The 40389-nt window shown below is 71.4% G+C and carries 39 protein-coding genes and 2 pseudogenes (1 of these 41 only partly in view); 15 read left to right on the top strand and 26 right to left on the bottom strand.

The window, feature by feature from the left end; all coding sequences use genetic code 11:
- Positions 1–307: 307 nt before the first annotated feature.
- The 5 genes from IF37_RS0108225 to IF37_RS0108205 form a co-directional block, all read right to left on the bottom strand.
- On the bottom strand, positions 308–1132 hold the full coding sequence (locus IF37_RS0108225; protein ID WP_030738512.1) for a PE-PPE domain-containing protein: 825 nt from the start codon (positions 1130–1132) through the stop codon (positions 308–310).
- Between the two features lie 70 nt (positions 1133–1202).
- Complete coding sequence (locus IF37_RS0108220) at positions 1203–2294, bottom strand: DUF6801 domain-containing protein (protein WP_158727310.1); 1092 nt, start codon at positions 2292–2294, stop codon at positions 1203–1205.
- Positions 2295–2427: 133 nt separating this feature from the next.
- Positions 2428–5268: a serine protease gene (locus tag IF37_RS0108215; RefSeq protein ID WP_052845035.1), complete on the bottom strand. Its 2841-nt coding sequence runs from the start codon at positions 5266–5268 to the stop codon at positions 2428–2430.
- An 8-nt stretch (positions 5269–5276) separates the two neighbouring features.
- Positions 5277–5576, bottom strand: a complete 300-nt coding sequence (locus tag IF37_RS0108210; RefSeq protein WP_030738504.1) for a trypco2 family protein — start codon at positions 5574–5576, stop codon at positions 5277–5279.
- 187 nt (positions 5577–5763) lie between these two features.
- Positions 5764–6132, bottom strand: a complete 369-nt coding sequence (locus IF37_RS0108205; RefSeq protein WP_030738501.1) for a helix-turn-helix domain-containing protein — start codon at positions 6130–6132, stop codon at positions 5764–5766.
- Between the two features lie 736 nt (positions 6133–6868).
- On the opposite strand from IF37_RS0108205, the pseudogene IF37_RS45575 reads away from it, so the two are divergent.
- A pseudogene (locus tag IF37_RS45575) lies at positions 6869–7627 on the top strand (transposase); the annotation flags it as partial.
- A gap of 97 nt (positions 7628–7724) precedes the next feature.
- On the opposite strand, the gene IF37_RS44385 reads toward IF37_RS45575, so the two are convergent.
- From IF37_RS44385 to IF37_RS0108180, 4 genes are all read right to left on the bottom strand, one after another.
- A complete protein-coding gene (locus IF37_RS44385) occupies positions 7725–8126 on the bottom strand; it encodes a hypothetical protein (RefSeq protein ID WP_030738495.1) in 402 nt (133 codons plus the stop codon).
- A 279-nt stretch (positions 8127–8405) separates the two neighbouring features.
- Entirely contained in the window at positions 8406–9203 is a 798-nt protein-coding gene (locus IF37_RS0108190) for a hypothetical protein (protein ID WP_030738492.1), read from the bottom strand.
- Between the two features lie 45 nt (positions 9204–9248).
- A complete protein-coding gene (locus IF37_RS0108185; protein ID WP_158727309.1) occupies positions 9249–11111 on the bottom strand; it encodes a hypothetical protein in 1863 nt (620 codons plus the stop codon).
- 222 nt (positions 11112–11333) lie between these two features.
- Positions 11334–11732 (bottom strand): ATP-binding protein, encoded by a 399-nt coding sequence (locus tag IF37_RS0108180; RefSeq protein WP_030738488.1) that lies wholly within the window; start codon positions 11730–11732, stop codon positions 11334–11336.
- 21 nt (positions 11733–11753) lie between these two features.
- Here IF37_RS0108180 and IF37_RS0108175 point away from each other — a divergent pair, with 21 nt between their 5' ends.
- Positions 11754–12005: a hypothetical protein gene (locus IF37_RS0108175; RefSeq protein WP_030738486.1), complete on the top strand. Its 252-nt coding sequence runs from the start codon at positions 11754–11756 to the stop codon at positions 12003–12005.
- Between the two features lie 96 nt (positions 12006–12101).
- Entirely contained in the window at positions 12102–12593 is a 492-nt protein-coding gene (locus IF37_RS0108170) for a GNAT family N-acetyltransferase (RefSeq protein WP_030738484.1), read from the top strand.
- Positions 12594–12606: 13 nt separating this feature from the next.
- Here IF37_RS0108170 and IF37_RS43440 read toward each other — a convergent pair.
- A pseudogene (locus IF37_RS43440) lies at positions 12607–12687 on the bottom strand (IS5/IS1182 family transposase); the annotation flags it as partial.
- A gap of 252 nt (positions 12688–12939) precedes the next feature.
- On the opposite strand from IF37_RS43440, the gene IF37_RS0108160 reads away from it, so the two are divergent.
- The 3 genes from IF37_RS0108160 (at position 12940) to IF37_RS0108150 (ending at position 15309) form a co-directional block, all read left to right on the top strand.
- Entirely contained in the window at positions 12940–13767 is an 828-nt protein-coding gene (locus IF37_RS0108160) for an aminoglycoside phosphotransferase family protein (protein WP_030738479.1), read from the top strand.
- 384 nt (positions 13768–14151) lie between these two features.
- Positions 14152–14583: a hypothetical protein gene (locus tag IF37_RS0108155; protein ID WP_158727308.1), complete on the top strand. Its 432-nt coding sequence runs from the start codon at positions 14152–14154 to the stop codon at positions 14581–14583.
- Positions 14584–14643: 60 nt separating this feature from the next.
- A complete protein-coding gene (locus IF37_RS0108150) occupies positions 14644–15309 on the top strand; it encodes a Type 1 glutamine amidotransferase-like domain-containing protein (protein ID WP_367647055.1) in 666 nt (221 codons plus the stop codon).
- A gap of 1132 nt (positions 15310–16441) precedes the next feature.
- Here IF37_RS0108150 and IF37_RS0108140 read toward each other — a convergent pair.
- Entirely contained in the window at positions 16442–17074 is a 633-nt protein-coding gene (locus IF37_RS0108140; protein ID WP_030738468.1) for a TetR/AcrR family transcriptional regulator, read from the bottom strand.
- Between the two features lie 101 nt (positions 17075–17175).
- Here IF37_RS0108140 and IF37_RS0108135 point away from each other — a divergent pair, with 101 nt between their 5' ends.
- A complete protein-coding gene (locus IF37_RS0108135; RefSeq protein WP_030738465.1) occupies positions 17176–18090 on the top strand; it encodes an NmrA/HSCARG family protein in 915 nt (304 codons plus the stop codon).
- 22 nt (positions 18091–18112) lie between these two features.
- Here the strand turns inward: IF37_RS0108135 and IF37_RS0108130 are convergent, their stop codons facing one another.
- From IF37_RS0108130 to IF37_RS0108115, 4 genes are all read right to left on the bottom strand, one after another.
- Positions 18113–19381: an IS701 family transposase gene (locus IF37_RS0108130; RefSeq protein ID WP_106981730.1), complete on the bottom strand. Its 1269-nt coding sequence runs from the start codon at positions 19379–19381 to the stop codon at positions 18113–18115.
- Between the two features lie 316 nt (positions 19382–19697).
- Entirely contained in the window at positions 19698–20252 is a 555-nt protein-coding gene (locus IF37_RS0108125; RefSeq protein ID WP_052845033.1) for a hypothetical protein, read from the bottom strand.
- 338 nt (positions 20253–20590) lie between these two features.
- Complete coding sequence (locus IF37_RS0108120; RefSeq protein WP_030738458.1) at positions 20591–21682, bottom strand: PleD family two-component system response regulator; 1092 nt, start codon at positions 21680–21682, stop codon at positions 20591–20593.
- A complete protein-coding gene (locus IF37_RS0108115; RefSeq protein WP_030738453.1) occupies positions 21675–21917 on the bottom strand; it encodes a hypothetical protein in 243 nt (80 codons plus the stop codon). Before IF37_RS0108115 ends, IF37_RS0108120 begins: the two co-directional genes overlap by 8 nt.
- Positions 21918–22854: 937 nt before the next feature.
- Between IF37_RS0108115 and IF37_RS0108105 the strand changes: the two genes are divergently transcribed.
- A complete protein-coding gene (locus IF37_RS0108105; protein ID WP_052845032.1) occupies positions 22855–23286 on the top strand; it encodes an SsgA family sporulation/cell division regulator in 432 nt (143 codons plus the stop codon).
- A 53-nt stretch (positions 23287–23339) separates the two neighbouring features.
- Here the strand turns inward: IF37_RS0108105 and IF37_RS0108100 are convergent, their stop codons facing one another.
- Positions 23340–23810 (bottom strand): MarR family winged helix-turn-helix transcriptional regulator, encoded by a 471-nt coding sequence (locus tag IF37_RS0108100; protein ID WP_079165616.1) that lies wholly within the window; start codon positions 23808–23810, stop codon positions 23340–23342.
- A 147-nt stretch (positions 23811–23957) separates the two neighbouring features.
- Between IF37_RS0108100 and IF37_RS0108095 the strand changes: the two genes are divergently transcribed.
- Complete coding sequence (locus tag IF37_RS0108095) at positions 23958–26039, top strand: MMPL family transporter (RefSeq protein ID WP_030738443.1); 2082 nt, start codon at positions 23958–23960, stop codon at positions 26037–26039.
- A 76-nt stretch (positions 26040–26115) separates the two neighbouring features.
- On the opposite strand, the gene IF37_RS0108090 is transcribed toward IF37_RS0108095, so the two are convergent.
- Both IF37_RS0108090 and IF37_RS0108085 read right to left on the bottom strand, forming a co-directional pair.
- Entirely contained in the window at positions 26116–26757 is a 642-nt protein-coding gene (locus tag IF37_RS0108090) for a response regulator transcription factor (RefSeq protein WP_030738440.1), read from the bottom strand.
- Positions 26754–27968: a sensor histidine kinase gene (locus tag IF37_RS0108085; protein WP_030738437.1), complete on the bottom strand. Its 1215-nt coding sequence runs from the start codon at positions 27966–27968 to the stop codon at positions 26754–26756. The genes IF37_RS0108090 and IF37_RS0108085 overlap by 4 nt, the downstream gene beginning before the upstream one ends.
- Before the next feature lie 173 nt (positions 27969–28141).
- Between IF37_RS0108085 and IF37_RS0108080 the strand changes: the two genes are divergently transcribed.
- The 5 genes from IF37_RS0108080 (at position 28142) to IF37_RS0108055 (ending at position 33097) form a co-directional block, all read left to right on the top strand.
- Positions 28142–29236: an ABC transporter permease gene (locus tag IF37_RS0108080; protein WP_030738434.1), complete on the top strand. Its 1095-nt coding sequence runs from the start codon at positions 28142–28144 to the stop codon at positions 29234–29236.
- Positions 29233–30039 carry an ABC transporter ATP-binding protein gene (locus IF37_RS0108075; protein WP_079165612.1) on the top strand — a complete coding sequence of 269 codons (807 nt, stop codon included), beginning with the start codon at positions 29233–29235 and terminating at the stop codon, positions 30037–30039. The genes IF37_RS0108080 and IF37_RS0108075 overlap by 4 nt, the downstream gene beginning before the upstream one ends.
- A 594-nt stretch (positions 30040–30633) precedes the next feature.
- On the top strand, positions 30634–31998 hold the full coding sequence (locus IF37_RS0108070; protein WP_030738428.1) for a rhodanese-like domain-containing protein: 1365 nt from the start codon (positions 30634–30636) through the stop codon (positions 31996–31998).
- Positions 31999–32198: 200 nt separating this feature from the next.
- A complete protein-coding gene (locus IF37_RS44380; RefSeq protein WP_158727307.1) occupies positions 32199–32351 on the top strand; it encodes a hypothetical protein in 153 nt (50 codons plus the stop codon).
- The gene (locus IF37_RS0108055) at positions 32348–33097 is read left to right on the top strand and encodes a sulfite exporter TauE/SafE family protein (protein ID WP_030738424.1); all 750 of its coding nucleotides are present in this window, start codon (positions 32348–32350) and stop codon (positions 33095–33097) included. Before IF37_RS44380 ends, IF37_RS0108055 begins: the two co-directional genes overlap by 4 nt.
- A gap of 15 nt (positions 33098–33112) precedes the next feature.
- Here IF37_RS0108055 and IF37_RS0108050 read toward each other — a convergent pair whose 3' ends face one another.
- Entirely contained in the window at positions 33113–33400 is a 288-nt protein-coding gene (locus tag IF37_RS0108050; protein WP_030738420.1) for a metal-sensitive transcriptional regulator, read from the bottom strand.
- 81 nt (positions 33401–33481) lie between these two features.
- On the opposite strand from IF37_RS0108050, the gene IF37_RS0108045 reads away from it, so the two are divergent.
- On the top strand, positions 33482–34060 hold the full coding sequence (locus tag IF37_RS0108045) for a rhodanese-like domain-containing protein (RefSeq protein ID WP_030738418.1): 579 nt from the start codon (positions 33482–33484) through the stop codon (positions 34058–34060).
- A 214-nt stretch (positions 34061–34274) separates the two neighbouring features.
- Here IF37_RS0108045 and IF37_RS39130 read toward each other — a convergent pair whose 3' ends face one another.
- The 7 genes from IF37_RS39130 to IF37_RS0108010 all read right to left on the bottom strand — a co-directional run.
- The gene (locus IF37_RS39130) at positions 34275–34460 is read right to left on the bottom strand and encodes a hypothetical protein (protein WP_037855953.1); all 186 of its coding nucleotides are present in this window, start codon (positions 34458–34460) and stop codon (positions 34275–34277) included.
- Positions 34461–34750: 290 nt separating this feature from the next.
- A complete protein-coding gene (locus IF37_RS0108035) occupies positions 34751–35566 on the bottom strand; it encodes a DUF427 domain-containing protein (RefSeq protein WP_030738416.1) in 816 nt (271 codons plus the stop codon).
- Positions 35567–35783: 217 nt separating this feature from the next.
- Positions 35784–36797 (bottom strand): TauD/TfdA family dioxygenase, encoded by a 1014-nt coding sequence (locus tag IF37_RS0108030; protein ID WP_253915687.1) that lies wholly within the window; start codon positions 36795–36797, stop codon positions 35784–35786.
- Between the two features lie 71 nt (positions 36798–36868).
- A complete protein-coding gene (locus IF37_RS0108025; RefSeq protein ID WP_030738411.1) occupies positions 36869–37615 on the bottom strand; it encodes an ABC transporter ATP-binding protein in 747 nt (248 codons plus the stop codon).
- Between the two features lie 169 nt (positions 37616–37784).
- Positions 37785–38837, bottom strand: a complete 1053-nt coding sequence (locus IF37_RS0108020) for an ABC transporter substrate-binding protein (protein ID WP_030738408.1) — start codon at positions 38835–38837, stop codon at positions 37785–37787.
- A gap of 47 nt (positions 38838–38884) precedes the next feature.
- Positions 38885–39709: an ABC transporter permease gene (locus tag IF37_RS0108015; RefSeq protein WP_052845041.1), complete on the bottom strand. Its 825-nt coding sequence runs from the start codon at positions 39707–39709 to the stop codon at positions 38885–38887.
- 567 nt (positions 39710–40276) lie between these two features.
- Positions 40277–40389, bottom strand: the 3' end of a protein-coding gene (locus IF37_RS0108010) for an APC family permease (protein WP_253915686.1). It continues 991 nt past the right edge of the window; 113 of the gene's 1104 nt are visible here — the last part of the coding sequence; its start codon lies beyond the right edge, outside the window — the gene reads right to left on this strand; its stop codon occupies positions 40277–40279.

Raw genomic sequence — 40389 nt, 5'->3', positions numbered from 1 at the left:
TCCTCCTGCGCGGCCGGTGGCAGGACGAGCTGGACGACATCCTCCCGGACGACCTCGAGTTCGCATGGGACCACGCATCCCCCTCAGCCGGTGAGCAGCTCCAGCGGCTGGCCGCCCTCGGACTGTAGTGGGCAAAGACCACGCAGACGGAGACCGAAGCGGCGGAGACCGCGGAGACGGAGGCGGCGTGAACACCGGACAGCAGCACGACGCGTACGCCCAGGAGCCGGCCCGCATCAGCGCATCGTGACCCGGCATCTGGCAACCCTGGGGCCTCAGCCACCGGAGGTTCCGCCAGTGGCCCGCGTCAGGAGTCGGCCGGGTACCAGAAGGTGCCGTTCTCGCCGGCGTGCGCGAGGGTCAGGCTCATGATGCCGCCGGGCCGCTGGTAGCGGGGGTGCTGCTGGAGGAAGCCGGGGAGCGCCAGCGGCGTGGTCGCGTCGCAGACGCCGTCGGTCCGGATGCAGAAGCGCGCGACCGGGATGCCCGCGAAGTCCGCCGGTCCGGGGCCGCGCGAGATGAAGCCGAAGACGCTCAGCCCTCGGGGCACGACGGCTTCGAGGCCCGTCCGGGGCTGCCGCGGGTCGGCGTAGAGCATGCCGTCGACCCGCGCGGCCGGGATGCCCGTCCGTCGCCCGGCGATCGCCTGGAGCACCTCGTCGGCGGCCTGTGCGCCCTGCGAGTAGCCGACGATGGTGTAGCGGGCGTGCGGGTCGGCGCGGTGGATCCGCTCGGCCGTGCTCAGCAGATTGCGGTAGCCCTGTCGCTCGCTGTCGTCATAACTCGGCGAACCGAAGCCGGGCGTCTTGCCGTTGCCGGCCTCCCAGGGGCCGGCACTGGCCGGGTAGCACACGCCGACGACGATGTTGTTCCGGTCGGCGGTCAGGGTCTGGTTGGCGTACTGGTAGCTGTAGGTGCACCGGGGCGCGGGCAACGCGGCTCCGGTGCCGCCCAGTTCGAGGTAGTAATGGTGCTCCGCGGGTGCCTGGTGGTCCACGGTGGCATGTGCCGGGCCGGCGCCGAAGCCGGTCGCCAGCGACAGCGCCGTGCCCGCGCAGACAGCCGCGCGGACCGCGCCCGACCGCCAACCGAACCGCTGCGAAAGCCAGTTGGCGCTGCGTATCCTGCCCATCCCAAGTCCCCGTTCCCCCCGGCACGTTGTGGGACTACGAATACCGCAGCCCCACGCACATGCTCAAGAGTCAGCGACGACCTCCACGCAAGCGGAGGAAGACCGTCCCGGCGCCGGCGGCCACGAGGAGAAGGCCCGCGGAGAGCAGGAGCAGGTTCCTGGCGCTCCAGGGGCCGGACGTGGCGGTGGCATGGCTGCGCCCGGCGGAGGTGTTCGCGGCCGGGCTCAGCGATGTGGCGCCACTGCCCGAGGGCGCCGGCGTCGCGCTCTGCCCGCCGGGGCGGGAGGCCGAAGGAATGGCGCCGCCCGTAGCGCCGGTAGCGGTCGCTCCGGACGAGTCGCCCGTTTTCGGGATCGGCCCCGCGGCGCCGGACGGCGCGGTGGAGCCGGAGCCGGAGCCCGTGCCGGAGCCCGTGCCCCCGGGCTTCCCCGGGCCGGAGCCGCCCGTACCCCCGGGCTTCCCCGGGCCGGTCGGCCGCCCCGGGGCGGCGATCCGGACGGTCGCTACCACGTCGTTCTCCCCGTGGTTCAGCGTGCACGGCGCGCTGAAGCTGCCCGGGGGGCTGACCACGTTGCCGTTCGCGTCCCTCGGGACGATGTGAAGGATCAGCTGGGTGGTGGTGATCTTCGCGATGCCGGGCTTCTTGAAGACGAGCTGAGGCGCGGTGCCCGTCCCCTTGGCGTCGAGCGAACCGGACGCCGGCACGGTGGTCCTGGGGACGGCGAACGTCACATCCCGGTTGATGTCCACCCCCAGCGCGAGCACGGCGACCTTCGCCACCACCGTGCCCTCGATGCTGCTGAAGCCGAACCGGCGCAGCCAGGTGGTGTCGCTCGGGCTCACCGGGGCATCCGCGACGATCGGGAACGCGGGGCTGCGTTTGCCGGCCAGGACGTTGCCCGGCACGGCCGAGTTGAGCCGGAACGTGACGCCCCGGTCACCGACATAGGGCAGGGCACAGGTGTACTGCTGGGTGAGCGACGCCGGATCCGCGGCCGCCGCTCCGGCCTGGAGGCCGCCGATGGCCGAGCCCGCGGCCGCACAGGCGAGCATCAGGGGCGCCGTCAGCCACGCGGTCCTGCGGACGGCCCGGCCGCTCCGGTGGCCACGCGTCGTTCCGCTCTCCTCGTCCGGCCTCCCTTTCCTCTCCAGAAATGTCATCTCGTGTCCCTCATAAGGAAGTTGGATCCCTTGTATGACAGTTGGATGCCTATAGGTCAAGGTGGACCGATGACATCACGGCCGTGTCACGACCCCGTTGCGGGTGTCCACCGGAGTGCGCCGGGGGCCCGGGTCAGGAGGTGGGGGGCGTGGGTGTTGTTGGGGTGGCGGGCGTGGTGGGGGCCACGAGGGCAGCGGGGGTGGTGGGGGTCGTGGGCCTGGTGGCCAAGTGCTCCTGGAGCTGGGCGTGCCGGAACTGGTACACCGCGCCGGACTGCCGCAGCACGCCCCGCTCGCAGGCGTCGTCCAGGAACGTGATCAGTCGCCAGGGCAGCCGCCCGGTGAGCGGCAGCCATATCCGTGCCAGGGCCACCCACTGCCCCCAGGCCGTCAGGCTGAGCCCGTACCCGAGCCCGCCCGCGAAGGCCGCCTCGAGCCCGAACACGAGGCCGGCCCCCACTCCGAGCAGAGGCCCCATGATGAACACGTTGACGGCCGTCGCGCCCGTCCCGAAGACGATCGCCCACATCAGGAGATGGACGAGCACGTTCCTGCGGTTGCTGTCGAGCAGGGCGGCGGGGCTGACGGCGGAGTCGATGGCGTCGGCGACTTCCAGCCACGCCATCAGCCCCAGGACCAGCCCGGTCGCGAGGCCGAACCCGAGCACGAACAGGAACGTGGCCGGGCCAGAGGCGTCTTCGAGCCCGTCCGAGAGCCCGAGCCGGGTGACGATGCCGCGGTCCACCAGGACCAGCGTGCCCGCCGCCAGGGCCCCGAGCACCAGTCCGGCCATGAACCTGGGCAGGAACCTGTTGTGTGCCACCCCTCTCCGGCCGAAGATCTGTATCCGCACGCGGGCCGGCGTCACGTCCCCCCGGTACGCGGACACGTAGACGGCCCCGAACCCCAGCCCGGCCACGGCTCCGTGCAGCACCGCGACGACGAGCCCGCGTTCGACGGCGAACCCGAGCCCGTTGTCGGTCACCACCAGGTCCACGGGGATGTTCCCGACCCCGGTGGTCACTCCGAAGGCCAGCGCGGCCAGGAAACCGATCACGCATACGCGCGCGAAACGGCTCATGGTGGTGCCGAGTTGCCACCATTCGAGGTTGCGGGTGCGGCGTGCGGTCAGGTGTGCGGCGAGGTAGCAAAGCCAGTGCTCGGCACGGACCGGGTCGGGGTTCCACGGCCGGGTGCGGTGCGGTCCGGCCGTGGTGCGGGCATGGGGGCGGTAGGCGGCGGGAAGGAACGCGGCCAGCAGATGCTTCTGGATGTCCTCGGGCCCGGGGAAATTCCTGGTGTTCAGCAGCTCCCGTGGGTGGGGCTCGCCCGAGTGACCGTAGACCGTGCGTGCCATGGTGACCATCAGGGGGGTGCGGAGCGCTTGCGCGAGGTTCTCCGCGCCCCGGGTGCGGCGCTGTTGGCGCAGCTCGTCCAGCACGGGGGCCCAGCCGGAACGGCCGTCCGGGCCCGGCGGGCTGGTGCCGGGCAGATAGTCGTCGAGGTCGCTCAGGGTGAGCAGCTCCAGTTCGGCGACGGCGGCGGCGGTGAGCACGTCGGTCCGCTCCACGGCACTGGTGTATTCCTCGGTGCGGCTGGTGAGCAGCAACGGCATCCGGCCGAGGAGGTTGAGCTCTTCGAGGGCCCTCGGCTGCAGATCGAGGGCGATCTCGTCGAATCCGTCGAGGACGGGCAGGATCCGGCCCGCCTTGATCAGGGCGTCGGCCAGCGTCCCGCCGTCCGGGGCCGCGCCGCCGAAGCCGTAGTCGCGCACCAGCCGTTCGGCCATCCAGTCGCGCAGATGGATGGCGGTCGGGTCCCAGGAGCCCAGTTCGAAGATCACCGGCACCCGGTCCCCCCGGGCGGGTTCCTTCAGCAGGCCGAGGACGAAGCGCGTGGTCAGGATCGTCTTACCCGCCCCGGCGACGCCCAGCACCACCAGTCGGCCGGAGGGAATGGACCGGTAGACCTTCACGATCTGGTCCAGCTCGTCCGCCAGCGGCAGCGGCCCGGGGTCCGTGGAGAGGGGGACACGGCGGATGTGGGCCCAGTAGTCGAAGCGGACGTCCGCCGCCTGCCGGAACCGCACCTGGAGGGGCGAGGGGTCGTGTACCTGCCGCCGCTCCTCTTCGTCCTCCCACTGGGTGCGCACCAAGTCGGCGAGTTCCCTGGCCGCCTTGCCCAACTCCCCCGTCGCCGGGCCGTCGGATGCCGGCGTCGGCCCGGGAACCTCGTCGAGCTCGCCGGCCCTGCGCGGCAGGCCCATCAACTGCGCCAATTCATCGATCTGCGGCCCGGTCAGCAGTCGGTACCAGCGCTCCACCTGGCTGGCCGTGAGCATGCCAGGTCCCTCACGGCCGTAGTGCGCGGTCACGACTCCGATGACGCGCCCGCCGCTCCAGACCGGGGCCCCGGACATGCCCTCCCAGGGCGAGCGGCCGGAGTCGGCGTGCGGTCCCGGAGGGGTCTGGACGCTGAACTCCAGGGTGCCCTCACGGAGGGTCGCCGTGGCCCGGCCGCGTGCGTAGTGGGAGTCCCGGTACGTCGTGGCGGCATGACTGCCAGACGAGGAGCCGGCAGCCGGGGAACGGCTGTCGCGCAGCTTGAACCAGGGAAATCCGAGGGCTCCGCAGTCCGCCTCCGCCATCGGCGCGACACAGCCGAACCGCACCGGGGGCACGCAGGCGGCGAGCGGTCCGCCGCGGCGCGCGTCCACCGTGATCCTGAGCAGCGCGATGTCCACGTCGGCGTTCACCCAGACGGATTCGCCCGGCTCCTCCCAGACCTCACCGTCACCGGTGAAGAACCGCGCGAGAATTGACGTTGCATCACCCATCGCGTGGGCGGCCGTGAGCACCAGGTCCCGGGTCACCCGGTAACCGGACGCCAGTCGGAGCCTGCCGGTGCCGTCCGTGACCACGACCTGGACCACGCGCCGCAGATCGAGCCCGTCAGGCTCCGGCTCGCCACCCATGGGAGAACTCACCGCTCGTTCGGCTCAGCGGCTCCCGAGATGGCGACCGGTCTGCTCGAACCGGCCAGAGTCGGTTGAAGCGTCAGCGAGATGCGCTGCGTCGAGGTCTTGCCCACGCCGGCGTCCGCCCCGGCGTCCACCACCCAGAAGCGGACCCTCCCCTGCGCGTGGGCGCTCTGCTCCAGGGCGACCGACAGCTCCAGTTCGATCGGACCCAACTCGAACCGTAACGCCTCCCCGTCCGCCGCGGCGATCGCCCGGTTCAGCTCCTCCCGCAGATCCTTGATGACACATGCCAGTTCGATCACACCGCATCCCTCCGTCGTGCTCCTCGTTCGCCCAGGAAGATAGATCCTGATACGCATCCGGCCCGGAAATCAATCGGAGTCACGGCAGTACCGGAATCCCGTTACGGGCACCCCGTCGTAGTCTTCGGTCCGGACGGCCCCGTCCGTGACGTACCCGACGCGTTCGTGGAGACAACGCGCCGGGGCGTCACCGATGAGGACTCGCAGCAGAAGCCGGTCGCTGCCGCGGTCCAGGGCATGCGCGTGCGCGGCGTCGAGGAGGACGCGGCGGAATCACGTCGTGCCGCTGGAGTACCGCCCGGATCGCCTCCGGCTCGACCGCGTCCACGCTCGACGCCTCCGGGCCGTCCCGCAGCAGCCACTCCAGTGGGATGCGCAGCACGCGTGCCGAGTCCTCCGGCACGGACAGCCGGGGATCGGCCTGCCGGGCGCCGGACTCCAGCATCTGCACCCACCGCGCGGTCCGCCCGCCCATCAGCGCGCCGAAGTCCGCCTGAGTCAGTCTCCTGCGGTCGCGCCAGTAGCCGATCCGCCGACCGATGAGACGAGCGTCCATGCGCGCTCTCCAGGTAGGATTCAGGAGGCTGGAGGAGACGAACAGACTGTTCGTCCGCCCCCTGTTGTACTCGCCCTAGCGTGCCCCTATGGCCACTTCTGAGCACATCACCTGCGAGGGGGCGGCCGACACGGTCACCACCCGGCCCGACCCCTGCACCGCCCCGCTGTACGTCTGCGCCGCCCTGCTGTACGTCTGCGCCGAGCGCGACGTCTACGCCCCCGGACTGGCAGCCGAACGCGCCGAGATGGAGGGCCGCGCCCTCGCCGCGGCGCGCGGTCTGTGCGTCATCGAGGTGATCCGCGACGAGCCCGAGGACGACCCGGACCCGCTGCACCGCCCGGGCGGGCTGGCAGCGCGTGCGCGCCCTCGTCGAGGCCGGCGCCGCCGCCACCGTCATCACACGGTGGCCCCGCCGCCATCGCACCCGACTCCACGCCCGACCTGCGCCACCGCGAGACCGGCTGGCTCCAGGAGCACGGCGTCAAAGTCTGCTACTCGTGGGTGCCTCTCGCCCGGCAGCAGCGCATCAGGCAGCAGCACGGCGGCCCCCGTGACTGACTCGCTCCTGCACCGGGATCACCGCTGGCCCGGTCGAACCGCCAGGCCGGCACGCCCCGACCTCAATCGCCCCCCAAGTCGTTACTGAGTGTGTTCACTCGGATGGGTGGCGTGAAGGGGCGGTGGTGTGGGTGCGCGGGTGGCATGAGGAGGGGGCGCCCGCTGCCACACGGGCGGCGTCATGGGCCTGATCCGGCAGCGCAAGCCGTCGAGCGCGACCGGGCGTGCGAATGAGCGGGTGGTGGCCGCGGTACTGGAGGCGCTGCGCCGCCAGCGCGGCCGCTCCACGGGCACCCTGAAGGGGCTGCGGGAAGTGACCGGGCAGATCCTGGCCGACGTCCACGGGCCGGGCGCGGTGGCGCTGCCGGCGCCGTCAACGTTCAACCGGCTGGTGCGGGTCCTGGCCGACCCGCTGGAACCCGGGGCGTCCCGCCCGCACCGCCACCGCCGTGCCGGTGCGGCCGTTCACGCGGGTGGCGGCGCTGCGGCCGGGCGAGCTGATACAGGTCGACACCACCCGGCTGGACATCATGGCCATCGGCGAGGACGGAAAGCCGGTGCGCCCGGAGCTCACGATCGCCCGGACGTGGCAACACGGTCGGTGGTGGCGGCCGTGCTGCGCGAGCAGAGCACCCAGGCGGTGGACGCGGCCCTGCTGCTGGCGGAGATGGCCATGCCCCACCCGGTGCGGCCCGGCTGGGGCGAGCATCTGCGCCTGGCACACGCCGCCGTCCCCTACGACCGGCTCCTCGCCCTGGACGCGCGGCTTGAACAGGCAGCGGCGCGGCCGGTGGTGGTGCCCGAGACAATCGTCATCAGCCGCGGGCGAGTGTTCCTCTCCGCCGCTTTCCTGGCCGCGTGTGAGTCCCTCGGGGTGAGTGTGCAGCCCGCCCCGCCCCGCTCCCCCACCGCCAAGGGCGCCGTGGAACGGAGCGGGCTGAGGCGCAAGCCGTTCCCAATTGAGCCTCGTCCAGGGGGCCGTCTGCGGCCGAGAAGCGCTGTACAGACAGGATCAGGCCGTCGGCCGGTGGCTACTTCGCGGTGTAAGCCCTCGAACACGGGGCTGAGGCGGCATGGCCCTTGTTGTCCTTCCCGTACCAACGCAGGTAATAGGCGGTGCCTTTACTCACCTTGATGCTGCGGGGGTCGGTGTGGCTCCGGCCGTCCGCCCCGTAGCTGTAGCTGGAGAACACTTTCTTCGATCCGTTGGTCTTCACCAGGGAGACGTAGAACGAGCGGGCGCCCCCTCCCGAACAAGCCGAACCTCCGATCCTCAAGCTAGTGGAGGACGCGACGAAGTCCTTGCTCGCGTGGTAGGAACCGCTTCCCCAGGATTGCGAGTATGCGTCGGCAGGCGACGCGATGAAGGCAACAGCCCCCACAGCAGCCACTGCCATCACACCACCACGAGTGATGACACCAATCTTCTTCATACGGAATTCCTTTCTTCCTGATCTGCTGACGACGGCCCGACGGGCCCGTATTTTTCTCTCTCGCCAGGGCGCCTGTCGAGGAACATTTCCGACTTTTCGATTATCCTTCGGATAAACAAGTGCATGGGCGCATACAGGGGTTTCTGGAGGCATTCCGGGGGCGCTGCCCGGTGGTGACGCACTTTGCAGTGGAGACCAAACAGGACAGCGGTGCCGTTTTCTCGCCTGACCCGTTGCACCATCTCCTATAGCGAGCCCAACAAGGGCAGGTCAGGTCCTTTATGGTGATCCGCCGACTACGGACTGCGGTTTGTCGGATGGGTGTGTGAACGACGTCGCCCAGGAGCCGGCGAGGACGGTCGCGATCGCTGTGACGGCGGCGACGAGGACCGCGCTAGTCGGTACAGCCAGTGAGGAGAGCCGCCGGAAGTTGCGGATCTGTCCCCACGGCAGTCCCGCTGCACGAACCATGCGGGCTTCCCAGTACAGGCCCAGCCCGAGGGTGACCAGCGCGTTCTGGGCCGTCAGGAGTATCAGCAGGGCGCTGACTTGACCGAAGCTGCCGCCCAGATCTGCTATGAGCAGTCCCAGTTGAAGCGGCCAGGCCATGACGAAGGCGCACGCGGCCTTGCCGAGAGGGCCGGTGCCGCGGAGCCAGGGATACAGGTATCCATAGGAGAAGGCGGAGAACCACCACAATCCGAGCAGGCCTCCGGCGGCGGTGAACAGTTGGGGCAGGGAATCGTAGAGCGGGTTCCTCCAGAACTGCGAGACGGCCCAGGGCAGGGAGAGCAGGAGCGCCGCCACGCCCGCGGCCAGACCATTGCGCCACGGGGGGTAGCCTCCCGAGCTGCCGAGTGCCGTGTGCCTCAGTCGCAAGAGCTGGCCGGCGGGGTCCTGCGAGTGGAGCGGTGACACCGCGCTCAGCGAGTTCCAGCGGGTGTCCCACTCACCGGGGGTGAGAGAGCCGTCCGCCAGAGCGCCGTGCGAGTCGAGGAAGAAGCGGTGACGGCTGGAGGTGATCAGCTGCGCGCGCAGCAATGAGTGGACGAGGCGGACATGGGCCGCTCTGGACACTCCGTGGAGCCGCTGTGCCTGCTGCTTTCGGCCTGCGGGGATGAGCTAGGCGGCGCCGGCGTATGCTCCTGCCGCTACGACTGGGCTCAGCCAAGTGGCGAGATGGACGCCTGGGTCGCCGACGACGGGAGCGGTGGCGGCCAGCCAGATCAGCGCCATGCAGGCCGTCCGGGGGTTGTCCGGCCACTTCCCGGGGGCTCGGCCGTGCGACCAGAGCCAGGACAGGAGACACAGGGCTGCTGCGAACCACGGGATCTGCCACGGAGTGAGCACCACGAGCACGTTGCTGACGGAGCCGCGCCCAGGCACCAAGCTCGTGAGCCAGGCCAGGATCGTCACACCGTGGGGAAGCCTCTCGTAGGCCATGACGTTCCACGGCATTACCAGGCCTGCGACCAGCAGCGCGGTGAGGACGGATGCCGTCCTGCCGCTCGGGGAGAAGCCCGGCATGCCACGGACGGTGCGCATGGGGACAACGGCCCACGGTAGGACTACGGCCAGCGCTATCGGCCAGGCGGCCACTCCCCATGTGACGTCGACGTCCGGCAGGAGCGACACGCCCGGACTGGGAAGGAGGCTCAGGGCGCTCAGCCCGGACACGTAGGCGAGTGTCACCGCGCCACCGGCAGCTGCCCAGCGCCGCCCCATGAGCCCGAGCCTGCCCGATCGCAGCACGGCCCAGACGCCGGCGGCAGAGGCAGTGGCGGTCCCACAGACCAGGAGCGCCCAGGTCGCGAACCCGGAGACCGCGGTTTCCACGACGAGGAGGGCGGGCCCGGCAAGTGCCGCGGAGGCGAGTGCCCTGGCACCTGGAGGGCGACCGGTCACCTTGCGGATCACCACTGCAAGCACGAGGAGAGGCAGCACCAGCCAGCAGAACGTCACCAGGGTCTGCTGCGCGAGGATGTACGGCGGCAACTGCACGGGTTCGCCGACATCGTACGTCCATGAGGCCCAGTCCCAGCCGTAGCCCGCCCATCGGGCGCGAGCGAACGCGGCCGTGAGCAGCGCGACGGTACCCATAGCCGTGACCGCCACACCGGCCGCCGAAGCGGCAGCCCAGCGACGCCGCGTGACGGCCGGGAACGCGGTCAGCACGGCGGCATGGAGCAGGAGCGTGCCAGTGACCGCGACTACGAGCACGGTGGTGGATGCGGCAGCCAGTCGCAGAGCAGTCGGCTGGTCCGTCGGCACCGGCGGCGTGCCGGGCGGCATCAGCTCGAGCCGAGTCACGGTCTTGGTGTCGGTGAGGTCGGCCGTCACCGTACGTTTCGTCTGCTGGGTCGGCTGCCCCGTGACGTTCAGCTCCCAGCGGTCAGGGACCTGGACATCGAAAGTCCACCGGACCCGGCTGGGGCGGCGATACAGGCCCGAAGGATCCTCCGCAAGCCGGTAGTTGAAAGATTTCAGCGAACTGCGGGCCACGCGCAGTCGACGCGAGGCAGCAACGACGACGTCCGAGCCAGGGCTGTTCTGCGTGATGGTGCACCAGCGCGGCACCAGCAGCTGCTCGTTGATGTGCGCCGTCGCATAGCCGCCTGGCAGGTTCGGTATCACGTATCGGATCGCCGAGACGTCTCTCCGCAGGTTCCCGGTCAGGGTGTCAGTGGCTTGCAGGACCAGACGGTAGCTGGTGGCGATGTACCAGTCCCCGCCCCCGGCAGGGCGGACCTCGATCACTGTGCCGCCGTTGTAGGGCTTGGAAGGCCTGTATGCGGCGAGTTGACCCTCACTCGCGGACCAGGGGTCGTCCCCGACGACGTTCTTCTCATCCTGCTGGAGCAGTTGACCCGAAACCGGCCCCGCTCCCGTAACCCACTCCGCGCGTGCCCAGAAGCCGACCAGAACGACAAGTGAGGTGAGAAACAGCGCCCCGACTGCACGTGAGGCTGCCTTCAACGCCCGCAATCCGCCCCCCTTACCGCCGTGCCAGCACCCGCCACAGGGCACTCCGGAACGGGCACCCATCGACCGTTCCAGCCGCGATCGGCCCCTGGATCCTGCCGCCCGAACAGCCGAAGCCGCAAGGCCGGCCGATACCCGAGTGTGCGTGTGCGTGTGCCGCGGGTGGTCTTGTCGTGGCCTTACCCGGGGAGGGCGGGTTGGTGCGTAGGATGCGCGGCTGATGGATCACTCAGGTAGGAGGGCGATGCGGGCGGTGATGCGTTTGCCAGCCGGTTCACGCTGCACCTCGAAGCCCTGCGCGAGCGCCATGACGATCTCCAGACCGTGTTGCCCCACCCGGCCCACGTCCGCGGCCCGGGCCACCGGCAGCGCCGGGTCGGAGTCCCACACCACCACCTCGACCGTGTCACCGGCGATGCGTAGATCCAACAGCGCCGGTCCCGGATCGTGCCTGCGGGCGTTGGTCACCAGCTCGCTCACCACCAGCTGCGTGACCTCAAGGGCGCGCTGCGAGACCGGCAGCCCGTACTCGGCCTGCACGCGGGCGAGGAAGGCGGCGGCCAGACGGCGGGCCCGGGCGATGTCCGCGCCGCCTCCGCTACCCGCAACGCACCCGGCCCTCAGCCGTTACGTCTACCCCCGCCGGTGTGCTGTCGGGCGCGGCACACCGGACAGCACGACGCGTACGGTCAGGAGCTGGCCCGCGTCACCCACCACCAGCACAAGGCCGCGGCGGCGCGGTTCACCGTTTTCCAGGCCCTGGCCGCCGCCGGCATCGGACACGAGCAGGCCGACGACATCATGTCGCGGGTGGAGGCCGGGGCGGCGCGGCCGCGCCGCCTCCACGCCCTGCTGGTCGCCCGCCTCCGGCAGCCCTTTGATCCTGGGCTCGGATGACCGCATGGTCGGCTGCGCGGCGTAACCGGCCAGGTTGCGGCTATCGGGCTTGGAAACTGGTATCGCTGTTACCGGTGACCAGTTGAAGATGGTGGCATGGACGTGCAGAAGGTGACCTTACGGAAAATGACGCCGTCGGAGTATGAGGTGGCAACTGAGCATCGTGAAGCCGAGACGGCTCGTGAACTCGGCAAGTTCATGCCCCAAGAGCTGGCGCGAGAGCGGGCTCATCAGGGCACGGCTCAGTTCCTTCCGGACGGGCTCGACACGGCTGGTCATCATCTCGTGGTGGCGGAGAACGGTTCAGGCGAGGTTGTGGGGAACGCATGGATTGACCCGGATCCGCGCCAAGCTTCTTCGGGCACCGCTAGCTCAGCCTGGCTGTACGACATCAACGTCTTCGCGCCGTTCCGGCGCCGCGGATACGGATCCGCCATCCTCGCCGCTGCCGAGGAACTCGTTGCCCACGAGGGCAAGACGTCGTTCAATATGAACGTCGTCGGGGACAACGAGGGAGCCATTGCCATGTATCAACGCAACGGCTACGGAGTGTCGTCAATGTACCTATCCAAGAGCGTGCAGCGATAGATCAGCCGGTGGTGTCCCTCACGTTGCGGCGGGCGTTCACGATCCACCCCCGGGTGCGTTCGACGCGCCAGCGGCGCGGTAGGACGACGAACCCTTTGGCACCCTTGAGACGGGAGACGGTTTTGAGGGTGATGTCGAGGAAGTCCTCGGCCCAGGTGACAAGCTGGCTGGCGTAGGCAGAGTCGGCCCAGACCTGGGGGATCTGCGGATGCGTACGGGTTCCGTAAGCGTTCGTGGCGCTGATTTCCCTCTTCGGCCTCCGAGAGCGTCGGGCCACCACCGTAGAGTTCTCGCTGTGACGGTTCACCGAATGCCTGCCGCGGAGGTTCCACTCTCAGTCGGTCTGGTGCGCCGTCTGCTCGGCGAACAGCACCCCGACCTGGCGGACCTGCCGGTCGAGGTGCTGGCGAACGGCTGGGACAACCTTGTGTGCCGGCTCGGCGAGGAGTTCCTCGTCCGGTTGCCTCGGCGTGCCATGGCCGCCGATCTCCTCGCGCACGAGCAGCGGTGGTTGCCGGAGTTGGCCGACCGCCTGCCGTTGCCTGTGCCGGCGCCGGTGCGTGTCGGGCGGCCGACGGCTGAGTACCCGTGGCCTTGGAGCGTCGTGCCGTTCTTCGCGGGCCGGATCGCGGCGCGGTCGGAGCCCGACGACCCCTGGTCGGCCGCGACGGCGCTCGGCGTTTTTCTCGATGCGCTGCACGCCCCGGCCTCTTCGGAGGCGCCGGTCAGTCCGGCCCGCGGGATTCCGCTGGCCGGACGGGCCGAGGGCGTCCTGACCGGGCTGTCACATGTCGACCCGGACGATCGCGCAACCGCACTGCGGATCTGGGAGACGGCCGCCGCGGCGCCCGTCTGGGATGGGCCGCCGGTGTGGTTGCACGGGGACCTGCACCCGGCCAACATCCTGGTCGACCGCGGCCGGATCAGTGCCGTGATCGACTTCGGTGACATCATCTCCGGCGATCCTGCCACCGACCTGTCCGTGGCGTGGATGTTGTTCACCGTGGAACAGCGCGCCGCTCTTCGACAGGCGTACGGCCGGGCGGACGACGCGACTTGGGAGCGGGCCCGCGGGTGGGCGCTTGCCCTGTCCTTGGTCTTCCTCTCACACTCGGCGGACAACCCGCTGATGCTAGGTATCGGCGAGCGCGCCTTCCGCGCGGTGCTGGCGTAGCGGGCGGCCTTCTCAGAGCGGGGGTCCGTCCGGCGAAGCCGGGACAGGCGATGAGGTGCTGGACGGCCGTCCGGACACCGCCCCGCCCAGAGAGACCCGGACGGAACGAAAACCCGCGGCGCTGAGCCGTCCGGAGCAGGGCTTGGCCGTCTCCTGGTTCCTTCCGCATCTGGAAGGAACCAGGAGTTCTCGAACACCGGACAGTACGAGGCCGACGGGGCGAAGCCGGCCTGCAGTACGGTGCTGTCCGACGGCCAAGATGCTTCCTCCGTGAGCGCCTGAGTACGAGGTCTTGGGGATCTGAGTAGGCGGACACTGCCCCGGAACCGGCCGCCCGGGTTGGCTTGGGGCATGAACGCACCCGACCCCGCTCCCCCGGCCCCCATGGCACCAGCGAAGGATCTCAGTCGGCCCCTGGCAGCCGTGGCCGCCTTCCTCTTCCCGCCGGCGGCCGCAGACGCCGGCGTCCTGGTGCTGGCGTCGGAGCGGGCATCGCGGTGTCTGACGTACGGGGAGCAGTGCGCCTCCGGACTGCCGGGATGGCTGTTCGGACGGGGAACCGGAATCGGTGTCGTGGCGCTGCTCCTCGCCGTGGCCCCGCCGACCGTACGGATCCGGCAGGCGGGGCTCGCCGTCCACGTCCTCGCCGAGTGCACCGCGCTGCTGGTCATCATCAGCCACGCCTCACCCGCAGGCCGCGCAGGCCGACGGCAGTCCGGCCGCACGGCACCCACCCACACACCCCCTTCAGCCCAGCTGCGAAAACGAGGAATCCGTCAGCGACATCACAACACCCCCGCCCGTGCGGGCCGCTAGCCTGCGCGGGCGGAGCCGGCCCGGATCGCCTTCGATGGTTCGGCGTTTTTCAGGAAGGACATGATGAAGCTTCTTCTCACCGACTCCGGCATCAGGAACGCGAGCATCCATGATGCTCTGGTCGACCTCCTGGACAAGCCGATCGCCGAGTCCAGCGCTCTCTGCATCCCTACCGCAGGGTACGGAGGACCCGGCGCCGATCCGGCTGGACCATGGCGATTCATCACCGGACGGTCGCCCAGCCCCATGACCGAGCTGGGGTGGAAGTCGGTAGGCATGCTGGAGCTCACGGCGCTGCCCAGCATCGAGGAAGCACTCTGGGTCTCCTGGGTCCGGGAGGCCGACGTCCTGCTGGTCAACGGCGGTGATGCGCTGTACCTGTGCCACTGGATGCGGGAGTCCGGGCTCGCTGAACTCCTACCGTCGCTGCCCGACACGGTCTACGTGGGACTCAGCGCCGGGAGCCTGGTGATGACCCCCCGCATCGGGAAGGAGTTCGTCGGCTGGAAGCCGCCTGCCGGCGGCGACCATGCGCTGGGCGTGGTCGATTTTTCGATCTTCCCGCACCTGGATCATCCGGCCTGTCCGGACAACACCATGGCTGAGGCAGACCGATGGGCTGCCCAGATCGCGGGGCCGGCGTACGCGATTGACGAGCAGACCGCCATCAAGGTGACCGACGGCACCGTCGAAGTGGTGTCCGAGGGCCACTGGAAGTTCCTCTAGTAGTGCTTCGTCGACGTGGCCGTGCGGGTGGGCCGGTTCGTCACCGACCTCAGTCGGACCGCACTCGGCCAGCGGGTGCTGGTGTCCCCCTTCGTGCGCCACCACATCAACGTGCTCGGCCGGTACTCCTTCGAGACCGGCACCGACTCCTTGTCGATCTCAAGCCAGACGGGATCGAGCGGCTGTCCCTCATCGGATATGTCGACAGCTGGATTATGAAGCAGACCCCGCAACCTGTGATCGCACACGCTGTCGACATCAAAATTTGTCGATGTTGATCGCTGCGCCCCGGGTCACACGCCTCCCGAACTCCTCGACAAACGACTCCCCAAGAAGTCGTCATAGCCAGCAGCCCGCCTCCCCCGCCCCGCAGGCGGAGCCGCTGGACGACCCGGGCCCGGCTCCGGCGCTGGACGCGAAGGACGTCCTGGCGGCCACGGAACGCTTCCCGTGGGCCCTGGCCGCCGCCGGAGACGCGGCGCTGGCCGGACGAGGAGTTCCTGGACGTCGCGCTGAGCGCGGTGCGCACCGAGGAATGGCAGGGTACATCGAGCGCCTGGAGGCGTTCGTGGAGCAGCACCGCGCCCGCTTGGAGGATTGCTGCGGGCGTACGGGGCGGGCAGCAGGTCCGCCTCACGCGGCCGGTACGCGCTGATCGGACAGCTCGGGAGTTACACCGAACGATTTACAGTCCCCCGGCCGACGTCGGAGAGGGCCTCGGTCGACCTGGGCGTGTGCTGCATGAGCAGGCGTGCGGCGTTGTGTGCCTGGGTTGCGGGCTGGGAGGTGCCGGTGATCGCTGCCGTGGTGATGGCGCCTTCGGCCAACAGTGCGAGCTGGTCTGCAAGTTCTGCTGGTCGTCCGGAGGCCGTGACTAGGGCGGTGAGGTAGTCGTGGAAGGCCTGCTTGTGGTGGCGGGCCTGGTCGGCGGCTTCGGGTGAGATGCCGCCCAGTTCGCCGAAGGATCGGCCACGTCGTCGGTGGGGGTTTGGGAGCGCGCCGCCCCAGAGCGTTGGACGGCGGCCCGCCGGATTGAGCCGAGGCTCAGGAGTTGTCACCGGCGTCGCCGGATGAGCCGGCGGAGAGGGCCGGCCGAGGCAGCTTGGTTGTCACCGATCAGGCATCCCACTTGTCACACGCGCTCATTCGGCAGACTTTCTGTCACCGGTGCCAAAGGGTTGGAGGTCCCGGGCACCCCGGCTGCGCCCTGCTCAGGGCTGAGACCTTCCACAGCGAGGCGGAAGAGGCGGTCGGCCTGGGTATCGGGGGCCTTGTGATGCTCGGTGGCGAGGGCGATGCCGACGGCGAGGGTCAGCAGGTCGTGAAAGGTGACGTGGGGTGCAACCGCCTTGTCACGGATGGCCCGCTGGAGCAGAGGAGTTCCGGCCGCTTCGATTCTGCTGCCACAGCTGTTCGGGGAGGGTTTTTCGGTGGGGGGCTCGTAGCTGAGGATATGAGCGAATCCGCGGGCTGAGACGGCGTAGAGGACAAAGGCGTGGAGCCACTCCAGGAGCGCGGTGCGGCCGTCCTCGGCCGTACTCAGCCGGCGGGCACGCTCGCACAGGCCCTCGATGCGTTCCTGAAAAACGGCTTCGAGCAGGGCCCGACGGGTGGGGAAGTGACGGCGTACGGTCGCCGAGCCGACGCCTGCGGTGCGGGCGATCTGCTCCAGGGATGCCTCGGCGCCGTGCGCGGCGACCTCGGCTTCGGCGACGCCGAGGATGCGCTGGTAGTTGCGTCGGGCGTCCGAGCGCTGACCGGTCATGATCTCCTCATTGCTAAGCGGCGGGCCCCGCCATATCTTAACGACATGCAAAACGGCGAGCCCCGCCGTTTTGTCCCTCCGGTCCGTGAGGAGCAGCAACCATGCCCGGCAGCAGCGATATCGTCCTGGTCACCGGCGCCACCGGCCAGCAGGGCGGGGCCACGGCCCGCGCACTTCTGGCCGCCGAAGTGCCCGTGCGTGCGCTCGTACGCGATCCGCGGTCGAAGCCCGCCCAGGCGATCGAGGCGCTGGGCGCCGAACTGGTGCGGGCGGATCTTTCCGACCGGGCCTCCCTCGGCCCGGCGGTCGAGGGGGTCCGCGCGGTGTTCTCGGTGCAGATGCCGCCTATGACCGAGACCAGCGTGGACTTCGCGAGCGAACTCGCCCAGGCCACCAACCTGGTGGACGCGGCGAAGGCCGGAGGAGTACGGCAGTTCGTACAGTCCTCGACCAGTGGAGTCGGTGAACACACCCGGGTCGCCGGCTGGGCCGAGGGCCGCTGGGCAGCGATGGCGGACTACTTCCACACCAAGCAGGCGATCATGGAGACGGTGCGTGGCGCGGGTTTTGCCCGCTGGACGGTGATCAAGCCCGCCTTCTTCATGGAGAACCTGCCCCTGCTGGCGCCCAAGGGGCCCCGCGGCGGACTGCTGACAGTACTGAAGCCGGACACCGAACTGGCGCTGGTGGCCGTGCGGGACATCGGCACGGCCGCGGCGCACGCCCTGCGAGATCCCGACCGGTTTCACCATGTGGAACTGGAACTGGCCGGTGACCTGCGCACGATGGAGCAGATCGCGCAGACCTTGTCCGCCGCCTGGCGCGTGCCCGTGACCGCGCCTTCCATGAACGTGGAAGAGGCCCTCGACGCGGGGATGCCGAAGTGGGGAGCCGGACACGAGTGGAACAACGTGGTCCTCCAGCCCGCCCGGCCCGAGTTCGCCCGGGAGTTGGGCATCCCGCTCACCACCTTCGCCGAGTGGGCGGATGTGCAGTTGGCACCCGTGTCCGGCTAGTACTCCAGTGCGGTTTCGTGATCTATCCAGTCGGTTCGTCTCCGGAGCGTCGTCGGTAGTGGCTGCGGCGGGCTGTCGCCTGGTGTTTTCGCCGCCAGTCGGACCAGTGCAGCAGCTTGGCCGCTGACAGGACTGGTGGGTTGAAGACGGCGGCAAGTAGGTGTCGGATCTCCGGGACGGTCAGCTTGATCGGGGGGCGACCGCTGGTGAGATGGGCCGGCTGTGCGGGTCGCTCGGGTGTCGAGCTGGCGGCGATGGCGGTCAGGAAGGCCAGGGCGAGCATGGCGAGGGTGATGTGCCGGTGCCATGAGGTCCAGTTGCGGACCTGGTAGTGGTCGAGTCCGACCTGGCCCTTGGCGGCCTGGAAGCACTCCTCGACGCTCCAGCGGAGACCGGCGACGCGGACCAGCTCCGCGAGGGTGACCGTGGTGGGTGACCAGCACAGGTAGAAGGCGAGTTCGCCGGTGGTGCGATTGCGGCGGACCAGCAGGTGGCGGTGGTTGTCGCTGCCGATGTGGATCCAGGCCCAGTCGTAGTAGGGCGGGCCTTTCGCACCGTCTCCGGCGCTGTGCCGCTGCCAGGCGGTGGTGGGCAGGCGTTCGGCGAGGGTGTCCGCGCGCATGGTTGTGCGGCCGTGGTTGATCCGTACCCGGGTGGAGCAGGCGACGGCCATCACGTAGCCGGTGCCGCGCGCTTCCAGGGCGGCACGAAGCTGCGGGTCCTGCCCGTAGGCTTCGTCGCGGGTCACCCACCGTGCCTTCACCCCGGCGTCCAGCGCGGCGGTGATCATCTCCCAGGCGAGTCGGGGCTTGGTCGCGAACTGCACCGTCTCGGGTATCCCGGCCGCCTGGCAGCGCCCGGGATCGGAGCACCAGGACTGTTCGGGCAGGTAGAGCCGCCGGTCGATCAGTGCCCGTCCCCGGCTGGTGGCGAAGGCGAGGAAGACGCCGACCTGGGAGTTCTCGATGCGCCCGGCGGTGCCGGTGTACTGGCGCTGCACGCCCGCCGACGCCCGGCCCTTCTTCACGAAGCCGGTCTCGTCCACGATCAGCACTGCGCCCTCGGCGCCGAGGTGTTCGACGGCATAGGCACGTACGTCGTCGCGGACGGTGTCGGCGTCCCAGCGGGCACAGCGCAGCAGCCGCTGCATCAAACCCGGCCGCGCATATCCTGCCTGTTCGGCCAGCTGCCAGCAGTTCTTCCGCTCGGCACGCGACAGCAGTCCGAGCAGGTAGGCGCGGGCGGCAGCCCGGGGTTCAACTCGGCTGAACCGGCCCGCGATCCGGGCCATGACCTGCTCGAACATCGCCAGCCATCGGGCGCCGTCTATACTGTGACCTGCGGCCACCGCACGATCGTCATGAGTCCACACGACCCTTGATGATCACGCGGTGGCCGTTCCAGTTCTCACGCGAGTCCGATCCAAGATCGCGAAGTCACACTGGAGTATTAGGACGTCACCGGCGTCGGCTGCCTCATTCCGCAGGCCAACGGGGTGGGTGTGGAGAGCGTGGCAAGCCGGCGATGGGCTCGGGGCGGTCTTGGGAGATCGTCCCGTGTGTGCTCGGGCCTTCCGGCGTGGGCAGGCGCCGAGCGTGTAGCGGTGCTCAGGACATCAGGTGTGCTCGATCTCCCATCACCACCACTGGATGCAGGGCCGGGTTCAGAGTGCGTAGCAGTGTCTTCATACCGGATTCAGGGATCGTCACACACGCCGACGTTCCACCACCGTGGTCGACGTGCAACCAGATGCCGCCGCCTTCCTCCACGCCTTCCGGTCGGTTCCAGTCGAACGGCGGGGCTCCCTTGAGCCGGTTGTAGTCGATGGCGACGACGTAGTCGAAGTCGTGCGCGTGTGCCTGTCCCTCAGGGAGCATGACCGCGTACGCATGATCGTCGTACCAGTACCTCAGCCGGCTTCCGGGGTCGGCGAGTGTGCCTCCCGCGTCGGTGAGTGTGAACACGCCTACGGGACTGTGCTCGTCGTCGATCCGGTGGTCCTCCGTCCAGCCGAGTCTGCCGTTGTGGGCGGGCCAGCTCGCCGTGCGCAGCCACGTCGGGCCCCGCTTCTCGTAGAGCACGACGAGGCTGTCGGGGGAGTTCCGGCCCTCGCCGTAGACGACCACCGCCTGCCGGGTGTCGGCCGGCACCTGGGCCCACATACGGTCTCCGACATCTGAAGGACGCCCGCCCACCGCCTCGTCGGGACCAGCGGACTCCGCACCGGGCGCGCCACCGGGTACCCTCCGCTCGGCTCCCTGCCCGCACGATGTCGCGCCGGCCAGCACAACAGCCCATACGAGAACCGCGCACAGGGCGTGACGCACGCCGCCGCCCCGCGCCCGTCGGCCCCCAGACAGAACCACCATGGATATCCGCATGGTCAAGATCTTGTGACGAGGGGGACGAGGGGCGCATCCGGAAAGGGCATCCGGCCCAATCGGTCCGGGGGTGGTTCCTGCCCGGCCGGGGTGTCGGTGATCATCTGTCCGGGTGACAGTCAGTCTCCTGACAGGCGACGTTGTTCGAGGTAGATGCCTGTGAAGACCGCCACCTTCGCGCGCAGGACCCAGGGGTCGAAGGGTTTGCCGATGTAGTCGACCGCGCCGGCGGCGTAGCCACGGGCGGAGTGCTCGGGGTCGGTACCCATCGCGGTGAGGAAGATGATCGGCACGTCATGGGTGCGGGGACGGCGCTTGATGTGAGCGGCCGTCTCGTAGCCGTCCATGTCGGGCATCTGAACGTCCATGATGATCACAGCGAAGTCGTCGTGGTCGAGCAGGGCCTTGAGGGCCTCACGGCCGGAGGAGACGGCCACCAGTTCCTGGTCGAGGCTGGACAGCACGGCCGTCATGGCCAGGAGATTGTCGGGCTGGTCGTCGACGATCAGCACCTTGGGCATGACTCGTGGGGCCGGCGCCACGGCGGCGGTGACAGTCGGGACCTGTTCGACCGCTTCCAGCTGCCGTTCGAGGAGGATGCAGCGTTCCTCGGCTTCGTCACGCCGCTTCTGGGCCTCGTGCAGTTGGACGGACAGGCGGGTGACCTCGTCCTGTAAGCGGTCGCGTTCGTGCAGCAGGTCGGTGACGTCCGGGTTCGCGGCGGCCAGGCGTTCGGCTCGTTCGCGTTCCGCGTTCCACTCGGCTTCCAGTTGGTTCAGCCGCACTTCCAGGTCCGCGATGCGGTGTTTGCGATCCAGCAGCGCGTCGCCCAGCGCGTCACCGCGGGCCGTTGAGCGGCGGGAGACACGATCGGCCTCCGCGAGCTGCTGCTCCAGGACTTCCACCGCGTGACGGGGCGAGGCGCTGGTTTCGACGGCTGTCCGGTGCAGGTGTCGTACGAGTTCGATGGCGTCCGGGGTGGCGGCCATGCCGCGGTGTTCGGCGACATCGGTGAACAGGTCCATCACCACTTCCCAGGGCGGGACACGGGTGCCGCTCAGATAGCGGGAGAAGGTGCCCGCGTCACGTACGCGGCGGGCCGCATAGCGGCGGACCGAGACTTCCAGGCCCTCGAACAGTTCGCGCAGCGCCATGGCGAGCGCACGCGACTCCGGTGTCAGGTCCTGGGCGAGAGGGCGCAGCTCACCCACGGGCGTTCCCGCCCTTCATGTCCGCCTCGTGCGCGGCGTTCCCGTGGTGGGCGCTGTCCTGGGCGATCATCCGGTCGAACACCGGCACGGCCCCGCCCGCGGTGGTGAGTCCGGCCAGTACACCACCCGCCGTCCCGTCACCGGCCGGCACGGCCAGCACACCAGCGCCCACACCGGCCAGTGCCGCCAGTGAGAGCACCAGCGCCGCCCTCACCGACACAAGCGATCGATCCATCGAACCTGCCCTTCTTCACCCCTGCCGAACGCCGGCCAGGAAGCGTGCCCCGGGTGGGCCCGCTTTGCATGAGCCACACAATGGGGCCAGGTGAATCCGTTGCGCCACGCAATCGGGGAAACGGCAACGGAACCGGCAACACCCGGGGGCCGTTGCCGCCGCCATCCGGCGGGTTGCAACACTCCCCTCGCAGGTCAGGTGCGGTGGTGTGAGGAGTGTTGCGGCAACGTGGCCGCTTGCCTGGATGCCGACGTCCGTGCTCGTCGGAACCGCCGTTGTCGTCACGGGCTTTACTCGCGCTTGCGGGTCTGAACACGACCGAAGACGAGGAAGGCCAGGATCGCGGGCCCGGTCGGCAGTCACAGAGGAACGCCGTCAAGTCCCGTGCGGGCCAGTGGAGTCCGAGCAGCGGACGTGTGTACGAGGACTTCTCCGTAATCACGGTCATGCGGAAGCCTGCGGTGGTGAAGGCGTCGATCACCGCCTGCACCGATCTGCGCCGGAACGTGATCGGGAAGGACTCTCCGTTGACCATCCACTCGAAGTGGTCAGGGCGGGGATCCGCGAACGTGTAGGCCACGGTCGGGTGGTCCACCGACGCGATCAGCCGGCCGCCGGGTAGTCGTTCGTCCGGGCCGGGCCCCCGGGCCGGACGGGGCTTTCGGGTACATCGGGCGCGTCGGGTACGTCGATCGCGTGTCGAGTCGTCGCAGCCTGGCGGTCCTGTGATCCGCTGGGCAGGCCGTGGCGTGGCGCTCACGACGCCGATGGCCGGGGTTGACGTCCACGGTCCGCATCCGCTCCGCCGCGTCCTCCGGAAGGGAGAGTGTGGGCGGTTCCGGGCTCGTGACCGGGTTCGCCGCCGCTGTCGCGCCCGGGGTCGGCAGGCGCCCCGGGGGACGGCAGAGCCCACATTCCACGTCCTCCGGGAGGCACCATGGACGCGACCGGCCGGAACAAGCGTCTGCACGTCGACATGACCGTTCACCTGGTCCTCAGCGCCACCGAGGCCGTGCCCATCGAGGTTCGCTTCGGTTATGACTCCGCCGATCCGTTCGCCGTGCGGCTGGATTTCCGCGGCGGCCTGGAGACGGTCGCGCCGTGGCTGTTCTCGCGGGATCTGCTGTGGGCGGGGCTGGACGCTCCCTGCGGTGAGGGTGACGTGCGGGTCTGGCCGCCCTGCCGCTGTCACGGTTCCACCACGATGAGGCTGGCGCTGCGGGGCAGGGGTGGCGCCGCCGCGGTGTACGTACCGGCCGCCGCGCTCCGGGACTGGCTGACCGAGACGTTCGAGGCCGTACCCGCGGGCGCGGAGAACTCCCGTCTGCGCTGGGACGACGTCGTGGCCGAACTGCTGCGCCGTCGCTGAGCGGGGATCGCCGACCGCGGGCTTCCCTTCCGTCGGTCGGCTCCGTGCCGGTCTCAGTCGGCGGCGGGAGCGGCGGTGGTCTCGTCCTGGTCGTGTTGTCTGCGGGTGGTCAGCCGGTCGTTCATGGCGGCCAGGAAGCGGACGACCGTGCGCAACTCGTCGTCGGTGAACTCGCCCCGGACGGCGTCGGTGGCCCGGGCGAGGGGGGCGAAGAAGGCGCGGGCCATCTCGCGGGCCCCGGGCTCGTAGTAGAGGTGCACGACCCGCCGGTCGGCGGCCTCCCGTACCCGGCGGATGTGCCCGGCCTTCTCCAGCCGGTTCAGGCAGGCGGTGACGGCGCCGGAGGTGAGGCCGAGGTGCTCGCCCAGCACCTTGGGGGTGATGGGTGCGCGGGGGGCGGCCGGGTGTTCCAGCGGGTCGGCCGCGGGGCCGTCGAGGATGACGATCAGTGCCTGCACATCGGTGGGGTGCAGGCCGTGGGCGTGCGCGAAGGCGTGGGTGATCTCGGTCAGTTCGCTGTTCATCCGCCTGAGCAGGACGGCGAAGGTCTGGAGATCCGTGGGCAGCACGTGCGCAAGTGTATCTCCAGACGAAGTATCTTGATCATCAAGATTGTTTGCCGGGGGTGGGGGTAGGCGGTGGTTCCCCGCTCACGATGTCGCTGGAGGAACATGATGACGAGACACGGCCGATGGCGCTGGATGGCTCCGGCGCTGGCTGTGCTGGTGTGGCTGCTGGCGGGGGCGGCCATGGGGCCGTTCGCGGGGAAGCTGGGCGGGGTCTCCACCAATGACCAGGCGGCTTTCCTGCCCGCGAGCGCCGAGTCGACCAAGGTCAGCCACATGCAGAAGGCGTTCCAGGCGCGGCAGACGGTGCCTTTGGTCATCGTCTGGGTCAGCGACACGGGACCGGTCACGGCCGCCCGGCGCGACCGGGCGGCGCAGGCTCTGCGCGCGGCGGCACGGGTGGAGGGTACGGCGGGCCCGGCCAGTCCCGCCGTACCGTCCGGGGACGGGCGGGCGTTGCAGGCCGTGGTGCCCTTGAAGTCCGACCTGGGGGAGGATCTCGGGCGGGTCGTCGATGACGTGCGGGCCGCGGCCGACGGCGTGCCGGGCGCCCGGGTCCACCTGACCGGTCCGGCGGCCACGCGGGCGGATCTGTCGCAGGCGTTCGCCGGTATCGACGGTGTCCTGCTCATGGTGGCTCTGGGCGCGGTGTTGCTGATCCTGGTGGTCGTCTACCGCAGTGTCCTGCTGCCCGTGGTCGTGATCGTCACAGCGGTGTTCGCGCTCGCGCTGGCCTCGGCGGTCGTCTACGCCCTGGCCGACCACGATGTGGTGCGGGTGGACGGCCAGGTGCAGGGCATCCTGTTCATCCTGGTCATCGGTGCGGCGACCGACTACGCGCTGCTGCTGACCGCCCGCTTCCGCGAGGAACTCGCCGGTGGCCGGGACCGACGGGAGGCGATCGGGGTGGCCTGGCGGCGCTCGGTGGGGGCCATCACCGCCAGCGCCGCCACCGTCGCCCTGGGTCTGCTGGCGCTGCTGGTGAGCGATCTGAGCAACAACCAGGCCCTGGGCCCGGTCGGTGCCATCGGCATCGTCTGCGCGGTGGCGGCGGCCATGACCTTCCTGCCCGCCGTCCTGGTGCTCCTCGGACGTACCGCGTACTGGCCGGCCAGGCCCCACCCGGCTGCCGCCGCCGACGGCGCGGGCCAGGGCGGCCTGTGGCCGCGAGTGGCCGGTCTCGTCGACCGGCGGCCCCGGCGGATCTGGACGAGTACGGCCGTGGTGCTGGCGGCCTGCGCCGCCTTCTTCCCGTTGCTGCACGCGCGCGGCATCCCGCTGGACGAGACGTTCGTCAACGACGCACGGTCGGTGACCGGGCAGAAGGTCCTGGCCGAGCACTTCCCGGCCGGTGCCGGGAACCCGGCTGTGATCATCGCCCGGGCCGACCGTGCCGATCAGGTGCTCGCGGCGGCGCGCGGGACCGACGGGGTGGCGCAGGCCGCTCCGGTGGCCGGGAACGGACGGCCGGGCGGAGGCGCGGGGGCCGTCGTGGACGGACGGGTCCGTATCGACGCCACGCTGAGCGCCGCCTCGGACGGTGACGCCGCGAAGCGGACGATCCCCCGGCTGCGCGCCGCCGTACACGGTGTCGACGGCGCCGAGGCGATGGTGGGCGGCTACACCGCCGAGCAGTACGACACCCAGCGGACCGCCGCCCGCGATCGCGCCCTGATCGTCCCGATCGTCCTGGCGATCATCCTGTGCATCCTCGTCGCCCTGCTGCGCAGTCTGCTGCTGCCCGTACTGCTGGTGGCCACCGTCGCCCTGAACTACCTGGCCACGCTCGGTGTGACCGCGCTCCTCTTCACCCACGTCCTGGGCTTCTCCGGGACCGACGCCTCCGTCCCGCTGTACGGCTTCGTGTTCCTCGTCGCCCTGGGCGTGGACTACAACATCTTCCTCATGACCCGGGTCCGCGAGGAGGCTCGGCGGCACGGCAACCGGTCCGGCATGCTGACCGGGCTCACCGCCACCGGTGGGGTGATCACCTCCGCCGGTGTGGTGCTGGCCGCCACGTTCGCCGCTCTGACCGTCATCCCGCTGGCCTTCATGGCGCAGATCGCGTTCATCGTCGCCTTCGGCGTCCTGCTCGACACCCTCGTCGTGCGTTCTCTGCTCGTCCCCGCGCTGGTGCGCCACATCGGCCCCGCGGTGTGGTGGCCCCACCGCACCGTCGACCCGTGAGCCGCGGCCGGGGGCGCGGTCGTACGGCGTGAGGGTGCCGCGCGTTCCCGGCCGCGGTGGACGGGGCCGAGGCCGGTCAGCGGCGGATGAGGCCGAGACCGGTCGCGGCGGCGACGGCGGCGGTGCGGGAGTCGACGCCCAGTTTGGCGTAGACGCGTGCGAGGTGTGACTTGACGGTGCCCTCGGTGAGGTGCAGGCGGTGGCCGATGGCCTGGTTGGACAGTCCCTCGGCCACCAGGCCGAGGACTTCGGTCTCGCGCCGGGTCAGCGCGGTGCCGGGGGTGCGCAGCCGGTTCATGAGCCGGTCGGCCACCGTGGGGGCGAGGGTGGTGCGGCCGGCGGCCGCCGTGCGGACGGCGGCGGCCAGGTCCTCGGGCGGGGCGTCCTTGAGGAGGTAGCCGGTGGCGCCGGCTTCGATGGCGGGCAGGGTGTCGGCGTCCGAGTCGTAGGTGGTGACGACCACGACGCGGGGGGCGCCGGGGCGGGCGGTGATCCGGGCGGTGGCCTCGGCGCCGCCCATGCCCGTGCCCTTGCCGAAACTCAGGTCCATGAGGACGACGTCGATGTCGCCTTCGGCGGCGCGGGCGACGGCGTCCTCGGCGGTGGCGGCTTCGGCCACGACGGTGAGGCCGGACTCGGTCTCCAGTACGGCGCGCAGCCCGGCCCGGACCACGGGGTGGTCGTCGGCCAGGAGGAGGCGGATGGGGGTGTCGGTCACGGGCGGGGCTCGTTTTCGGTGGGCGGGGCGAGGGGGAGCCGGGCTGCCAGGGCGGTGCCGTGGCCGGGGCCGGATTCGATGGTCAGGGTGCCGCCGAGGGCGTGTACGCGGGCGCGCATGGCCGCCAGGCCGAAGCCGCCGCCCGCGGGGTCGGGGGCGGGGAGCCGGCCGGGGTCGAAGCCGTGGCCGTCGTCGACGATGTCGAGGGCGATGTGGTCGCCGAGGTAGCCGAGGGTGACGTCGGCGGTGGTGGCGCCGGCGTGCCGGACGGTGTTGGCGAGGGCGGACTGGGCGAGGCGCAGCAGGGCGACCTCGTGGGCGGTCGGCAGGGCGGCGGGGTCGCCGGTGAGGTGGAAGCGGGCGGCGAGCCGGTGGCGGGCGCCGGTGGTGGCGCACAGGCGGGCCAGGGCGTCGGCCAGGGTGGTGTCCTGCAGTGCGGGCGGGGTGAGGGCGGCGACGAAGCGGCGGGCCTCGGCGAGGTCGTCCACGGCGGCCTGGCGGGCTGCCTCCACATGGCGGGCGGCGGTGTCGGGCCGGTCGGGCAGGGCGCGTTCGGCGGCCCGCAGCAGCAGTTGGATGCTGGACAGGCCCTGGGCGAGGGTGTCGTGGATCTCGCGGGCCAGGCGTTCGCGTTCGGCGAGCACTCCGGCGGTGTGCTGGGCTTCGGCCAGGTCGGCGCGGGTGGCGGTCAGTTCCTCGATGAGTCGCCTGCGGTGTTCGCTCTCCCGGTACAGGGCCTGGTACCCCCACACCACGGCGACCGCGACGGCGGCGCCGAGCGCGGGGCCTATCAGCATGGCGGGGCTGAAGGAGCGCTGGTGGGCGGCGAAGCCGGCGATGGCGGCGGCCGCGGTGGCGGCCACGGCGGTGAGTCCGACGCGGCGGGGCAACAGGTGGAGCTGGAGGAAGTAGAGCGGGAACGCCACCCACACGGCGTCGGCGGACAGGGCCAGCAGCACCAGCCAGACGGCGCCCACGGCGGTCAGCCAGAGTGCGGCGGCCCGTCGTGAGCGGCGTATGCGCGGCAGCACGGGTCCGGTCGCGTAGACCACGGCGCACACCGCCGCACCGGTGGCGATCGCCCCGGCGTGGGGCCGGCCGTCGGCCAGGGCCCGTCCGGCGGTCAGGGCGAGCAGGCCGATGATCAGCAGGTGCAGGCACCAGGCCAGGGCACGGGTGGTCGGGGTGAGGGACGGGGCAGCGGTGTTCACAGTGCCTCCCAGGCTACGGAGCCGGAGCCTCGCGGGCCTCTGTCGAAAGGTGCAAGGCGCGTGCCGTCTTCCGACGCGTGCGGTGCCCTCTTGTGCCAGAAGCGGGCGCGGGGGGCCGGCGGCGAGGGTGGGGTCGTACCGCTTCCACCGCCGGAAAGGACGGGTCAAGGACCGTGTTCGTCGCCTGGAGAGATCTGAGATTCGCCAAGGGGCGCTTCGCCCTGATGGGCGCCGTCATCGTGCTGATCACGCTGTTGGTCGGGCTGCTGTCCGGGCTGACGGCCGGACTGGGCCGGCAGAACGTCTCCGCGATCATGTCTCTGCCCGCCGACAGGATCGCCTTCCAGGCTCCCGCCGACGGCCGGGAGCTGTCGTACTCCGACTCCACCGTGACCCGGCAGCAGTGGCGGCGGTGGGCCGGAGCGCCCGGTGTCGAGAGCGCCGAACCGCTGGGGATCACGATCACGAGGGCCGTCGCCGGGGGCAGGGGTTCCCCGGTGTCCGTCTTCGGCGTGCTGCCGGGCTCCCGCCTCGCCCCGGACGGCGGCAGGATCGACGACGCGTCGGTGGTGCTGTCCACCGCGGCCGCCGACGGCCTCGGCGTGCGGGCCGGCGGCTCCCTCACCCTGGCCGGGCAGCGGCTGAGGGTGGCCGCCGTGCGCGGCGACGTCTACTTCAGTCACACCCCGGTGGTCTGGGCCAGCCTGGATGTCTGGAGGAAGACCGCGCCGCCCGCCGGTGGCGGTGATGGTGCCGGTCCGACCGCCACCGTCATCGCCCTGGACACCGACTCCGGCGCCGACGTGGCGGCCACCGACCGGCAGGCCGGTACGAGGACGGTGTCCCTCGACGGGTCGCTGTCCGCGATCGGCTCATACGCCTCCGAGAACGGCTCCCTGCAACTGATGCGCGGTTTTCTGTTCGCAATCTCCGCGCTGGTCATCGGGGCCTTCTTCACCGTGTGGACCATCCAGCGCAGCGGTGACGTCGCCGTTCTCAAGGCCCTCGGCGCCTCCACCGCCGGGCTGCTCCGGGACGCCCTCGGCCAGGCCGTCGTCCTGCTCGTCGGCGGTACCGCAGTCGGCACCGGCGTCGCGGTCGCGCTGGGAACCCTGGTGACCGGCTCGGGTGTGCCCTTCGTCCTCGCACCCGCCACCGTCCTCCTCCCGGCCGCGGTGATGATCGGGCTCGGCGCGCTCGGGGCCGCCCTCTCCGTTCGCCGTATCACCTCCGTCGACCCGCTGACCGCCCTGGGGAGCATCCGATGAGCCTGCGTCTGACCGGCATCACCCTCACCTACCCCGACGGTGACACCCGCCTGACCGCTCTGGACGAGGTCAGCCTGGAGGTTCCGCCGGGCAGCCTGACCGCCGTGGTCGGTCCCTCCGGTTCCGGCAAGTCCAGCCTGCTGGCCGTCGCCGCCACCCTGATCACGCCCGATGCCGGGACCGTCGCCGTCGACGGGACCCTCACCGCCGGCATGAGCCGCGGCGACCTCACCGATCTGCGGCGCCGGAAGATCGGCATCGTCTTCCAGCAGCCCAACCTGCTGCCGTCGCTCACCGCCGTGGAACAACTCCAGGTCATGGCGCGGATCGACGGTCGCAAGCCCCGGGCCGTCCGCCCCCGGGCCCTGGGACTCCTCGACGCGGTCGGTCTGTCCGACCGGGCGGATCGCCGGCCGCACCAGCTCTCCGGTGGCCAGCGCCAGCGCGTCAACATCGCCCGGGCCCTGATGAACGACCCCACCGTCCTGCTGGTCGACGAGCCCACCAGCGCCCTCGACCACGAACGCGGCGCAGCCGTCATCGCCCTCGTCACCCGCCTGACCCGGGAGCGGGGCACCGCCACCGTCCTGGTCACCCACGACCGCGCCCAGCTGACCGCCGTCGACCGGATCGCCGAGGTCCACGACGGCCGTCTCCGCCTGCCGGGGCCCGCGGGACGGGCTTCCGCCGCTGCCGCGGGGATGCCCGCGTCGTCCGCGGGTGAGGGGAGGCGGGGCGGGGGGCCTGGCTTCCGCGCCGGCGGGAGCGGGCCGGTCGGCGGGGGTCGGGAGGGCGGTTCCTGATCCCTGCCTGCGGTTCGGCGTTCGCGTTCGGCGTTCGGCGTTCCGCGTTCGCGTTCCGGGCTTCCGGTGCCCGGCGGACCGGCTCGCGGCGGGCCCGGCGGTGACGGGCCGCGTGGCGGCGGGTGGCGGTGGGGCGTCGGGTGGCCGGGGCGTGTGAGTGGCTGTGAGGTGTCGGGGCCGCGTGTGCGTCAGTGGCTGTGAGGTGTCGGGGGCCCTGTGCGTGTGAGTGGCGGTGGCAGCGGGACTTCCGGCCCCCCGCGCCGACCCGAACGGCACTCGGCGGCGAGGCCGGTCGCGGAGGAGTGTGGGTGCCGGAGCGGCACCGGTCCCCCGCGGTGCCGCTCCGCCCGCGTCATGGCCGGGCGCGCGCCGGGCGGGCTCGTGGGAGGACCGGTCGTCCCGGGGCGCGCACCCCGGCTGGTGATCGAAGCCGGTGACCGGCGCCGGTGAGCGAAGACGTCGCGGCCGGCCGGAGGGTGCGGCGCGGCAGGTCGGGGGTGGCTGCCCCGCCCCACCCGACGAAATACCCCCGGGGGTACTCGTGCTACCGTCGACTCATACCCCGGGGGGTAATTTCGCTGGAGAGGAGAACCCGTGTTTTTCGTCGACACGATCGATGTCGCCGGACTCGGCAACCGCAGCTACCTGGCGGGTGGCACCCGGACGGCCGTCGTCGTGGACCCGCCGCGTGACATCGACCGCGTGATCGCCGCGGCCGCGCGGCGCGGGGTGCGGATTTCCCACGTCGTCGAGACACATGTCCACAACGACTACGTGACCGGCGGACTGGAGCTCACCCGTCTCGTCGGCGCCGCCTACCTCGTTCCCGCGGCGGCCCGCGTCTCCTACGGACACATACCCGTGCACGACGGCGACCGCCACGAGATCGACACCGCCGCCGGCCTGTCCCTGCGCGCACTGGCGACACCCGGTCACACCCCGCACCACACCTCCTACGCGCTGGAGGAGAACGGCACGGCCGTCGCCGTCTTCTCCGGTGGCTCGCTGCTGATCGGCACGGTCGGCAGGCCCGACCTGGTCGAGCCACGGCTGACCGAGGACCTCGCCCGGGCACAGCACGCCTCGGCGCACCGCCTGGCCGCCGAACTTCCGGACGGGGCCGCGGTGTTGCCCACCCATGGGTTCGGCAGCTTCTGCTCGGCGAGCCAGGCGACGGGCGGGGCCACGACCATCGGCGTGGAGAAGACCTCCAACGAGGCGCTCACCCTCGACGTCGACACCTTCGTCACCCGGCTGCTCGCGGGCCTGGACGACGTGCCCGCGTACTACACGCACATGGGTCCGGCCAATGCCGCGGGGCCCGCGCCCGTCGACCTCGGCCCGCTCACCGTCGCGGACGCCGAGGAGATCGCCGCCCGGCTGGCCGCCGGGGAGTGGGTGGTCGACCTGCGCAGCCGCGTGGCCTTCGCCGAGGGGCACGTGGCCGGCTCGTTCAACTTCGAGGCCGAGGGGCAGCTCGCGACATACCTCGCCTGGCTGATCCCGTGGGGCAAGCCGGTGACTCTGCTCGCCGAGTCCGCCGGGCAGCTGGCCGCCGCCCAGCGTGAACTGGTCCGGGTCGGCATCGACCGCCCGGCCGCCGCGGCCACCGGCGAGCCGTCGCGCTGGGCACGTGCGGGCGAGGTCCTGGCCTCCTTCCCGCGCGCCACGTTCGCCGACCTCGCGGAGCACTCCGGGAACGGCCTGGTGGTGCTGGACGTCCGCAGGGATTCCGAGCGGGCCGCGGGGCACGTGGAGGGCTCGGTCCACATCCCCCTGCACACCTTGCACGGCCGGCTCCACGAGGTGCCGGAAGGGCAGGTGTGGGTGCACTGCGCCGGCGGCATGCGTGCCGCCATCGCCGCCTCCCTGCTGGATGCCGCGGGCCGTGACGTCGTCGCCGTCGACGACGGTTTCGACTCGGCCGGCAGGGCCGGACTCACCGTCCGCACGCGCTGATGGCGGCCACTCGCGGAGCACGGCGCCGGGAAACGAAGAGGAACGAGAACGTCATGAAGGCCCGACCCGCCGTGCCGGTCTGCCGCTCTGGCGGCGGATGGCACGGGGCCGCAGCCACAGCCACAGCCACAGCCACAGCCACAGCCACAGCCAGCGTCGCCGCACCTCTCCGGGCACGGGGCGACGAGTCCGTCGACGGCGTGGACGGCAGCGGCGACGACGACGGCGGCGGCGACGTCTTCGGTGGCGTCGGCGTCGTCGGCCGACAACGTGGCATCGGCGGCCTGCGGGTGCGGCGCGGGACGGCGCCGACGGGCGTGAACCGGCCGGGCCGCTACGAGGTCGTCGCGTGAGCGCGGTGATACTCGCCCTGGCCGCCGGCGCCGTCATCGGTCTGGCGCTCGGTGCCCTCGGCGGCGGGGGAAGCGTGCTGGCCGTCCCCGCTCTGATCTATCTGCTCGGCTTCTCCCCCGTCGCCGCCACCACCGCCAGTCTCGTGATCGTCTCCGTCACCTCGGCCACGGCGCTGTCCGCGCACGCCCGGGAAGGGCACGTCCGCTGGCGTACGGGGCTGCTGTTCGCGGCGGCCGGGATCGGGCCGGCGATGCTGGGCGGCGCACTCGCCGGGCACCTGCCCGCCGCCCCGCTGACCGTGGCCTTCGCCCTGGTGGCGGGCGCCGCCGCCGTCCGCATGCTCAGGCCGCGGTCCGACGGCGGTGACACCGTTCCCGTGCGGCGGGGCCGGGCGGCGGCCGCCGGGGCCGGGCTGGGCGCGGTCACCGGTGTCCTCGGCGTCGGAGGCGGCTTCCTCGCGGTCCCCGCGCTGGTCGGCGTCCTCGGCATGCGGATGCGGGCGGCCGTGGGCACCAGTCTGCTCGTCATCACCGTCAACTCCCTGGCCGCACTGGCGATGCGCGCGAGCACGGCCGGCGGCCTGGACTGGGCGGTCACCGGACCGTTCGCCGCGGCGGCGATCCTGGGTGCATGGGACGGCAAGCGCCTGTCGGCGCGGATCTCCGGGCCCGCCCTCCAACGGATCTTCGCCGTAGTCCTGCTGGCGGTGGCCGGCCTCATGCTGGTGGACGCGGTGGTGCGATGACCCGACGGGGACCCCTCACGCCAGCGACAGGAAGAGTTTCTCCAGTCGCGTACGCATCTGCTCGGTGTCCTCGGCCTTCCTCCGGCCCGATTCGATGTCGGACACGCACTGCTGGAGGCCGGTGGCGATGATCGCGAAGCCGGCCCGGTCCAGCGCCCGCGAGACCGCGGCCAGCTGTGTGATGACGTCCTCGCAGTCCCGGCCCTCCTCGATCATCCGGATGACTCCGGCGATCTGGCCCTGCGCACGCCGCAGTCGGTTCAGCACGGCCCGCAAGGACGCGCCCTCAAGCTCCAGTTCCACCATCACTCCTCGACCGATACCCCTAGGGGTACTGTACGTCCCGGTTCGGGACGGCGGCGACCATCAAGGATCCTCTCTGCCATGACCACTCCCCTGACCCTCGACACGGACCAGGCCCGAGCCCGGCTGCACGACCTGACCGTCATCGACGTACGCACCCCCGGCGAGTACGCCTCCGGGCACGTGCCCGGGGCCCTCAACGTCCCCCTGGACCAGATCCGCCGGGCCCTGCCCGAGATACGGCAGGCGGCCCAGCGGGGCGGTGTCCTCCTGGTGTGCGCCTCCGGGGCCCGCTCGGAGAACGCCTGCGCGCTCCTGGCCGAGCACGGCGTCGAGTCGGCGACGCTCGTCGGCGGCACCCGGGCGTGGGCGGACGCCGGCCACGGTCTGCGGCGGCCCGACGCCGGTGGCAGCCGGGCCGGCTGGAGCATGGAACGCCAGGTTCGTCTCACGGCGGGCGCCGTGGTCCTCCTGGGCCTGCTCCTCGGTCTGCTGGTGCACCCGGCGTTCCAGATCCTCTCCGCCGGCATCGCGGGCGGCCTCGTGTTCTCGGCGCTCACCGACACCTGCGGCATGGCCGCCATGCTGGGCAGACTGCCGTACAACCGTCCCCGCCCGGCCGACCTCGCCTCGACGCTGGCCGCGCTGCGCCACGGCTGATCACCTCGGGCGGCGGTCCCCGGCCCGGCGCGCCCGGTGTGAGGTGGCGCGGTGTCCGTGCCGCCCACCGCCACGGCCCGCCGGGCGCCGGGTGTGGCCGTGGGGCTCGGCGGCGCCGTTCTCCGCGCGGGGCACGGGGCCGCGTGCCCGGTGGCCGTCCCGGGTGCACGAGGGGCGCAGGTCCGGGACGTGCGCCCCTCGTGGTCACGCGCGGCTACAGGGCGCCGTGCGGGGCTCTCGGACCGCCGACGTGCCGTGGTGCGCCCAGGTGGGACGCCGGCCCCCGGTGCAGCACCTGGGCCAGATCGCGGTGTATGCGTTCGGCTTCGCCGCGGACCTGGGCGGGGATGTCGCCACGCTCGGCGACGAGGCGGCTGAAGATGGGGGTCTCCTGGAACACGGGGGAATCTGCTCTCTGTCGGGGTGCCGGGTGGCGGGGCTGGTGCACGGTCGGGGACGAGCTGCTGTCAGGGCCGGACTAGAGGCGGCCGGGGGTCCGGCTTGCCCGTTCGTCTCCGCCGCACGGGTGGTGCCGGTGCGGTTCCGGTACGACGGGGGCCGGCCCGGCCGGGCTGCGGAGTTCGTAGTCGGGCGTCAGTGGCATGGAGTGAAAGTACCGTGTGCCGCGGTGTGCTCGGCGATCAGACCTGTCGTCCGGACGATCGGCTCGTGACCGGTCTCCCGTGGCCGTCACCGTCCCGTGCCTGGCCGCAGTGTCGCGTTGAAGACGGTATCCGGGCGCTCCTGGGGCTCGCCGTCCACGGTGATGTCGACCGCCTCGTTGTAGAAGGCGAGGAGGTTCTTCACGGCGGCCACCGCGGGCAGCGGGTCGGGGTAGCTCCAGAGGACGTTCGGCGGGATGCCGGCCTCGCCGTTCCAGGACCAGTACGCGGCGGTGCCCTTGTAGGGGCAGCCGGTGCTGTGTTCCGTGGGGCTGAACAGGTCGAGGCGGACGTCCTCGCGCGGAATGTAGTAGCGCACGGGCAGGCCGGTCTCGAAGACGAGTACCGGACGGTGGGTGTCGGCGACGACGGTGCCGTCGATTTCCACCTGGACGTGGCGGCTGCTCACCAGGGCGTCGACCCGCTTGTGCGGGTCGCGGGGGTGGACGAAGATCTCTTCCTCCTCCTCGTACCAGTGGTCCAGGCCCGTGCCGGTGCGCCCGGACCACTCGAAGGCGATGTGCCCGGCCAGGTCCTCGGCGGGGAACGTCCAGGCGGCGTTCTCCAGCAGTTCCCCGTCGACGGCGAGGTCGTAGAAGACCAGTGATCCGGTGTGTGTGCCGGCCGGCGGGTTCCGGGCCGGGCGCAGCAGGTCCTCGCGGACCTCCTCGCTTGGGAAGGCGTACAGCGGGACGGCCGCGCCGGGTTCCCAGACGAGGACGGGACGGTGGCTGTCGACGACCGTGACGGCGCCCTTGCGCCCGCGGACCCAGCGGTCGCTGGGCTCCCACAGGATGCCTTCCGGGGTGGTGCGCAGGGACTGCGCGGTGCTGAGCGTGCTCATGACCGGTTCTCCTTCCGCTTGTTCCTACGGTGACACGACCGTCGTGTGGACGTCGTCGCCGGGCGGCAGGGGTGCGCGGGGATGCCGGACACGCGCGCGTGGGGGGCGAGGACGCGCGCGTGGGGGCGAGGACAGGGCGGGCGACGCCGACGAACGTGCCGATCCGGCTCCCGGGGCACCGGGCCGTGCGCCTTGCCGTCCCCTCCCCCGGCGGGTCTCACGCACCCGGTCGGAGGTGCGCCGTACGGGGGTCGCCCGCCGCGGCCGTCCGCCGAGTCGTCCCGGTGCGCTCCGCCGCGGGGGGCGAGTCCCGGCCGAGGGGCGCCTCGGCCGTGCCGGTGCCCTGGTCCGGGGGCGTGGCGGCCGGGCCCACCGGGACGTCGCCGCGCAGGGTGATGCGGTGCATCACCCGGTGCCGGTCGCCGTAGTCGCGGTTGGCGTAGTGGGCCGTGCCGCGGTTGTCCCACAGCGCCACGTCGCCGGGCTGCCAGCGGTGCCGTACGACGTGTTCGGGCTTGGTGAGGTGGGCGTAGAGGATGTCCAGGATGCCCCGGCTCTCGTGCTCGGAGACGCCGACGATGTGCGAGGTGAAGCCGGGGTTCACGAAGAGGCCCTTGCGGCCGCTCTCCGGGTGCACCCGGACTACGGGGTGCTCCACCGGCGTCAGTTCGGTGAACACCTCGCCCTCCCACAGGTTGCCACGGCCCTGGCGACGGTGGGCCAGGTAGTAGCCGAACTCGCGGGAGCCGTCGTGGACGGCGGTGAGTGTGTCGACGTAGGCCCGCAGTCCGGGCGAGAGTGAGGCGTAGGCGAGCTGGCTGTCGGCCCAGCTGGTGTCGCCGCCGTTGGGCGGCAGCACCACGGCTCGCAGTACGGAGATCGCGGGCGGCCGCCGGACGAACGTCACGTCCGTGTGCCACACGTCGGCGAACCCGTTGTCCTGGCTGTCCAGGGAGTAGACCTCGGGTGCCACGTCACCGGAGTCGTGCACCGGGTGCCCGACCGTGACCTCGCCCAGCCGTCGGCCGAACTCGATCTGCGCGGCGTCGTCGAGGCCGTGCTGTCCGCGTACGAACAGCACCTTGTGGCGTACCAGTGCCGCCCGGAGCGCGCGGACCTGCTCGTCGTCGAGCCGGCCGAGGTCGATGCCGTGGACCTCGGCGCCGAAGTGGGGGCCCAGCTCGGTGATCGGCAGCCGTGCCCCCGTGGGCCGGTCGCTGAGGATGCTCATACGGGTGTCCTTTCGGGGTACGGCCCCTCGCGGGGCCGCGGGCAGGGGTGACGGGCTCAGGGGTACGGCGGTCAGGCCGCCGCCGCGGCCTTCACGGCGTGCGCCACGCGGGCGCGCAGCTCGCCGAACTCGCGGGACTCGCGCAGTTCCCCGGCGTCCACATCGCCGCGCGGCAGCGGGATCGGCAGGTCCAGGGCGACGGTGCCCGGGCCCTTGGTGAGCACCACGATGCGCGAGCCGAGGAACACCGCCTCGTCCGCCGAGTGCGTCACGAACACGGTGGTCCGTCCGGTCTGCGCGGCCACCCGGCGCACATCCTCCTGGAGCCGTTCCCGGGTCAGCGCGTCCAGTGCCGCGAAGGGCTCGTCGAGCAGCAGGAGCGGATGCTCGGCGGCGAGTGCCCGCGCGATGGCGACGCGCTGCCGCTGGCCGCCGGAGATCTCCCAGGTGCGTCGCCCGCCGGTGCCCTCCAGGCCCACGCGGGCCAGCAACCGCGCCCGCCGCTCGGCCCGTCGGGCCCGGTCGACGCCCGCGTACCGCAGGGCGAGGTCGATGTTGCCGTCCACCGTCCGCCAGGGGAACAGCCGCGGTGTCTGGAACACCACCCCGGCCGTCCGCCCGGGCCGGGGCGCGGCGCCGGACACCCGCACGGAGCCGTGGGTGGGCTGCTCGAAGCCGGCGATCAGCCGGAGCAGTGTGCTCTTGCCGCAGCCGGAGGCGCCCACCAGGACGAGGAACTCCCCTGCCGGGACGGTCAGATCGACGGGGCCCACGGCGGTGACGGCGCCGTACCGGTGTGTGACCTGCCGGAGCCGCACGGCGCCGGTCCGCTCCCCGCCGGTCCCGCCGGAGCCGGTCGTGTCGGAGCCGGTCGTGTCGGAGCCGGTCGTGTCGGTGTCAGGCGCGTCGGTGTCAGAGGCGGGCCCGGTGGTCTCGGTCGTCTGTGTGGTCTCGGTGGTCGGGGTGGTCTTGGTGGTCTCGGTGGTCTCACTTGAGGACATCGGGCAGCCCCTTCAGGTAGAACGCCTCGCGTACGGCGTCCTCGGTCGGCGCCGCGTCGATCTGCCGCTGGTCCGCCAGGAAGCGGCCCGTGTCGGTGACGTAGGACAGCAGCTTGCCGGGGGCGCCGTCGGTGCCCAGCCAGTCGGCGGACGTCACCTGTTCCGGGGTGAGGAACACCCCTTGGGCGAGCTGCGCCTTGGCGGCGGCGGTGCTGATGCCCAGTTCGGCGGCGACCGTCTGGACCGCTCCGTCGGGGTCGGACTTGAGCAGGCGCAGGGCCTGTGCCTGTGCCTTGCGCCAGGCGTCGATCGCCTTCGGGTCGCGGGCGATGAGTTCGTCCGATACGACGGCCAGGTCCAGTGTCGGCTTGCCGGCGGCGCCGATCCGCTTGCTGCTGGTGAGCTGGGTGCCGGTCTCGCGCAACTCGTCGAGGGTGGGCAGCCACACGTAGGCGGCGTCCATGTCGCCGCGCTGCCAGGCGGCGAGGATCGCCTGCGGCTGGAGGTCGACGAGTCTGACGTCGGAACTCTTCAGACCGGCCGTCCGGAGCGCCGCCAGCAGGCTGTAGTGCGAAGTGGAGGCGAACGGCGTGGCGACCGTCTTCCCCCTGAGCCCGGCGACATCGGAGATGCCGGTGCTCCGGCGCGCCACCAGCGCCTCGTTTTCACCCGCCACGTCCAGGACCCAGGCGACCTTGTACGGGATCGGAGAGGACCCGGACACACCCCGCGCGAAGGGGCTCGAACCGAGGGCGGCGATGTCCAGGGACTTGCCGAGGAATGCCTGGTTGACGCCGGCGCCGGAGTCGAACTTGATCCAGGTGATCGAGTGGTCCGGCAGCGCCTTCTCCAGCAGCTTCCGGTTCTTCACCAGGAGGTCGCCGCTGGGGAAGGCGAAGTAGCCGATGCGCAGCCGCTTGGCGCCGCCGGACGACGACGCGTCACTGTCGGAGGAGCAGCCGGTGAGCGCTGCCGAGGCGGCGGCGAGGGCTCCGGCGAGGAGCAGGCGGCGGGACGGGTTCTGAGGGACACGCGACATGGCGGGGCCGTTTCTGTGCAAGGGGACTCTCGCTCGGTGTGCGGGGCTCACGCGCGGCCGCGCCAGGGGACGACGGCGCGTTCCAGCCGCAGCAGCAGGCCGTCGATGACCAGGCCGGAGATGCCGATGGCGATGATGCCGACGAGTACGACCGGGGTGTTGTTGTAGTTGGCGGCGTCCTTGACCATGCCGCCGATGCCGGGCAGTCCGTTGACCAGTTCGGCGGCCACCAGGGAGGAGTAGGCCACGCCGACGGCCAGCCGGACGCCGGTGAGCGTTTCCGGCAGGGCGGACGGCACGACGACGTCCTTGACGACGTCCCACCGTGAGGCACCGAGCGCGCGGGCCGCCTCGACCAGGCTCCTCGGTACGGCGGCCACGGCCGTGGTGGTGGAGACGGCGACCGGTGGGAAGGCGGCCACGGCGAGCAGGGTGATCTTCGGTTCCTCGTTGATGCCCAGCCAGATGACGAGCAGTGAGAAGTACGCCAGCGGTGGCAGTGTGCGCAGGAAGGTGATCCAGGGTTCGAACAGCGAGCGCAGCGGTCGGACGGTGCCCATGAGCAGCCCGAGGAGCACTCCGGCGGCGATGCCGAGTCCGGCTCCGGACGCGATCCGGCGCAGGCTGATGCCCAGGTGTTCGATGAGGTAGGTGCCGTTGTAGCCGCGTACGCCGTCGTGTGTGGTGGACACGTCGACGAACGCGTCCCACACCTTGGCCGGCGGCGGCACCAGTGTCTCGCTCCACGTCCCGCCGGCCGCGAGCGACTGCCACAGGACGAGGAAGAGCGCCAGCGAGCCGAGGGGCAGCGCGACATGGCGTACCCGCCCCGGTGCGCGGGGGCGGCGCCGTGCCGGTCCCCCGCCGGGTATGGGGACGGGTTCCGCTTCTTGCAGAGGGGGTGTCGTGGACACGGGTGGCCTCCAGGGGACGCCGGGGCCCGGCGGAGCGGCGTCCGCCGGGCGTCGGCGGACGGCTCCGCGCCGGGGCCGGGCGGTCAGAGCGTGGGAAACGGCCCCATGGCGGGACAGGGGCGTGCGGACGGCCGGTCGGGGACGTCACCGGCCGAGGGCGGCGTCAAGGACGTCCGTTCGAAGAAGTCCGTTCGAGAACGTCCGTTCAGGCACGTGCTACAGGGATGCGTGTTCAGGGACGCGCCTTCAAGGACGTGCGTTCAGGGACAGCACGAGACCGGACGGCGGCACAGGTCGATGACCAGGCGTCGTACCAACGGCTCGTGCATCATGAGGCCCATTTCTACAGCAGCCCGCCGCGCCGGACAATCACTCGTTCACCTGCTGGGATGGCGGTGCCTCAACGGCGCCGCCGAGGGCCGGGGGCGCCCCTCCCCCGCCGTCCTCGGCTGGGCGGGCCGGCGGCGTCTGTCCGTTCGTTCGTCCGTTCGTCCGTCGGTCCCGGGTCGTCGCCGGTGCACACGGTCACCTCTGGCGTGCGCGCTTCCTCCCGGCCGCGCGGCGGCTGATCGCGCCCAGTGCGGCACCCACCCCGAGCACCGCGAGTCCGCGCCGCCAGACCCGGGCTTCGACCTGAG

Origin of the sequence: Streptomyces sp. NRRL S-31, from assembly GCF_000718775.1 — a bacterium.
Taxonomy (GTDB): domain Bacteria; phylum Actinomycetota; class Actinomycetes; order Streptomycetales; family Streptomycetaceae; genus Streptomyces.
The sequence above is the reverse complement of the archived record's forward strand: the minus strand, read 5'-3'. Positions and strand labels throughout refer to the sequence as shown.

What these genes read in the sequence shown, in the direction of transcription:
- IF37_RS0108225 (WP_030738512.1), bottom strand. Translation starts at nt 1,132, where the DNA reads ATGGGCAGGATACGCAGCGCCAACTGGCTTTCGCAGCGGTTCGGTTGG.
- IF37_RS0108220 (WP_158727310.1), bottom strand. Translation starts at nt 2,294, where the DNA reads ATGACATTTCTGGAGAGGAAAGGGAGGCCGGACGAGGAGAGCGGAACG.
- IF37_RS0108215 (WP_052845035.1), bottom strand. Translation starts at nt 5,268, where the DNA reads ATGGGTGGCGAGCCGGAGCCTGACGGGCTCGATCTGCGGCGCGTGGTC.
- IF37_RS0108205 (WP_030738501.1), bottom strand. Translation starts at nt 6,132, where the DNA reads ATGGACGCTCGTCTCATCGGTCGGCGGATCGGCTACTGGCGCGACCGC.
- IF37_RS44385 (WP_030738495.1), bottom strand. Translation starts at nt 8,126, where the DNA reads ATGAAGAAGATTGGTGTCATCACTCGTGGTGGTGTGATGGCAGTGGCT.
- IF37_RS0108170 (WP_030738484.1), top strand. Translation starts at nt 12,102, where the DNA reads ATGGACGTGCAGAAGGTGACCTTACGGAAAATGACGCCGTCGGAGTAT.
- IF37_RS0108155 (WP_158727308.1), top strand. Translation starts at nt 14,152, where the DNA reads ATGGCACCAGCGAAGGATCTCAGTCGGCCCCTGGCAGCCGTGGCCGCC.
- IF37_RS0108150 (WP_367647055.1), top strand. Translation starts at nt 14,644, where the DNA reads ATGATGAAGCTTCTTCTCACCGACTCCGGCATCAGGAACGCGAGCATC.
- IF37_RS0108140 (WP_030738468.1), bottom strand. Translation starts at nt 17,074, where the DNA reads ATGACCGGTCAGCGCTCGGACGCCCGACGCAACTACCAGCGCATCCTC.
- IF37_RS0108135 (WP_030738465.1), top strand. Translation starts at nt 17,176, where the DNA reads ATGCCCGGCAGCAGCGATATCGTCCTGGTCACCGGCGCCACCGGCCAG.
- IF37_RS0108130 (WP_106981730.1), bottom strand. Translation starts at nt 19,381, where the DNA reads ATGGCCCGGATCGCGGGCCGGTTCAGCCGAGTTGAACCCCGGGCTGCC.
- IF37_RS0108125 (WP_052845033.1), bottom strand. Translation starts at nt 20,252, where the DNA reads ATGTGGGCCCAGGTGCCGGCCGACACCCGGCAGGCGGTGGTCGTCTAC.
- IF37_RS0108115 (WP_030738453.1), bottom strand. Translation starts at nt 21,917, where the DNA reads ATGGATCGATCGCTTGTGTCGGTGAGGGCGGCGCTGGTGCTCTCACTG.
- IF37_RS0108105 (WP_052845032.1), top strand. Translation starts at nt 22,855, where the DNA reads ATGGACGCGACCGGCCGGAACAAGCGTCTGCACGTCGACATGACCGTT.
- IF37_RS0108100 (WP_079165616.1), bottom strand. Translation starts at nt 23,810, where the DNA reads ATGAACAGCGAACTGACCGAGATCACCCACGCCTTCGCGCACGCCCAC.
- IF37_RS0108095 (WP_030738443.1), top strand. Translation starts at nt 23,958, where the DNA reads ATGATGACGAGACACGGCCGATGGCGCTGGATGGCTCCGGCGCTGGCT.
- IF37_RS0108075 (WP_079165612.1), top strand. Translation starts at nt 29,233, where the DNA reads ATGAGCCTGCGTCTGACCGGCATCACCCTCACCTACCCCGACGGTGAC.
- IF37_RS0108045 (WP_030738418.1), top strand. Translation starts at nt 33,482, where the DNA reads ATGACCACTCCCCTGACCCTCGACACGGACCAGGCCCGAGCCCGGCTG.
- IF37_RS0108035 (WP_030738416.1), bottom strand. Translation starts at nt 35,566, where the DNA reads ATGAGCACGCTCAGCACCGCGCAGTCCCTGCGCACCACCCCGGAAGGC.
- IF37_RS0108030 (WP_253915687.1), bottom strand. Translation starts at nt 36,797, where the DNA reads ATGAGCATCCTCAGCGACCGGCCCACGGGGGCACGGCTGCCGATCACC.
- IF37_RS0108020 (WP_030738408.1), bottom strand. Translation starts at nt 38,837, where the DNA reads ATGTCGCGTGTCCCTCAGAACCCGTCCCGCCGCCTGCTCCTCGCCGGA.